The organism is Luteibacter sp., assembly GCF_036499525.1.
Lineage (GTDB): Bacteria > Pseudomonadota > Gammaproteobacteria > Xanthomonadales > Rhodanobacteraceae > Luteibacter.
In genome coordinates this window covers 1-57,133 of the sequence record NZ_DASYDO010000028.1, presented here as the reverse complement: position 1 = coordinate 57,133, position 57,133 = coordinate 1, and the positions used below count along the sequence as shown (strand labels likewise).

The window sequence follows — 57,133 nt, the reverse complement described above, 5'->3', positions numbered from 1 at the left end:
GGAATGCCGGCGTCGGCGCATTCTTCGACCGACTCCATCGGGGCGGGCCAGCATCCTTCATGCTCGACGAACACCTCTCGCTCAGTTCACTGAGGTTCTGCGACGACGTTCCCTAACGCCGCCGCGGATCGGCTCCCACCGGTCGGGGAGGCTGGTGGGAGCCTTTTTAACCGCCCTCAGAGATGGAATTTTGCCTCTGCCAGCCAGGTGCGGGAAGGGTAGGGGTAATAGACGTAGTAACGGCGGTTGGTGAGGTTGTCGACGCCCACGCCCAGGTCGACGTGTTCGTTCGCCTTCCACGACACCTTCGCATCGAACGTGAGGAAGTCGCTGGCGCCGCCGAAGGTGTCCGGATGTACGTCGCTGTGGTCGAGCGTGTTGTATTGCCTGCCGGAATAACGCCCGGCGAGGGTCAGTGCGAGGCGTTCGGTGGCCCGCCAGGTCGCGACGAGGTTCACGCGCCAGCGCGGGATGCGATAGAACTGCTTGCCTTCGGACGCGGGATTGCGCGCGTTGCGCACCGTGGTCGCCTGCGTATAGGCGGCGTTCGCCGTAAGGTCGAAGTTTTGCCAGAGCACGTCGCGCGCGTCGTAACTCGCTTCGGCACCGCGCGTGCGCACCAGGCCCACGTTCTGCACGTTGGTCACGTTCGGGAAGACCGTGGTGTCGGTCTGACTGAACAGCGTGTTCCGCGTATCGCTGCGGTACACGCTGAAGCGTGCGATGCCGTTATCGCGGTACCACTCCGCCGAGAGTTCACGCGACAGGTCGTTTTCCGGCTTCAGCGAGGGATCGTTGTTCACCAGGGCGATGCCGTCGAATGTGCCCTGGAAGAGTTCGTTCACCGTGGGGAAGCGATAGGCACGTGCACCGGACAGGCGCAGCAACACCGAGTCGCTCACGGTCCACGCCAGCGACGCCTTTGGCGACGTATGCGACTCCTTGCGTTCCGGATAGCCGATGCTCGCCGCCGATGTCGAACGCGAACCGCCGAAGGCACGCCACTGCTCGTAGCGGGCACCGAGTGTAAGGCGCCAGCGCTCGGCCAGTTGCCATGCATCCTGCAGGTACAACGCCTGGGTCTGCGTGCTGCCACTGTTGGCCGCTGTAAGTGGGCCAGTGCTTCCATTTCGCCACGCGTCCAACCCGTAACTGGCGTTGTCCAGGCGGTAACCGTCATAGTGGTAACCGAAGCTCACGGTGTGGGTGTTCGGTGCCAGGTTGTCGGGCGTATGGGTGGCGCGCAGGTCCAGCGTGCGCCAGCGGCTGCCGTCGCCGGCGGTAAGCAACCCTGCACCGTCGTACGTCACGGTCGAAGCGACGCGGTCGCGGTTGCGATCCATGTCGAAGTACGAGACGTTGCCCTCCACGTTCCAGCCGGTGTCCCGGTGCGTGCCCAGCGAAAGGCCGTATAGGTAGTTGCGACTCTGCCGTGTGCCCGGTGCGAAGAAGTTCGCAGGCAACGTGTACTGCCTGCCGTCGATCGTGACCGGGCCGGACCAGACGGGCTGGCCCTGCGCATCGCGCAGAAAGCTTTCAGTCCGGTGCGAGAGGTCGTGCTTCCAGTAACCCGCCGTGAGCGCGGCGGTGAGGTCATGCGTGACGTCGTAGGTAAGGCGGATATGCGCTTCGTCCTGACTGGTCGCTTCCTGGCCTTCGCTGTTGATGCCGACGACCTGGCGCGGCAGACCGTTCGCCCCGGTGTCGGCGATGGCACCGGTGACCGGGTTGAGAGTGCCGGGCCGGGTGGAAGTGTTCTGCGTGGCGTAGACCAGCGGCTGGCCGTTCGCCTGGAGGTGCGATACGCCGACCAGGAAGGCGAAACGTCCCGAGCGATTACCGATCGTCGCAGCCTGCCGGCTGCCGCCGTAGTCGCGATCCACGCCATAGGTGTTCACATGTTGGGTGAATACCTGGGCCTCTGCCGTGAGTTCCAGCTTCTCGGGCATGCGCGTGGTCATCAGCACGGTGGCGCCGATGGCGTTGCCGGGATACAGCGCGGAGTAGGCACCGTAGATCACGTCGACGCGTGCGAGGTTCTCGGGGAACGCCATGGACCAGCGCGGTGGATTCGCCCAGTTGTTACCGAGCAGGTTGGAGAGGAGCAGGCCGTCGAGGTAGACGAGCCCGCGTGCGCTTTGCTGGTTGCTGGTGCCGCGCACGGAAAAAGTAGAGTTCTCGTCTCCGGCGAAGCGCTTGCGGATGCCGAAGGCGGGCAGGTATTTCAGTGCGTCTTCGGTGTTGACGACGTTGAGCCTGTCGAACTGTGCGGCGCTCACCGTTTCCACGACGGCCGGCATGTCGGGGTCGACGCTGGTGGCTGCGTTCGTCGCCGAAACGCGTACCTCGCGCAGCGTGGTGGCGCGTTGCGGGTCGTCGTCGGTGTTGGTGGCCTGGACGGCCAGCGAAGTGGCGCCCATGGCGCAGGCGATGGTACGCGCAAGCGCGTGTCCACGAAGGGAAGGCAAGAGCATGAGAGGTCCGTTGTGGTTGGCGTGAGTCGGGATCGAAGACGATCAGACGAACGCGAACGGTGGACCTCGGGCTGGCGCGTGGGTCAGTCGAGCGGGAGGCTCGGCACGGAATGTGGGCGCCACCACAGGTGCGTGGTTGGACGGTGGTAGCGCATGGCCGACGAAAAAACTGCCCGCCATCGCCGGAAGCTGTGTGAATAGCGTGCAGTAGCCGCAGGCATCGTCGCACCCCGGTGCGCCATGCGCATCGTGCCGCGCGGGCATGTGTCCCATCGCGTGGTGATGCCCGGCCATGGGCATGCCCATGGCTTCATGCGCAGGGGAGGGCGCGAACGCGACGAGCGAGCGGGACACGGTCGGGACGAGCGCGGTGAGCCAGACGGCGACGAGCGCCATCCACCCCAACCATCGTTTTCCCGCCGGGCTTCGACGCACCGGAATCGCCCTTGTGGCAACCCTGGACAGGGGTCCAGGGATGATCGCACGGGCGGGCGTGAAGCCCATGCGACACGGTGTCGCTATGACGTCAGACCGGGCGCCTTTCATGCGGCCAGTCCCCGTGCGACTGTCCGACACGCTGCCACCTTGGGGCGTCGCCTTGCTTGGTGATTCCCTGCGTGCGGGCGAGGCGGCCTGCTTCCCCGTTGACCGAACGCTATATAGATTCCTATATTGCGAAACCTACGTCGCCGGGGCCGTCCCATGCGCTTTCGTCCGCTCGTTGCGCTGTTCCTGCTCGCCGGCCCCTTTGGAGCGCACGCCACCGACCTCGTCGTGTCCGCAGCCGCAAGCCTCACCGATGCTTTCCAGGCCGTCGGCCAGTCCTATGAGGCGAGGCGCCCCGGCGTCCACGTGGTCTTCAACTTCGCCGCCTCCGATGTGCTGCTGCGCCAGATCGTGAACGGGGCGCCGGCAGATGTCTTCGCCTCGGCGGACCAGACCGCGATGGACAAGGCGGTGGCCGCCAAGGCCGTGGAGCCCGCGACGCGCCGGGATTTCGCGCGTAACCAGCTCGTGCTGATCGTCCCGAAGGACGCGCGCGTGGCGGTCTCGTCGCTCGATGACCTCAAGGCCGAAGCGGTGAAGCGGGTCGCCTACGGCGATCCGGCTTCCGTGCCGGCGGGACGCTATGCCAAGGCCGGGCTGGAATCCGCGGGACTGTGGGACGCGGTGTCGGTTAAAGGTGTGCTGGCACAGAACGTGCGCCAGGCGCTCGACTACGTTTCCCGCGGCGAAGTGGATGCGGGCCTGGTCTTCGCCACCGATGCGGCGATCATGCGCGGCCGGGTGAACGTGGTCGCGGTAGTACCGACACCGAAGCCGGTCACGTATCCCATCGCCGTCGTCGCGCATGCCGTGCAGGCACAGGAGGCGGTCACCTTCCAGGCCTTCGTGCAATCGGCAGAAGGCCGGAAGATCCTGGCCGGATTCGGGTTCCAGGCGCCCTGATGCCGATGGGCGCGATCTGGGTCCCGCTCGTGCTCACGCTGAAGGTTGCGCTCTGGGCCACGGCGATCAACCTGGTGCTGGGCATCGGCGTGGCCTTCGGCCTCTCACGCTGGCGCTCGCATGCACGCGAAGTAGTCGATTCGATCCTGACCTTGCCCCTGGTCCTGCCGCCGACCGTGCTCGGCTATTACCTGCTGGTGCTGCTGGGCCGGCGGGGCGTTTTCGGCGAATGGCTGGACCGGCTGGGCATCCACCTTGTCTTCACCTGGATGGGCGCGGTGATCGCTTCCACGCTCGTGGCCTTCCCCCTCGTGCAGAAGGCGGCTCGCGCGGCATTCGAGGCGGTGGACCCGCAGTTCGAGGATGCCGCGCGCGTGCTGGGCCTGGGCGGCGTGGCCGTGTTTTTCCGCGTGTCGCTGCCACTCGCCATGCGCGGCATCACCGCCGGGGCGCTGATGGCTTTTGCCCGTGCGATGGGTGAATTTGGGGCGACGCTGATGATCGCGGGCAACCTGCCGGGGCGGACGCAGACCTTGTCGGTCGCGATCTATGCCGCGGTGCAGGCGGGCGATGACCGTTCGGCCGGCATCATGGTGCTGGTCACGTCGGCGACCTGTGTCCTGGCGCTGCTGCTGGCTGGCTGGCTGGCGCCCGACCATCTGCGGCGGACACGGCCATGAGCATCGATGTTTCGATTCGCAAGACGCTGCGCGCAGACGACCGCTGCTTCGACCTCGATGTCGCGTTCGCTTCGGATCACCGGCGCATCGTGCTGTTCGGCCACTCGGGTGCGGGCAAGAGCCTGACGCTGCGTGCCATGGCGGGCTTGCTCGCTCCCGATGCAGGCCACGTGCGCGTGGATGGCAGGACGCTGTTCGATGCGACGACGCGCGTAGACCTCCCTGCGCGGGATCGCGGCGTCGCCTATGTGTTCCAGGACTATGCGCTGTTCCCGCACCTCACCGTGGCGCAGAACATCGGTTTCGCCCTGGATCGCGGCTGGTTCAATCCGGGACGCCGTTCGCATGACGGGCGGGTGCGCCGCTGGATCGATACGTTCGAGTTAGGGGCCGTCGCCGACAGTTACCCGGCACGCATCTCGGGCGGACAGCGCCAGCGAGTAGCCCTGGCCCGTGCGCTCGTCGCCGAACCGCGCCTGGTGCTGCTGGACGAGCCGTTCGCCGCGCTGGATCCCGCGCTGCGCGGCCGCATGCGCACGGAATTGCGCGCGCTCCAGTCCCGCCTGGACTTGCAGATGCTGGTGATCACGCACGATCCCGCGGACGTGGAAGCCCTCGATGGCCATACCATCGAACTTCGCGACGGCCGCGTGGCTTAGTCGGTCACGCCCAGGATCACCGCCGACGCATCGAAGATCGCCACGACGGGTTTCGCCTCGGCAAGTTCCAGCGCGGTGGCACTTTCCATCGTGACGATGGCGGTCACGCTGCCACCGCCATCCAGGGCCACCGACACCTCGCAGTTCACCGCGCCCGGATGCACGCGCAGCACCGTGCCGGGAAGGCGGTTCGACGCGGATACGCGCAAGCCTTCGCCGGGCAGGCCGAGGATCACCCAACTCGCCTTGACCATCGCCACGACGGCCCGACCCGCGGCGAGGCCGAGGCTGGCCGTGCTGTCTCGCGTCACCGTGGCGACGAGCACCGTCCCGCCAGGCAGTTCGACTTCCACGGTGTCGTTCACCGCGCCCTCGACGACACGCCGGACGGTGCCGGCCAACTGGTTGCGTGCGCTCGTTCGCATCGTGAATTTCCTCAGCAGGTGAAGGTCCTGCGTGGCGTCCTCGCCCAAGGTCGCCAGGCGCTCGACGAAGCGGCGGTGTTCGGCTTCTATGCCGCGAAACGAGGCGATCAGCCGCTCCGCGCGGGGAGTCAGCTTGGCGCCGCCACCACCGCGGCCACCCGCCGACCGCCTTACCAGCGCCTCGCCAGCCAGGTTGTTCATCGCGTCCACGGCGTCCCAGGCACCCTTGTAGCTCATGCCCACGGCCTTGGCCGCGGCGGTGATCGAGCCGGTGATGCCAATCTGGGCCAGGAGTTCGACACGGTCGATGCCACCCCAGCGGCGGGCGCCATCGGTGAGCCAGAGCGAGCCTTCGTAGTGGAGCATCTGTTTCCCCGTGGGCGGCTTCCCGAGTTTAGGCTTCCCGGCCCGGTCGTGGGATGATGCCCGCCGCTTACGATGAAGCGGAAGGCAAGGGCACCGCGGTGACGGACAGGCAAGACACGATGACCCCGAAGGCGATCGCGATCCGGACGGCCAAGTATGTCCTGACCGCGGCGATCGTCGGCGGCGCGGTCTTCCTCCTCCATCGCTATATCGAGCGCATGGCCTGGCAGGACGTGCGCGAGGCCATCGAAAGGATTCCGCGCTGGCACGTCGCCGGGTCCATCGCGGCCACGGCGCTCAGCTGGATCTGCCTTGCCGCATACGATGTGTTCGCCGTGGAGACCGTGGTGCCGGGCAAAGTGCCGATGCGCATGAAGATTTTTTCAGGCTTTACCGCGCACGCCATCTGCAATGCGCTGGGCTTCCATGCGATCACCGGCACCGCGCTGCGCTACCGGGTCCTGTCTACCCAGGGCGTCGGTGCCGCCGATGTCGCCCGTGTCGTCGGCCTGGTGGGTTTCGCCGTGGGCATGGGTTTCGCGTCCGTGACCTGCCTGGCGTTGCTACTGGAGCCTTCGATCGCCCAAGGATGGGGGCGCTGGCCCGGGATCGCATTGCTCGCCTTCTTCGTGGTCCTGTTGCGCTGGCTCGCGGGCAAGCACGACGTGTTCAAGGTGTGGAAGTTCAGCACACCGGTGCCGTCCGCCCGGTCGGCCGGTGCGCAGATGGTGATCGGCGTGGTGGAGATGGTGGGCGCTACAGGCGCGATGTATCTTCTGCTGCCTGCGGAAATCGCCGGCGGCTTCCTCGATTTCGCGCCCATCTATGTGGGCGCCATCCTCGCCGGCATCGCCAGCAACACGCCGGGTGGCATCGGTGCGTTCGAGGCGCTGACACTCGCCGCGTTCCCGCAGGAGCAGCGCGCACAGGTGCTGGCCGCCCTGCTCGCCTATCGCGTCATCTACGGTCTTGGCCCTGCCGCGCTCGCGTCCCTGGCCCTTGGCGCCTTCGAAGTGCGTCGTCGTATCGCGGCTCCGGCATGAGGTTCCTGGCAGTATTGGGCCTGCTGTTCCTGGCGGGCTGCGCGACACCCCATGCCCGCCGGACCGACGTGCTGTTCTGGAACCAGCCGCAGCGCGAGGCCGCGTTCCGCACGATGGAAACGCACTACGCAAGCAACGTCGTGCATCACGGCAAGGCGCATCCGCTTCCCGTTGGCGCGCCCCTGCTTCCGCGCTTCGCCGACGGCGCGACACTCGACAGCTACATGGCCGCGCACCACGTCGCCGGTGTGATGGTCGTGCAGGACGGACGCATCCGCCTGGAGCGCTATGGCCACGGTGCCGGTCCCACCACGCGCTGGACCTCGTTCTCGGTGGCAAAATCGTTCACCTCCACGCTGGTCGGCGCTGCGTTGCGCGACGGCGCCATCCGCAGTCTCGACGACAAGGTGACGCGATACATTCCAGAGCTCGTGGCAGGCGCGTATCGCGATGTCACGATCCGTCAGTTGCTGGAAATGACCTCAGGCGTGCGTTGGAACGAGGACTACGTCGATCCGCATTCCGACGTGGCGATGATGTACGAAGGCATGCGTCAGCCAGGTGTGCCGCTGCTCGTGACTTACATGTCGCGCTTACCGCGCGAATTTCCGCCCGGCGAACGTTGGGTTTACAAGACCGGGGAAACCGATCTGGTGGGAATCCTCGTCACGCGTGCCACCGGCAAATCGCTGGCTGGTTACCTGTCCGAAAAAATCTGGGCGCCGTACGGCATGGCGGCCGACGCGCTCTGGCTGAAGGACGAAGTCGACGGCACCGAGGCCGGCGGCTCTGGCGTATCCGCCACGCTTGCCGATTACGCGCGGCTGGGTCAATTCGTGCTCGACGGCGGCATAGCAGCAGGAAAGCCGGTATTGGCCGATGGCTGGATCGCGGATGCCACCCGCACGCATTCGGGCATCGGCGCTCCCAGTCGCGGTTACGGTTACCAGTGGTGGACTTATGACGACGGCAGCTACGAAGGCATCGGTATCTTCGGCCAGTTGCTGCACATCGATCCCCGGCGACACCTTGTGATCGTGCAACTCGCCGCATGGCCGGTCGCGACGAGCGAGGCGGAGGCAAAGGCCCGGGCCGATTTCGTCCGTGCAGTAAACCGCGCGATCGGCGAACTCTGAAATGCAGCCGGCCCCACAGCTTGTTCTATGGGCATAAAATGAGGCATCCCCGCTCAAAGGACGCCCCCCCATGGCCCTCTCCTGGAACGACCTCACCTGCAAGCCCGATAAGGAAGCCATCGACGCGCTCGCCGAATCCTGGCGCTGGCGTATCGGCGACGCCTTCACGCCGCTGTTGTTCACCGCGCTGGGCGACCTGTTCTACGAGGCCGACGAGGGCGGTATCTTCTGGCTCGATACGGGTACGGCGGAGCTGGAACGCGTGGCCGAGAGTGTGCCGGGCTTCAACAACCTGCTACGCGAAGAGGTCGCCGATGACTGGCTTCTGCCGTCGCTCATCGAGGCGTTGATCGACGCCGGTAAGTCGCGCGCGGAAGGCGAGTGCTACACCTACGTCACCCTGCCCATCTTTGCCGAGGGCGAGTACAGCGTGGAAAACCTGAACCCGGTGCCGGCAAAGGAACACTTCGAACTCACCGGCTCCGTCCTCCAGCAACTCCAGGACGTACCCGACGGCACCCATGTGAACATCGACATCACGCATTGAGCCGGGTTACGCGAAGTAATCGTCCTCGCGCTGGTGGCGAAGGGCGAGCAGGGTGACGTGCTCAATGCCGATGTGGAACAGGACGACATAGCCGTTGCCTCCGAAGGGGACGACCAGTTCGCGGAGGAAAGGGTCTTCTTGTCCCGCCTTGCGGCAGGTGTAGGGGAACTCTTCCAGAATGCGGACCGCACGCACTAGTGTGGCGAGCGCACGGTCCGCTGCAGCAGGGTCGGTCTCTGCAAGAAAATCCGTCAGGCGAAGAAGATCGGCTCGCGCGCCGTCCGTGTAGCGAACCTCGTACTTCATCCCTTTCCTTTCTTTCCTCTCGCGGCGGCGATGCGCGCGGCTGCTTCCTTATGTACGTCGGCTGCGGTGTGGTAGCTGCCGGTGCGCTCCGCCTGCGCCAGTGAGGTGAGGCCGCGAGCGATGAATTCCTTTTGCACAGTCCGGCGTTCGACGGCCTCGGCGACCGCTGTTTCGATGAAGGCGGAAAGGGTTTCTTCCTTACCTAACACCTTTTCCGCGCGCTGACGGAACTCCGGTTCGATGCGGATCGAGGGGAAGGTCGCGGTTTTCATGGCGTGTCCTTGCGATGCATTTGCGATGCATTTGCGATGCAACGTAGCACGAAGGGCGGTCGCGCTGCCAGACGAAGGGATTTGCTCTGTTCAGCTCTGGAACGGAAGGGTGCAGGCCTCGGCGCGGGCTTCGAGCAGGCGGCGTTCGCGGTCGTTGCGGGTCATCGCGGCGGCGCGGAGGAAGGCGTTGCGTGCGTCTTCGGTGCGGCCCAGGCGGAAGAGCAGGTCACCGTGCACGCTGGGGAGCAGGTGGTACTCCTTCAATGCAGGCTCGTCGAGCAGCGATTCCACGATGGGTAGTGCTGCCCCTGGGCCTTCCGCCATCGACACCGCGACGGCGCGGTTGAGTTCGACCACGGGTGAGGGAAGCACCTCAACCAACTGTGCGTACAACATGGCGATGCGCGGCCAGTCGGTGTCCGCAGCACGCGTGGCGCGCGCATGGCAGGCGGCGATGGCTGCCTGGAGCGCGTAAGGGCCCTGCACACCGCCCAGCCTTCCGGCGCGCTCGAGCGCCTTGATGCCTCGGCCGATCAACAGCCGGTCCCAGCGGCTCCGGTCCTGGTCGAGCAGCAGGATCGGCTCGCCGTCTTTTCCGGTGCGCGCGCCGGTGCGCGATGCCTGGATTTCCATCAGCGCGACGAGCCCATGCACTTCCGGTTCGTTCGGCATCAGTTCCGCGAGCACGCGGCCGAGGCGCTGCGCTTCCTCGCATAGGGCCGGCCGCATCCAGTCGCCGCCGGTGGTGGCGGCGTAGCCCTCGTTGAAGATCAGGTAGAGCACGCGCAGCACCGAAGCGAGGCGCTCCTTCAGTGCCTCGCCCCGCGGTAGTTCGTAGGCCACCGCTTCGTCGGCCAGGCTGCGTTTCGCCCGCACGATGCGCTGCGCCACCGTGGCCTCCGGCAGGATGAAGGCGCGCGCGATTTCGTCGGTGGTCATGCGCGCGATCGTCGCGATCAGGCGCGGCGATTCGATCTTCCAGATCGCGTCGATGGCACGGTGGGTATCGTGCGTGGTCATGACCACGCATGACAGCATTCGCTGCCACGCGTGGCAAGCCGCGTTGCGGCAATCAGGCGGGGATCAGGTCTTCCATCCGCCACAGTTCTCGGATTTCGAGGCGGGCATCGTCGCCGTCCGGGAACGGAAAGGTTTCCGCCCAGGCGATGACGTCGTCGATGCCGTCCACGCGAAGTACCCAGAAGCCCGCGACCATTTCCTTGATCTCGGCAAACGGACCGTCGAGCACCGTGGCCTTGCCCTTGCCGAATTTCACCCGCGTGGCGTGACGGCTGGAAGATAGCCCGTGCCCGGCGATGAGGAAACCGGCTTCCTGTCCGGCACGGTTGGCCTCGCTCATGCGACCGAGCATCTCCGGACCGGGGTTCCAGTCCGTTTCGCTCCGCTCGTTTGCCTTGAGCATCACCATATAGCGGGGCTTGGGCGATTCCTCTTCGCTGGGATTACCGAAGCCGGATAGCCCCCCGGGACAACCGATGGGACGGATCTCGATCTCGGCATGGCCGTGGGCGTCTTCCGCCGGCCAGCCTTTCACCCACTCCACGGCCTCTTCCATCGAACCGGCCTCGATGATGCTGAAGCCGGCGACGAGTTCCTTCGTTTCGGCAAAAGGGCCGTCGACGGTGATCGCCTTGCGGCCCGGACCGAATGAAACCCGCACGCCCGCGCTGCTGGGCTTCAAGCCTTCGCCGGCAAGCAAGCGGCCTTCGGCCGCCAGCGTGTCGATATATTCGCCCATGGCGTCGAGCAGTTCGCGGCTAGGTTTTTCCCCGGCCTCACTGTCATTGTCCGCCTTGCGGACGATGATTAATTGCATGGCTCACTCCTTACGGACTAGGTTTGTCGCCTGCGTTGACCATCCAGGGCACACCGAACTTGTCGGTGCACATACCGAAACCGTTTGCCCAGAAAGTGGGCTGGTATGGCATCGTCACTTCGCCACCCTTGGAAAGCGCCTCGAAGATCGTGCGGCCCTTTTCGACGTCTTCGATACCGATTGAGATGGTGACGCCGCGAATGGCGCCCTCATCCTGGGGATTATCGGAGCCCATGATCATCTGGTCGCCGACGGTGAGATTCACGTGCATGATCTTCTCGCCGAAGGCCGCCTGCTGTTCGGGCGTCATCGGAGCGCAGCCCTTGTCGTCACCGCCTTCCTGCGGCGGCATGTCCTTGAAGCGGTGCAGTTCGTTGATCTTTCCGCCGAGTGCCATCTCGTAGAACCTGAAGGCTTCTTCGCAGGTACCGTTGAAAAACAGGTAAGGCTGGATCTTCATGTGAACTCCTTTCGTTGGTTGGGACTTAACGAGTGGCGGGACGCCAGTTCGGCACGCAGGCGTTCTTCCTGAGCGCGTGCCTCGGGAGTGAATTCGGCGCCAAAGTCATCGGCATCGTAAACGCGGCGAATCTCACAAACTGAGTCGCCATCATCGGTGGGACTGGGCGCGCGCTTCATCCATTCGATCGCTTCGTCGAGGGAGCGTACCTGCAGCAGCCAGAATCCGGCGATGAGTTCACGGGTATCGGCGAAGGGACCGTCGATCACCTCGCGGCGATCCCCGACGAAACGCAGGCGCGCGCCGGCACTGCTGGGGTGCAGGCCTTCGCCCGCCAGCATGACGCCGGCCCGGCACATCTCTTCGTTGAAGTTGCCCATGGCCTTGAGCAATTCTTCACTGGGCATCTCGCCGGCCTCGGAGGCCTTGGTCGCTCTTACCATCACCATGAAACGCATCGTCGTTCTCCTGCGAGGGGCCGGGGCGATCCCGAGCTTTCATGGAGACGTCGATTGTGAACCCCCTGAATCGACAAGGGCGACCGACATTTATTCAACCCGGCGCCAGGGCGGGTCAGGCCAACCGGGCGGGCGCCTCGAAGACGGCCCGGACGCCGTCCGGCTCGAAGCGGATGGCCGCCTCGCCATGCGCTTCGCAGGCCAGCGTCCGTTCGATGAACCGGGTGCCGAACCCCCGGTGGAGCGGAGGTTTTACCGCCGGGCCGCCACGTTCCTTCCATTCCAGCCGCACCCGGCCACTCACGTTCCCGACAACGAAGGACCAGGCGATGGTCACCGTACCTGCCGCCGTCGAGAGCGCGCCGTACTTGCTCGCATTGGTCAGCAGTTCGTGCAGCGCCATGGCCACCGCCACCGCGTCCTCGGCGTCCAGGACGAGGGGCGGACCGGTGAAGCAGACCCGCGCGTTACCGGGATCGTGCGGCGCGATCGTGGATTGGATCACACCATGGAACGCCACATGCCGGGCAGTTCGCGCCAACAGCAGGTCATGAGCGCTGGCGAGGGCGCGCAGGCGGCTCTCGAAGGCATCCATCGAACAGTCGAGCGGGCGGTCGTCGCGAAAGCTCTGCCGCGCCATGGCCTGCACGACCATGAGGATGTTCTTCATACGATGGTTGAGGTCGTCGATCACCACGCGCTGGGCGCGCGCGGTATTGCGCAGGACCATCTCGTCGTCCAGGGAGCTCATCGTGTCGTCGATCATCGTATTCACCGTCAGGCTCGCGCTTCGCCTCTGTCATCCCCCCGCGCTGAGCGTTGCCATGCGGCTCGGCCGCTTCCCGCGAGCCTGCCATCCGCACCAATCGGCGGACTTCCCCGACGATAAAGCAAGACACATGCCCGTTACATGACGTTACGCGATCCGCGTGAGCCACGTCACGCACGGGTGATCTGGATCGACTTTTCAGAATTATTCTATTGTGTGACGGTTCTGAAGCAGCGCGATGCGTGTCCCACAACCGCGACGGGCGGGGCATACGCGCATCCGTCACTTGGGAAAGAATCGAAAGGAAACATGGATCTGCTTGGCGTGCTCGAATAGGCGTGGCAGTGTCCATGGGCGTATTTCGGGCGTAACGTAGTGGTTCTAGGGGAGGGCCCAAACCATGAACAGCACGATCATTCCGTGTCTTCGTTACAAGGACGCCCTGGCGGCGATCGACTTCCTTTGTTCCGCTTTCGGCTTCGAGGCGCAGGCTGTCTACAAAAATGCTGACGACCCGCGCATCGTCGACCATGCCCAGCTGACACATCGTGGCGGCATGATCATGCTCGGGTCCGTGCGTAACGACACAGCCTTCAGCCAGTACATCGTGCAGCCCGACGATGTGCGCGGCATGGAGACGCAGTGCCCCTGCGTCATCGTCGAAGACGTGCGTGCTCACTACGACAAGGCGCGCAACGCAGGAGCGGTCGTCGTCGACGAGTACGAAGAGAAGGAATACGGCGGCGCCGGCTATTCGGCACGCGATCCGGAAGGGCATCTGTGGTATTTCGGCAGTTACGATCCCTGGGTGGCACGGGGGTAGCGGGGGCTTGTGCTTCATCGCCTTGTTCGCTTCTCGCCGCTGTAGCGGCTCCTACCGGCTCTTTTTGTCAGGACTTATTCGATGGATGTTGCCAAGAACGAAATCCACGTCGCCCATCCGAAGACAGCCATCGTCACCACCTGTATCCTCGCTGCGCTGGCAGGCCTCATGTTCGGCCTCGACGTCGGCGTCATCTCCGGCGCCACGCAGTTCATCCAGGCGGAATTCAAGGTCACCGACAGCGTCATCGAGTGGATCGTGAGCGCGATGATGGGCGGCGCGGCCGGTTTCGCCATGATGGTGGTAGGCCTTGGCTCCGTCGGCACGATGATGAACCTGGGCATCGCTTCGCACGGCCAGCAGATCCTCACCGTGGGCATGCTGCTCTTCTTCATCGTGGGCTTCGCCATGTCCGCCGGGCCGCTGATCTGGGCGCTGTGCGCGGAGGTGCAGCCGCTCAAAGGTCGCGACTTCGGCATCGCCTGCTCCACGTTCACCAACTGGATCGTCAACATGATCGTGGGCGCCACCTTCCTCAGCCTGCTCAACGGCATTGGCAATGCGCATACGTTCTGGCTTTACGCGGCGTTCAATGCGGTCTTCATCGTATTCACGTTCTGGCTCGTTCCGGAAACGAAGAACGTAACCCTCGAACAGATCGAGCGGAACCTGATGAGCGGCAAGCCGTTGCGCAACATTGGCCAGTGACCCTTAACACGGTCTTTGGCGATTCGTCATGAGAATAATGACCTTTGTCGCAAACTGCGAGCCACATCGGACTTCCGCGAACAAGTCCGATTTTTGAGTAAATTTCCATATGGCTTGTAGGCGAAATCCGACAAACTCCTTGTCGCTCGCGTAGTCGAGCACTCGGCTGCGTGAGCACGGGGAAGGCCCCGTGCCTCCCAGGCCGACGACCCGATCGGGTCGTTGCTCTTCAAGAACGTAATCAAGGTTAATCGGATGAACCTCAAGGCAATTTCCTCGGCCCTGCTGATCGCAGGTCTGGCAGCTCCGGCTGCCTTCGCAACTACCGGCACCATCACATTCACCGGTTCGATCAGTACCGTGACGTGCACCATCAGCGGTGGCGACCCGACCAATCCCAGCCCCGACTTCACTGTGAACATCGATGGCGTGAATGCGGGCGATATGCCCGCCATCGGTGACAATGCCGGCCTCACGGGTTTCAGGATCTACGTCGGCAAGACGGGTGAAACGACGTGCACCGACGGCACGCGGGTATGGGCGCACTTCGAGCCCGGCGCAACCGTCGACAGGAACACCGGTGGCCTCGTCACGACGGGTACCGCGACGGGCGTGCAGTTCCGCCTGTTCGATGAGTTGGGCAACAAGATCAACCCGTGGGACACGAATCAGAACCCGATCAAGCAAGTGGTCGGCAACAACCAGGCTGTGCTTGCGCATATCGCCGCGTTCGAGCGCCGCGATACCGCTGTCACTCCCGGTACGGCCAACAGTTCCGTGACCTATTCGGTCCGTTTCGAGCCGTAAGAAAGACCTCGGTCGCCGGTGGCACGCCGGCGACCGACTGCCTTCGCAAAGGAAGTCGCGTATCATGCAAGGAACGATCCGAAAGACCAGCCATAGCCTCTATCTATGGGCTGCCGCTTTCATGCTGAGTGCCGTGGGCACGGCATCGGCCACCGTCGTGATGAACGGAACACGTTACATCTACGTCGCCGGTGCCAAGGAAATCACCGTCAAGGTGAGCAACGTCGGTAAGTTGCCGGCCCTGACCCAGACCTGGATCGACGACGGCGACGAAAAATCCACGCCAGAGCATGTCGACGTTCCGTTCAATCTCACGCCGCCGATCGCGCGCCTGGAAGCCGGCAAGTCGCAGACCTTACGAATTTCGTACACCGGCGGTGAGCTTCCGTCCGACCGCGAGTCCCTGTTCTGGGTCAACATTCTCGAGGTGCCACCGAAGCCGAAAGCGGACGAGGACCTCAATAAGCTGCAGCTAGCCTTCCGATATCGTCTCAAGCTGTTCTATCGACCGAACGGTTTGCCGGGCTCGGCCGATGCGGCTCCCGGGAAGCTCACGTGGCGGCGCACGACTGATGGGGGGTTATCCGCCAGCAATCCGACTCCGTTTCACGTGACCCTCAACGACGTGCGCGTGAACATCGGCGACAGCGACGTCCTGGTCGAGCCATTCGCCATTCCTCCGCTTGGCACCGTAACGGCGATATCTCCGCAGCCGCTTTCGGCCGGCCGTGAACTTCGCGTCGAGTACAAGAGTATCAATGATTACGGCGGCTTCGTGCCGCACAGCAAGACAGTCGAAGCGCCATGATCCTCATCCGCCAACCACGTCACCGACTGACGCGCCGCCCGCTAGCCATGGCGATGGCCCTTCTCGGGCCCGCCATGGCGGACGCCGCAGCGGTCGACCCGCTTGGCCCAGATCCGGAGCCCCTTGGCCCCCAGGCCGCGTTCAACGCCGACTTCGTTCATTCCGCGAACGGAGCCATCGACCTCTCGCGCTTCGAGCGCGGCAACATCACGCTGCCGGGCATCTACCGGCCCGACGTACTGGTCAACGATGAGCCGATTCCGGGCGCGCGCGACATCGCGTTCCGCCAGGTAGGCGGCAGCGAGAGCGCGCAACCCTGCTTCGATCGCGACATGTTGCTGCGTTTTGGGCTGGACGCGGAAAAACTCATCCGTCGCACGGCTGGCGATGCGTCCGTGGTTCCCCTGGACGGCAAGCCTTTCTGCGGCAACCTGGCCACGTATGTACCCGGCGCGACGACCGATTTCGACGACTCCGAACAGGTTTTGCGCATTACGATTCCGCAGGCGTTCCTCACCTCGCGTGCGCGCGGCTATGTCAGCCCTGAATTCTGGGACCAGGGTGAGCAAGCCGCCATGCTTAACTACAACGCCAACACCTTCCAGGTGCGGCGCGAGGGCAGGCGGTCCACGGACAGCTTCGTCAACCTCAATGCCGGCGCCAACCTGGGCGGGTGGCGCCTCCGTCATACGGGTTCGCTTGCCGTCGCCAGCGGCAACAGCCGCTGGCGGAACAACCAGATGTTCGCGCAGCACGATGTCACCGATGCGCGCGCGCAGCTGACGGTGGGCGAAGCGAACACCAGCGGCGAAATCCTCGACAGCGTTCGCCTCCGCGGCGTCGGAATCGTCAGCGACCAGCGCATGCTGCCGGCATCGCAGCGAGGTTACGCGCCGGTGATCCGGGGGGTGGCGGAAAGCAACGCCCAGGTGACCGTGCGCCAGAACGGCTACGTGATCCATAGCACCACGGTGGCCCCCGGCGCGTTCGAGATAGACGACCTCTATCCGACTGGCTACGGAAGCGATCTGGAGGTGACGATTACCGAAGCAGATGGCCGCACGAAGCGCATCTTCGTTCCCTATACGGCGGTGCCGCAGATGCTTCGCGAGGGTACGACACGGTTCGCATTCTGGGCAGGTCAGGTCGACGAAGACAGCGTGGCGGAGACACCCTTCGTCTTCCAGGGCACGCTGCAGCACGGCGTCACCAACAACACGACGCTCTACGCCGGTGCCACGGCGTCGAACAGCTACGCCGCAGGCCTGCTTGGCACGGCCGTGAACCTGCCGTTCGGCGCTGTCGCGCTCGATGTCACCAGTTCCCGCGCGGCATTTCGCCGTGAGGGTATTCGCCGAGGGATCAGCACGCGCCTGCGCTGGTCGCGATCGCTCGCCTCGACGGGCACCAATTTCGGCCTGGCGAGCCAGCGATTCTCCACGCGAGATTATCTGGGCGTGGTGGACGCCGCTGCGCTGCGCAGCCGCAGTCGCCATGGCCTGACCGGCGAGATGCTTGGAGGCGAACGGAGCCGCTTCGACGCGAACATCGGCCAGACCATCGGAAACGGACAGCTTTCCCTTGTCGGATCCGTGGTGGACTACTGGGACAGACGGTCCCGCGGCATCGATTACACGCTAGGCTACTCCAGCAACTGGCGCTTGCTCAGCTACAACGTCTCCGTGCAGCGTTCGCGTATTGGGGACGTATTCGACACGGGTATGGCCGGCAACAGCAGCCGGAACGTCACCGATACGACAGTTTATGTGTCGTTCTCGCTGCCACTGGGTGCCACGCCCTCTTCACCCACTGCCAGCGCGTCCTACAACAGGAGCGACAGCGGTAATGCCGGCTTGCAGGCGCGGATCAATGGCAGGATCGCCGGCAATGAGGACCTGAACTACGTGCTGGCTGCAGGGCGCTCGGAGTCCCGCGACCAGCCCGCGTCCAACGTGGGTAGCGCCAGTGTCGTTTACCGAACCTATGCGGGCAGCTACCGGGCCTCCGCGGGTCGCGGCAGCCAGGGCAGCACGCAGTTCGGACTTGGCGCGACGGGTGCGATCGTGGCACACCGCGACGGTGTCACCCTGGCGCAGGAACTCGGCGAGACGAATGCCATTGTCCATGCTCCTGGCGCGGCGGGCGCGCGCATCGAAAGCCACGCCGGTGCGCGGCTCGATCGCCGCGGCAATGCGGTGGTCCGCGGGTTGCTTCCGTACCAGCTCAACACCGTATCGATCGATCCCCGGGGCGCCTCGCACGACGTGGAGCTCGAAAGCACCAGTGAAAGCGTCGCACCGCGAGCAGGCGCATTCGCCCGCCTCGACTACCGCACGTCGGTCGCTCAGTCCATGCTTATCCACGCCACGCAACCGGATGGGCGTCCCCTTCCGTTCGGCGCTTCGGTGCTCGACGACAGTGGCCAGACAGTAGGCGTGGTCGGACAGGGCAGCAAGATCTTCGCGCGCGGCGCCCTGAGCGGCAAACGCCTCACCGTGAGCTGGGGCGACAGCGAGAGCGGCAGTTGCCGCATCGACATCCCGGCGGCGATCGACGACCTGGAAACGCACGGGCTGCATCGTTCGTTGCGCGCACCCTGCTCCACTGCCGGGGAAGGATACGCCATGAAAAAAGCGGCCTGAGACACGTTTTACATTGCGGGCGCGGAGGCGCCTGCCGGCGACAAGCGCGGACAACGACCATGAGGGTCGGGTCGGCGGCATCATGAGTCGGAAACTATGGAACCGGGACAAGCCGGCGGTCCAACCGCCGTGTTGAGGGAGCGTGCGCGCGAAAAGCTGCTGCGCGACCTCGGTGACACCTTCATGAACGCATTCAACGATCCGAAGACGGTCGAGATCATGCTGAACGCGGACAGCCGGCTTTGGCAGGAAAAGCTTGGCGAAGGCATGCGTTGCATCGGCACGATGCGACCTAGCCAGTCCGAGGCTGTCATCAAGACCACGGCAGGATACTACGGCAAGGAAATCACAAGATCGAACCCAGTTCTCGAAACGGAGTTTCCGCTCGACGGATCGCGTTTCGCCGCGCAGTTGCCCCCGATCGTCAGCGGCCCCACGTTCGCGCTGCGCAAGAAGGCTATCGCCATCTTCGGTCTCGCCGACTATGTCGATGGCGGGATGATGAGCGAGAAGCATCGACGGGTACTGATGGATGCGATCCATGCGCACCGCAACATCCTCGTCATCGGCGGCACCGGATCTGGAAAGACCACACTGATCAACGCGATCATCCGCGAGATGATCGAAGCGGACGCCAATGAGCGCGTGTTCATCATCGAGGACACGGGTGAGATCCAGTGTGCCGCCGAGAACTTCGTGCAATACCGGACCTCGTTCGACGTGAGCATGACGCAGCTGCTACGCACCTCGCTGCGCATGCGCCCGGATCGCATCCTGGTGGGCGAGGTGCGTGGTTCAGAAGCCCTGGACCTGCTCATGGCCTGGAACACCGGCCACGAGGGCGGTGCGGCAACGCTCCATGCCAACGACGCACGCGCCGGGTTATCGCGCCTGGCGATGCTGATCAGCATGCACCGCGACGCACCGCGACCCATCGAGCCCTTGATCGGCGAAGCCGTTCACCTTCTCGTGCATATCACGCGAACCCCCAGCGGCCGTCGCGTCCAGGAAATCGTAGCCGTGGATGGGTATGAGGATGGGCGTTATGTGTTGCGTAATCTTTGACTGGAGATTTTTTGAACATGAAGACACCAGGGTTTATGTCCTCGATCAAGGGCATGTGGCGTTGGCCCGCCGCAATACTTATCTGCACGGCACTCCTTGCGCTTCCCGGGCTTGCGATCGCCGACGAGGGTCCACTCCCCTACGAGGGTGGTCTCGTGGCTCTTCAGGATTCCTTTACCGGAACGGTGCCTTTTGTCATCTCGCTCGCTGGGATTGTGGGGTGCGGAGCCATGTTGATCTTCGGCGGCGAGATCAGTGGCTTCATGCGAACGATGGTCTTCATCGTCCTGGTGGTGGCTGTCATCGTACAGGCGAGCACGATCATCACGTTCCTCAAGGACGGTACTACAGGCGGCGGTGGCGGGAAGGTAACTGTTAGCCTCGTCAAGAACGATAGAACGAACGTGTGATGGCCATCCGCACGATACCTATCCGTCGCGCTGGAAACCGCGACAACCTTTTCCTCGGCGGCGATCGCGAGTTGGTAATGTTCACCGGTCTTCTCGCGGGCGCACTGACTTTTTCTGCACAGGAGATCAAGGCGGCAATCTTTGGGATGGTCATGTGGGTAGTCGCGTTGCACGTCTTCCGCCTCATGGCGAAGGCCGACCCGAAGATGCGTTTCATATATATGCGACAGCGTCTTTATAAGAAGTATTACGCCCCACGCTCCACACCGTTCCGCGTGAACGGGCCGGCCGAGGAGCGTCAGTACCGATGATGCTCTGGCTCATCGCGGGGATGGCGGTCGTGACCGCCATCCTCGTCATCCTGCTGATCACGCGCATCCGCCGCCTGGACGCCGAGCCCAAGCTCGATTTCCGCCGCCCGCATGGGCAGGCCGTGGCTGACCTGCTCAACTACGCGGCTGTCGCGGACGACGGGGTGATCGTGTGCAAGAACGGTGCGTTCATGGCGGCCTGGATGTTCGAGGGCGACGACGCGGCAAGCAGCACCGACGAGCAGCGCGAGACGGCCTCCATGCGGGTGAACCAGGCGCTGTCCCGGCTCGGCAACGGTTGGATGTTGCACGTCGACGCCGTGCGCCGCCCGGCGCGCGAGTACGCCGACGCCGCGCGGTCGTATTTTCCGGATCCGGTCTCCGCGGCGATCGACGAGGAACGCCGTCGTCTGTTCCACAGCCTGGGAGCGACTTACGAGGGTTATCTCGTGATGACGCTCACCTACTTTCCCCCGCAGGTGGCCCAGCGCAGGTTCGTGGAGATGATGTTCGACGACGATACCGAAGTCGTGGGAAGCACGGAGCAGACCCACAGTCTTATCGGCGACTTCCAACGTGAGTGCCGCAGCTTCGAGAGCCGGCTGTCCAGTGTGTTTCGCATGCAGCGCCTGAAAGGGCAGGCAAGCGTGACGGAGGAGGGCCGGAACATCACCCACGACGATTTCCTGCGCTGGCTGCAGTTCTGCGTTACCGGCCTGGATCACCCGATCGCCCTCCCGGACAACCCTGCCTATATCGACGCTCTCGTCGGCGGGCAGGAGATATGGGCCGGCGTCGCGCCGCGTATCGGCCGGCGGTTTGTCCAGGTGGTGGCTATCGAGGGTTTTCCCATGGAGTCGTACCCGGGCATCCTCGCCTCGCTGGCGGAACTGCCCAGCGAATACCGCTGGTCCAATCGCTTCATCTTCATGGATCCGCATGAAGCGCTGCACCAGATGGAGAAGTTCCGCAAGAAATGGCGGCAGAAGGTTCGCGGCTTCTTCGACCAGATATTCCAGACCAACAGCGGCGCGGTGAATTACGACGCGCTGTCGATGATGCACGATGCCGAGGCCGCCATCGCGGAAATCAACAGCGGTCTCGTGGCGCAGGGTTACTACACGAGTGTCGTCGTGGTCTCCGACGAGGACCGGTCGCGCCTGGACCGCTCCGTGCGGCAGATCGAGAAGGCGATCAACGCCCGCGGTTTCGCGGCGCGTATCGAGACGATCAACACGATGGATGCCCTGCTCGGCAGTCTCCCTGGCCATGGCGTTGAGAACGTGCGCCGCCCGCAGATCAATACGCTGAACCTCGCGGACCTGCTGCCCAGCGCGACGATCTGGACCGGACTGGCAGAAGCCCCGTGCCCGATGTATCCGCCCAGTTCCCCTCCGCTCATGCAGTGCGTGACGCAGGGCGCCACTCCGTTCCGCCTGAACCTGCATGTGAACGACCTGGGCCATACCTTCATCTTCGGCCCCACCGGTGCGGGTAAGTCCACTCACCTCGGGTTGTTGGCGGCGCAGTTTCGCCGTTACAAAGGCATGTCGCTGTACTGTTTCGACAAGGGACGCTCGCTGTATCCGCTGGCTAAGGCATGCGGTGGGCTGCACTTCGACGTGGCCGGCGATGACGACACGCTGGCCTTCTGCCCGTTGCAGTTTCTCGAAACCAAGTCCGACCGCAGCTGGGCCCAGGAATGGATCGACTCCATGCTGGCACTCAACGGGGTGCAGACAACGCCGGCACAGCGCAATGAAATCGGCAGCGCGCTGCAGTCCATGCACCGCTCGGGTGCGACCATGCTCTCGGAATTCGTCCTGATGATCCAGGACGAGTCGATACGCGAGGCGCTGAAGGTCTATACGGCCGACGGCACGATGGGCCACCTGCTTGATGCGTCCGTCGACGGTCTGCGCCTTTCCGACTTCGCCGTGTTCGAGATCGAGGATCTGCTGAACCTCGGCGACAAGTACGTGCTACCGGTGCTGCTCTACCTGTTCCGGCGCATCGAGACCTCGCTGAAAGGGCAGCCGGCCGCGATCATCCTGGACGAAGCCTGGCTCATGCTCGGCCATCCGGTGTTCCGGGCGAAAATCCGTGAGTGGCTGAAGGTCCTGCGCAAGTCGAACTGCCTCGTTGTCATGGCCACGCAGAGTCTTTCGGATGCGGCCAACTCGGGCATCCTGGATGTCATCGTCGAATCCACAGCCACCAAGATTTTCCTGCCGAATCCTTTTGCAAGGGACGACGATGCGGCGGCGCTGTACCGGCGCATGGGCCTCAATACGCGGCAGATCGAGATCCTCGCCACGGCGGTGCAGAAACGTCACTACTACTACATGTCCGACAAGGGCCGGCGTCTCTACGACCTTGCCCTAGGACCGCTCGCCCTGGCCTTCATCGGCAGCACCGACAAGGAATCCATCGCCACCATCCGCACGCTCGAGGCCCGTTACGGCGATGCCTGGGTGCACGACTGGCTGCAGCTCAAGGGCTTGCGCCTCGCGGATTACGGAGTCTGATCATGAAACTGAAGAAGAAGCGGCAGTTCGCCGCGCATGGCGTGGCGGCGCAGGGCCTCCCGCATCCCTACCTCAATGCGCGGCGCAGCTGGAACTCGCACGTGGGCAGCCTTATCGCCTCACGCACGCTGTGGCAGGCCATGGCCCTCATCAGCATGCTGGTGGCCCTGGCGGCCGTCGGCGGCGTCATTTATATCGGCAGCCAGTCCAAGTTCGTTCCCTACGTGGTGGAAGTGAACAAATTGGGCGAAGCGATGGCTGTGGCTCCGGTGAATCCGGCAGGGAAGGTAGACCAGCGCATCGTGCGGGCTTCGGTGGCAGAGTTCATTTTCAACGCACGCACCGTGACGCCGGACATCGCCATGCAGCGCCGGGCCATCTTCAAGGTGTACGCGCTGATGCCTTCGGGAAGCAACGCCACCCGAAAAATGACCGCATACCTCAACGGCACACCCGAGACCAATCCATTCAAGCGCGCCGAGAAGCAGACCGTGAACGTGGAAATCGTTTCGGCAATTCCGCAGACGGCAAGCACCTGGCAAATCGACTGGATCGAAACACAGCGGACACGCAAAGGGGAAATCATGGTCAAGCCGTACCGCATGCGCGCGCTACTGAACGTGAGCAGCCAGCCTATGCCACCCGATACCACGGAAGACCAGATCCGTCTGAATCCGATGGGCATCTACGTCTCCGATTACTCCTGGTCCAAGCAGTTCTGACAGAGCAAGCACCATGAAAACAGCCCTCATAATTACCGCGGCGGCGATGCTCGTGACAGGCACCGCGGCGGCCACCACCACCGAGACGGAACTGGCCAACCAATTCTTCTCCACCGAGAACCCCAAGCTCACCGCGCAGGAGAAAGTGGGGCTCGATATTTCGCGCAAATGGATCGCCAGCACCTCGGCCTCGGTCAAGCCCGTGCCGGGCCCGGACGGCACCATCCGCTTCCTTTACGGCCAGTCGCAGCCAAGCATCGTTTGCGCGGTGCTGCAAGTGTGCGACGTGGAACTCGAGCCTGGCGAACAGGTGAGTTCGGTGAACCTTGGCGATGCCGTGCGCTGGCTCGTCGAGCCGGCGCTATCGGGGGCGGGAGAGGACGCAATCCAGCATCTGGTCATCAAGCCGCTGGACGTGGGCCTGGAAACCTCGTTGATGGTCACGACCAACCGGCGCACCTATCACCTGCGCCTGCGGTCGCACAGGACAGAGTACATGCCACGGGTGGCGTTTACTTATCCGGAATCATCCGAAGAAAAATGGGCGGCTCTGAAGAAGAGAACGGTCATCGCGCAAACGCACAAGGAGACCCCGGCCACCGGCACGAACGAATACCTCGGCAACCTCGACTTCGGCTACCGGGTCAGCGGCAATGCGCCTTTCAAGCCGGTCCGCGTCTACAACGACGGCGTCAAGACCATCATCGAGATGCCGTCCAGCTTCTCGCAAGGCGAGGCGCCCACGCTGCTCGTCGTGCGCGACAGCGGCAGTGCCTTCAAGAAAGACGATCAGGTCATGGTGAATTACCGGGTGCAGGACGGACGGTACATCGTCGATACGCTCTTCGAGAAGGCCGTGCTCGTCGCCGGCGTTGGCGTCGGGCAGCGCAAGATCACCATCGAGAGGCGCCGATGAGGGCCACGCGCATCATCATCCTGGCGCTGGCGTCGTCGCTTACCGCCTGTGCGTCCGCGCCTCCCGCGAAGAGAGGATCGGTCGCGGACGCCGATCCGCTTCGGCGCGCGATGGTCGCCGATATCGTAAGCGGATTGAGCGAAGTGTACGAACCCACAGCAACCGTGCTCGTGCCATCGCGCCTCATGTCCGGCGCTTTCGATACGGCCCTGCTCGCCGCCCTCCGGGCCAGGGGATTCACCGTGGGAGATGCTCACGCCACCGGCGACCGTTTCGACAGCCGCGTCGAACTGCTGGAAGGAAACATGTATTGCGTCACGGCGAGGGTGGATAAAACGACCCTGTCGCGGCTATGGGTGCTTGATGGTGCAAATGCCTACCCGGGCGGCGCCTGGACGCGCCTCGAATGAGCGGCATGGACGGACAGCGTACCGGCATCGACAGTCTTGCACCCGACACCGACCTGTCGACGAAGACGGGTGACGCGCCCACGGGCGTACGCCGGGTCAACAACATGCCCCTACTGCTCATCGGCGGCGTACTGGTGGTGTTCGTGATCCTCGTCGCCCTGGTCGCGGTCCAGCGGGGTGAGCGTAAACATTCCGACCCTGCGCCAACGACCGGGCCCCTGCCGGAGAATAGCCAGCTACTCGACCAGATGCTTGCCAACAGCGCCACGGGAGGATTGATTCCCGATCCCGACGAGGCACATGTGCCGTCGTTTCCCGTGGCGCGCGTGGACGATCCGGACGCGCCGCCGCTACCGGGCTCCTCCGCGGGTAACCGGCCGCAAGCCGACGATGCGATGGCTAAGGAGCGCATGAAGCTGTTCCAGACGGCGATGCATGCGAAGACGGGCGTGGGGCAGGCGGTCAGCAAGGACGCCGCCGCCGGGAAGAAGGTCGACAGGAATGATGAGGAAGACGATATCGACAGACAGGGCTCAGGCGCCTCGCTGGAACAACTGCGGCCGATCGTCGCCGACGGAAACTATGCGAACTTCGATCGCAAGAAGGCCGCGCAGGACGGCTACGATCGCTGGCGGCTCGAGTCGGACGTCGAGGCACCGCGCACGTCCTACGAGGTGCGTGCAGGTGCTGTTATCCCGGCCACGATGATCTCTGGAATCAATTCCGAATTACCGGGGCAGATCGTTGCCCAAGTGAGCCAGGACGTATTCGATACGCCTACCGGTCGCCATCGACTCATCCCGCAAGGATCGAAGCTGGTCGGGCGCTATAACCATAACATCGTGCATGGACAATCACGCGTGCTCGTGGCGTGGCAGCGTATCGTTTTCCCGGATGGAAAGGCGCTCGACATCGGCGCGATGGAAGGGGCAGACAGCGCCGGATACGCGGGTTTCGGCGACAGGGTAGACCGGCATTACCTGCGCCTGTTCGGATCGGCGATGCTGATGTCAGGGATCATCTCAGGCCTGACCTCCTCGCGCGTGGACCCTGGCAATGATCCGTTCGGATCGTCCAATGCCGCGCAACTCAGCCAGAATCTGGCGCAGCAGCTGGGCGAGGTGGCGACGAAGATGATCGAGAAGAATATGAATATCGCACCCACGATCGAAATCCGCCCGGGCTACCGCTTCAACGTGATGGCGGTGAAGGACCTTACGTTTGAAAAGCCCTACCGCGCGTTCGATTACTGAATCCACTTCCTCCAACCCCGGCAGTAGCCGGACCTGAAACGGAGCACTACCCATGAAAGGAATAAAGATGAGGTGCAGGCTTAGCACTCTGGTCGTGGTCATGACGATGGTCTCTGGCCCTGCTAGCGCGGGGATTTTGGCCGTCAATGTCGTTGATCAAGCTAACTTGTTGATCAACGAACTCAATAAGGCCGCCAATGTGACCAGCGCCGGATCAAATCTCGCGCAAAATCTCCAGTTGAAGGCTATAAAGCGCCAACTTAGCAACAATAAGGACGGTACGGTGATCCACCACACGATCAATATCGATAAGCAACTCGAAATCAACACCGAGATTAATACCGAATTCAACTGGATAATTAACGAAGGTGGTGGCGAAATCGTTCCGATTCCCTTTGACCTTGGTAAGGTGATGGGCGGTAATGAGGTAAAAAAATACACTCGCTATTACAATACAGTGGACGCGCACGAAAAAGATCCACTGGGCCACTTTGGCGACCAGACCGCCTTCGAAGCATCGCGAGCACGAAAAGCCGCTAATGATGCCCTTGTACATGCCATAGCCTCGGATGACAAAGCACTTCAATCAGAAGCGAATGCACTCAAGGATCTAGCGGCTATCAGCAATAATGCCAAGGGACACGGGCACCAGCTCCAGGTCGCCAACGCCCTGGCAGGGTCTCAAATAAATCAACTCATGAGGCTCCGTTCGTTGACGCTGGTCTCGGAGGCAGCGCGCGCCGCAGAGGTGCAGGCTGCGGCAGATCGTGATGCGCGCGCCGTTGCCGTGGGCAGGCGCCTTCGAAAGGGTATGGACGATGCACTCGAGAAGACCAAGCTGCGGTCCGCCTCGTACTGATGCAACTCGTGGTGCGGGCAGCGCCGCGTTCCCATCCATCGCTCTTTCCGGCTACACATCATCATGCACATCCCATCTCATGGACGAGCGGTGCTCGCCGTGGTCCTGTGTTTTCTCGCCGTTCCCGCGTTTGGCGCAGATTCGGTGGAATCGGATAAGGTAGTCAGCGACGTGCTGCGCGCGTTCACGACGCAACCGCTCACCGACACGATACTCGAAGCAGCGAAGTCGCTCTTCTGGTCGCTCGCTGTGATCAGCCTTGTCTGGACGATGGGCATGCTGATCGTCCGGCACGACATCGGCGAGATGCTGATGGAACTGTTGCGATTCATCGTCGTGACCGGGTTGTTCTACTGGATTCTCGTGAACGCGAGCTCTCGCCAGGGCGGCGAATCCTTCGTCGATGACATTGTTCTGTCGTTCCTGCGGATGATCAGCACGGGTCTGGGAGACGAGACCGTCCGGACGAATGCTGACAGCATCCTGTCGCGCGGTCTGGATGTCTATCTCCATGTGTTAAGTGATACGGGCGAGGGCCAGAATGCCGATCGGCTGATCATCGGTGGCATGGCCGTGGGGATTCTCTGTATCTGCACGGTCATGGCGGGCCAGGTCCTTCTCGCGCTGGTGATGGCGTGGATTCTCGGTTACGCCGGCATCTTCCTACTCGGGTTCGGCGGCTCGCGATGGACGTCGCCCATAGCTGTCAACTACTACAAGCATGTAGTTGCCGTCGGTGCGGCCTTGCTGACGTTGAGCGTCATAGGAACAGTGGCCACCGCCCTGCTCGATGGTATCGGTATCGAGAAAAACAGCAGGAACTATTCGACCTTCGTGATCCTGGGCATGATGCTGGTGGTATCGATCTTGATGCTGCTGCTGTCGATCAAGATTCCGCAGCTGATTTATACGCTTGTCACGGGTTCGACCCTCGGCATGTACGCAGGATCCGCGAGCGCGGCGGGGACAGCCATAGCTACCGCCGGTAGTTCGGCCTATGCCACTGCGACTGGCCGTTTGCCCGGTGGCGGTGGTGGCTCCGGCGGTTACGCCATTGGCGCGACAGGGAACAGTGCGGCGTCTCACCGTTCGGACTCCGTCATGGACGCCGTACAACGCTCGGCCTCCGCGGCGGGAGGCATGGCGGATCCATTCCACATAAGCTCCGGCGCCGATCCGTTCGGTGTCGGACGCGCGTCCGACCCGCATCGCGGCGGTCGCGGCCGAAGTGTGTTTGGCGACACGCCGGCCGACAACTCGACATCCACGTCAGTATCCGATCCCGTACCGGATACTGCGATGTCCAAGGTGGGCGCCGTGAACGCCATGCCGAGTCCCGCCGCGTCGACGGTTGAAGGAAGGACGATGAATGTCGAAGGTCGACGTGTCCCCGGGACAACGGAACCCCCAGCCTTGCAGGGTCATGGCGTCACAGGCTCCGGCACCATGGGGGCTTCCTCCCTGGAGCCATCCCACCTGTCCACGCCGGCTCTGGGAGGACACCTCACTTCTGATTCCGCCCTGGCCCCGACCACGGATGCGCGTGCCGGCCAGTCTAACGCTGCGGTCCCAGCCCAGGTGCAGTCCGGCGCCCGTCATGACGGACATCTTCAGCACGACGTCGCTCCGGACCAGGCGATAACCGCCGCGGGACCCGGGCACACGGGTGCTGCAATACATCCCACGACGAAGTCGGTGCAGTTATCTGCGAGTGCGGACAGCATGCTTACTCGTCCATTCGATTCGGCGCAGCATGCCACCATCCCGAACCATGATCACACCGCAACGCACGTGCCGCTGCAAAGTGCTGGCGAGGAGATACATAAATCCTACGGAGGTTCGACGGTATCTGCATTGCCTGTCATGGGAGAGGCAATCGATACGATGTCGTCGCGCGTCGGCATCACTCCAGAACGTTCGATAACGGACACCGAGCCCACGCCAGCACATGCCGGCCATCGCGCCATGGCCGCCCTGGCGCAAACCTCGATAGACGCCAGCAGCCCGATAGCCCGTCAGCCTGATGCGACACGCCATGCTGCTATCCCGCAGGAGCATGACCAGACCGCAGTCCCCACATCCCCTGCTCATGCCACGCACAATGCAGAGACGTCGAATCCGCAGGACGGCGCCTCGACAACGGGCGTCGTCCAGGAAGACATGAAATCGCTTATCTCGGGTGACGAAACGGTGGAGATGCTACCGGGCGCCACGGTAGCGCCGGCTGAGGCGATCGCCACGCGAGCCGATGCGTCCGCATCCGACACGACCGACGCACAACCGCTTCGACCCAAAAAACGGCGCGTCAGACGATGGGAGGAACCGGCATCCACACCGTTGGATGGTCCCGTACGAAACGATGATGAATCGCCGCCGGAGGAAGGAAAATGATGGACACCCTCCCCGACATCCCACCAGAACGACAGGAAATGGTCGCCTGTTCGCTCGGCGCGGCCCTGGCCTACGACGTGCCCGCGAACATCATCCTCGCCGTGGCCGAGAAAGAAGCCGGCAAGCCCGGCCAATGGGTACGCAACGAGAACGGCACCTTCGATGTGGGAGCCCTCCAGTTCAACACGGCGTATCTGAGGGAGCTCGGAAGGTATGGCATCACGGCAGCCGATGTGGCGGCGAAGGGGTGCTATCCCTTCATGCTCGCGGCGTGGCGGATTCGCGGCCACCTTCACAACGACGCCGGAGATCTGTGGACACGCGCCTCCAATTACCACTCACGGACACCACACATCAACGCCCACTATCGCACGGACCTGATGCGTCGCGCATCGCGCTGGACCGTGTGGCTGGACAACTACTTCCCAACCCACGACGCCGTCGTGGACGCCACTCCTTACGGAAAGAGGTCATCATGAAACAACGGAGAAACACATTGCTTCGCCACGCCCTCGGCGGCTCCATGCTACTGGCAGGGCTACATGCTGTTCCTGCCGTCGCAGGCTGCACGATGAGCAACCTGGCCACCTATCAGATCGGTCAGACAACTTATGTCGATGTCTTCAACGACATACCCGCGGGAACCATGGTGCGACAGGGCAGTGCCGCGGGGGAGGGTAAGCTGCTCCTCACCTGTGCCGCCGGTGACGCCATGTTTCGAGGCCGCTGGCAGAACGGCAACCCTCCCGATGGACTCTTGCCGTTGACGGTGGGCGGCAAGCCGTCAGGCTTCGGTGTCCGGCTGTTCATCGAGGAGGGGGGAAGCGGCGTAAAGCGGAGCTTTCCGCACGATTTCACGCGCACCTTCAATCAAGGCGACACGGTGCGTAGCGACCAGGATATGGTGTCTTACGAAATCTATCGCATGAATGGTCCCGTCGAATTCGGTAACGTGGACGCCGGCCCCATCGCACAATCCAATGTCGATCAGTTTGGTGGAGGCCTGGTCGTGTTCCGCTCGATGGAGATCTATAGCCTGATCTTCCGGCGGCCCGCCTGCAGCATCACGCCGGAGACCCTCACCCAGGATGTTCACGTAGGCAGCGTGCATCTGGGCGACTTCGATAATCCCGACCGCGCGACCCCTTGGAAGGAATTCCGCCTGACCGTGCAGGAATGCCAGGAGCCCGTGGGTATGATCGCCAGCTTCACCTTCGGCACCGCCGCCGATGCCGACTCGTCCGTTCCTGATCTTTTCTCCCTTCGCGGCGGCCCGGCAAACGTGGCCCTGGAGATCGGCGACAACAGGAAGAGCACGATCAAGCCTGGGGTACCGGCACGACTTAACGCCCTTGGCACGGGCGAGGACTTCGTTTTCAACGTCCGCATGCGCGGTACGAACCCGAGCGTGGGTGGTGGCCAGTTCAGGCGGCCGGTGACCGTGCTGGTCAACTTCATGTGAGTGCACCAAGTGTCTTCTTTCGCTGCCTTGCCTGGGTTCCCCGGCTCGCCACCGTGCCGTTCGCCGTATCGCTCGTGGCGTGCGCACCTGTCGTTAACGTGGGGAAACGCGTAGACGCAAGCAGTGACGTCGTCGTACGGAAGATGCAGGTGTACTCGTTCGTGTCCCTGCATTCGATGGGCTCGGAGCGCCTGTACCGTGATGCCAGGGCATTCGATCTGGCGCTCGCCAAGTCTCTTCAGGCGGGAAAGACCGAGACCGTGGTCGCGGACGTCGAAGAACTTGTGCAGCGCCACGGTCTTGCTGTCGAGGTGAGGATGGCTGACAGCGAGGGTTTTCGTCGCAGCACCGTGTTGCCCGAGCGGGAAGTACTGGAGGCGCACCGCCCCGAGGAGTCGGCTGCCGGGGTGACGCACCGCCTGGTCATCCTGCCGGTACGGCTGAAGATCGATCTCGCCACCGGAATTGCCCACGGCGTACTGCGCTGGAAGGTCGAAGCTACTGGCGATTCATCGCCGGTGGCCATGGGCCTGATGCGCTATACGGCCGACGCGCGGGGTTATCCGGCCAAGCGGATGGCCTCCGCGCTGTTGGCGGAGCTGCGTTCCCTCGGCATTCGTTAACGGTGTTCCTCAGTACTGCGCCACCAGCGTGTGGAACGGTCCTGAGAGCTTCACTCCATCCTCGTCCCACTCGGTCACGGCTTTGCCGTCTACCGTGACCCGCAACGGTCGAACCCGATCCGGCCAGAACACGCGGACCGGCGTGCCGGCGCGAAGGCCCTTGTCCAACGTGACCGTGAACCGCTTCCCGTCACGCCGTGCCGTCATGCTCAGCGAGCCATAGGCCACCGGCAGGCGCGTGATCGACAACCCGCTGCCGGCGACCCACGAAGCCGGCGCGCCGGGCAACAGGTAGAGGCCATCGTCGGCCTCACGCATCAGCATGCCGAAGAGCGTGCGCGCGTATTCGGAGCCGATCCAGGTATGCGGCATGTCGCCGAGGTATCCCGGATGGCGCAGCCGGGAGTGCACTACTTCCGCCCACATGTTCCACTCGGGCGGGCGACGGTCGCACACGACGTCGGCGAGCAGTTCCGCGGCATCGTCCGGGCGGTCGAGGTGGACGTAGGTGAGCACGTTGCGCAGTTCGTATGGGGTATAGGCAAACAGCTCGCCCGGTTTCTCGCGCTTGCGGACGTCGGCAAGGTAGCGATCGAACGTGTTCACCAGTGCATCATGCGGCAGGATGTCCATCTGCCCCGCCGGGTCGAGTCCGATGGAAACGCTTGTGGGATCGCCATCGCCCAGGTCCGCGGCAGCGGGGATGACGTCCGTGCCCTTCCAGGCCATGGTCGCGCGAATCGACTTGCGCATCGATTCGCGCAGAGCCGCGTACTGCTCGCGCGCATAGGCGGCCAGTTGCTTGTCGCCCCATTGACCGGCAAGCCACGCACCATCGTGCCAGCCCTTCAGGGCCCAGAAATCGTCCCAGTAACTATGCGTGGGGCTGGAATAACCTTCATGACTGATCGACGGCGCGATGATGCCGCGGAAGCGCTCCGGTGCCGGCAGGTTGGACAGGTACCCCGGCACCATCGTGCGCTCGCGCAGTTCTTGCATGAAGCGCATGGCCGCGCGCACCTTGGGCAGATAGGCCTTCACACTGTCCGGTCCGCCGCCGAAGCGGGCGACATCGGCGACGAGATGGATGAATTCGCCCTGGCTGTCGTACTCGATGTCGGAACCGAAGCCGCGGTTCACACTGCCGTCCGCATTGAGGATGGGCGAGACCAGGCCGTTCTCGTGCACGGCGTGCGCCGCATACCAGTCGAGATAATCGCGTGCCGTCTTCACTTCGCCCATGCGCAGCAGGATCGACGCCGTGGCCGCGCCGTCGCGGATGAAGGAGCGGTTGTAGTTGCGCGGGCCGGCCTGCATGGCGTGGCCGGTCTGGTTCACCAGCATGTAGGCGGCCTGCGAGCGCAGGATGTCGACCAGCGATGCGTCAGGCAGCGAGATACCAACGCCACCCAGGCGCTCCTGCCAATCGTCGGAGACCTCGCTGGCGATCTTCTCGTAGTCGCCTGCGGTCAGGGCCGTGCGGTCGATCACCGGCGGTTCGGGCAGGTGGCCGTTCGTATCGGCGGGTGCGTTGCCGAGGGGAAAAGCGAGGACCACATCGCGGTGTTCGCCCGGAGCGAGGTGCATGTGGTAATCGAGTACGCCAGCCGCGAGGCCGTCGTCATCGTGAGCCTCACGGGCCGCCGGCACGGTACCCGCGGCGATCTGGGACGTGATCTCGGTCTCGCCATGCGCCCCGAAGGGTGCCGCACCGACCGCGTCCACGGGCGTCAGCGAGGACAGAAGCGTGCGGCCTTCCACGCGCACATCGGTTCGCGCCGCGTCACCCACGATGGCGATGTCGTGAATGGGCGAGGGGCCGCCGTTCTGCCACGGCGGGTTCACCTGTATGGGCCGTACAACAAGCGACAGCGTGCCGTCGACCGGAGTGCTTCCCTCGTTGCGCAGGCGATGGCGCAGCAGGACCACGGGCTGGCCGTTGCCTTGCACGGCCACCGCCTCGCTATTCATTGCAAGACCCGGCTGGACGGTCCAGCCCATCGAAGGAATCGGTTTCCATCCGTCGCGCAGCGCGTGCGTGCGCTCGGCGCCGCCGGAGACAGCGGCATGTCCGGAAGCATCGCGCCAGATCGCTTGCACCTGCGGCCCACCCTTGAACGGTTCGATGTTGCCGTATTCGTCGAAGATGGCTTTCTGCAGGCCGGCGGGTACGCCCACGGCGGTCCAGTACACCTGCTGCATGTGCAGGGACGACGGGAACAGGTCCGTGTTCGCTCGCGAGGCGGCGATCTGGTAACGCTTCATCGCCGTCATTACGCGAAGCGGGCCCAGGAAGCGCAGGCGTTTTATCTTCGGCGCGGCATCGTCCTTCACGCCGACGACGAGGCGCAGTGCGGTCGTCTCGCTGGTCTTTCGCGCGGCGAGGTACGAGGTGTCGCCGAGGCTGCCAGGATCGCTGTCCACCGTGCTCCACTGGCCCTTCGCGTCGCGTGCTTCCAGCGTGGCGCCATCGCGCGGACCGGCCCAGGTAGCCTCGATGCCGGCGATGTCGAGCGGCCTGGGCAGGGCGATATCCAGCTGCCGGCTGCCCCGAGGACCCTTGCCCACGATGTCGCGTGCACTGCCGTCGGCCCACAGCGCGGCACCGTCGCCCTTGCCGCCGAGCCCTGTGATCCGCGCGGCATCGCCGGCGGCGAAGGGATCGAACTCGAACACCGAAACACCCCAGTCCGCGGTACTCGCGGGCGCGGCCAGCCGCACATAGCGTGCCTCGGTCGCGGGAAATACGAGGTACTCGGTACCGCCGGGCGAATCGGTCACCCTATACACGGGGTGGAAATCCTTCCCGTCCACCGAGACCTGGATCGAATACGCGGCCGCGAAGCCGCTGTCCCAATGGATCCGCACGCCACCGACCCTGGCGACCTTGCCCAGGTCCACCTGGAACCACTGACTCGGGCTGAAGCCGCCGCCCCAGCGGGTGGTTTCGTCCCCGTCGATGGCGTGCGCGGGCGCGAGGGCGGGAACCTGCTCGGAGGAGCTGCTCGCCTTCCAGCCGCTGCGCGGGGGCAGGCCGTCGGCGGCGAAGGTGGGGGTGGCGAGAAGCGCGGCGAGCACGAGGGTGAGGCGTGCGTGGCGCTTAAACGTTCGGGCGTACATGGTCTACCTCCGGGGAGGTCCCCAAGCCTAGGCACGTAACGCGATGTAACCAACCCTTCGGCGTTAGAATCGTGAACCCCGCAGGCAAGAAGTACCCCTCCATGCGCAACCCGTTGCAGGAACAGCTCCTCAAGGCCGGTCTGGTCAAGAAGGACAAGGCGGCCAAGATCGTTCGCGACCAGGCAAAGCAGCGCCAGGGCAAGGCGCCCGCCGCGCCCGTCGAAGAACAGGTGGATGCGCGCAAGCTGCAGGCCGGGCGCGCGGAACGCGACCGCGCACTGGCCGCGGAGCGCAACGCCGAGGCCCGCGCACGCGAGATCCGCGCCCAGGTTCGCCAGATTGTCGAAACCACCCGCGTGAAGCGCGAGGGCGACCTCGCCTATCGCTTCCCCGATGGCGAGAAGATCGCCAGCATCTTCGTCAACGAGAGCCTGCGTGCGCAGCTCGCCTCCGGCGCCCTCGTCATCGCGCGCCTTGGCGATGGCTACGAGCTGGTTCCGCGGATGCCGGCGGACAAGATCCATGCCCGCTCGCCCGAGACGATCGTGCTCGACCACGGGCGCAAGGAAGGCGATCCGGTGCAGTCCGAAGACGATGTCGACGACTACTACAAGCAGTTCGTCGTGCCCGACGATCTCATCTGGTAAGGAACGATTCGCGATGACTATCCTCGTCACCGGTAGTGCCGGTCATCTTGGCGAGGCGCTGGTCCGCCGCCTGCAAGCTGACGGCCGCGACGTGCGCGGCCTGGATATCAAGCCTTCGCCGCATACGCATCTCATCGGTTCGATCCACGACGAGGCCTTCGTCCGCGACGCGATGTCCGGCATCACCCATGTGATCCACAGCGCCACGCTGCACAAACCGCACGTGGCAACGCATTCGAAGCGCGACTTCGTCGACACCAATATGGGCGGGACCGTGGCATTGCTCGAGGCCGCCGTGGCGCAGCGCGTGCGCTCCTTCGTCTTCACCAGCACCACCAGCGCGTTCGGTGCCGCGCTGTCGCCCGCACCGGGCGAGCCGTCGGCATGGATCGACGAGGATGTGCTACCGGTACCGAAGAATATCTACGGCGCGACGAAGACCGCCGCCGAAGGCATGTGCGAACTCGTCGCGCGCAAGGACAGGCTGCCGGTGCTGGTGTTGCGCACGTCGCGGTTCTTTCCGGAAGACGACGACAACGCGCACGTCCGTTCCGAGTACGACACCGCGAACATGCAGGCCAACGAGTTGCTATATCGGCGTGCGGACATCGAGGACATCGTCGAGGCGCATCTCGCGGCGCTGGAGCGGGCACCGTCGCTTAAGTTCGGCCGCTACATCGTTTCGGCCACGACACCGTTCTCGCGCGGCGACGTGGCGGAGCTACGCGAGGATGCCGCCGCAGTGGTGCGCCGGCTGTTCCCCGATGTCGATGCCTTGTACGCCGGACGCGGCTGGAAGCTCCTTCCGTCGCTGGACCGTGTGTACGACAGCCACCGCGCCACACGCGACCTGGGCTGGCAGCCCAAGCGCGATTTCGCCTTCGTGCTGGAGTGCCTGCGCCGTGGCGAGGATTTCCGCAGCGAAATAGCGCGCGCCATCGGCGTGAAGGGCTATCACGACACGGTGTTCGTGCACGGGCCTTATCCCGTGTTGGACACCCCCAGGTAGGAGCGCGCCCTGCGCGCGACAGATTTTCGCGATATGGAGCCCTGTTGCGCCCTTCACAAAACCTGTCGCGCGCAGGGCGCGCTCCTACACCGCCAACTTCTGTTCGTGTCGCAGCAACCAATCCTTCCGCCACAGGCCGCCACCGTAGCCGGTCAACGATCCATCCGCGCCGATCACCCGATGGCACGGAATCACGATGGCGATCTGGTTCGCGCCATTCGCCCTCGCCACCGCGCGCACCGCGGTATGCCGCCCCGCGAACGCGGCAACCTCGGAATAGCTGCGCGTCGTCCCGGGCGGAATCGCCATCAACTCGTCCCACACGGCACGAGTAAACGGCGAGCCATGCATCGCCAGCGGCGTCTCGAACGATCGCCGCGATCCTGAGAAGTACTCGCGCAATTCCGCTTCGATCCGCTCGATGGCCGGCGTCCGTCCGAAGCTGATCGTCGAGCGCGTCGCCACGCGCAGACGCTTCAGTTCGTTCGGCAGCGCCGTGCGGTCGAAGAACTCCAGCAGGTGCAGTGCCTGCGTATCGGCGACGGCCAGCATGCTGCCGATCGGTGTCTCGATCCAGTCCGCCTGGAGCCGTTCGCGTCCGCGCAGCCCGGCAGGGCAATCGCCCAGCAGCTTGACGATGGCTTCGCGGAAGCCGCTGCCGGAGTCATAGCCCGCCGCCTGCTGCGCATCGATGACGCTTGCGCCAGCGACCAGCCGGTCCATGCCGCGGCCGGCCCGGCGCAGGCGGGCCATGTCGAGGAAGGTGAGGCCGAGGTGGCGCTTGAAGCTGCGCCGGACCGTGGAGGGGTCGTAGCCCAGGCGGACCAGGTCGTCCTCCGACCAGACTCGTTCCGGCTCTTCTTCCAGCCGGCGAAGCAGCGCCGAGACCATCGGCTCGCGCTGCCCCACCGGGTCCAGGGGCCGGCAGCGGAGGCAGGGCCGGAACCCGGCTTCGAAACAACCGGCCACGGAGTCGAAGAAACGGGTGTTCTCGAGCTTCGGCTTCCGGGCCGGGCAGGTCAGCCGGCAGAAGACGCCTGTGCTGGTCACCCCGACGAAAACATGGCCGTCGTAGGCGGGGTCGCGGTCCAGCAAGGCCCGGTAGAGGGTGTCGTGGTCGGGCAGGTCGAAGAGCATGGCTTAAGGGTAACGCCGTGGCCGGACCCTCGCCGCCGGATATCGGGCGGCTATTTTGGGCCGGGTGGACATGTCGGTAGGAGCGCGCCCTGCGCGCGACATGTTTTGAGGCCGAGCCTCGGAGCTGGCGCGCTAGCCTGAGGACTGATGCGAAAACATGTAGCGCGCAGGGCGCGCTCCTACGCGAGGCGTCAGGCCTTGTTGCGGTCCGTTTCCAGCGCCCGGTTGATGCGCAGGGCCAGCAGGGTGCAGGCCACGCCGGACAACAGGTACACGCTGACCGCGCCCAGGCCGAACCGCTGGGACAGGCCCAGGGCCACCAGCGGGGCGAAGGCCGCGCCGACCAGCCAGGCGAAGTCCGAGGTCAGGGCCGCGCCGGTGTAGCGGAACCGCTTGGCGAAATTGGCGGTGACCGTGCCCGCGGCCTGGCCGTAGGACAGGCCCAGCAGGGCGAAGCCGATGACCAGGAAAGCGTCCTGGGCCAGTTTGCCGCCGCCCAGCAGCCAGGGCGAAGCGATGGCGAACAGGCCGATCAGCACGGCCATGGTGCCCAGGGTGTTGCGGCGGCCCACCTTGTCGGCGATGACACCCGACGCCACGGTGGCCAGGATCGCCACGAAAGCGCCAACGATCTGCACGATCAGGACGCTGCTGATGTCCTGCGAGCGGGTGAGCGCGATCCAGGACAGCGGGAAGATCGTCACGATATGGAACAGGGCGTAGCTGGCAAGGGCGGCGAAGGCGCCGATGAACAGGTTGTGGCCCTGGGCGCGGACCATCTCGATGATGCCGATTGGCTCGAGCTGGCCCTCTTCCATCATCTGGGTGTACTCCTCGGTGACCACCAGGCGCAGGCGGGCGAACAGGGCCACCACGTTGATGGCGAAGGCCACGAAGAACGGATAGCGCCAGCCCCAGTCCAGGAAGTCCTCGCGGGAGAGCTGGGTGTTGAGGAACAGGAACAGCGAGGCGGCGATCAGGAAGCCGATGGGTGCGCCCAGCTGGCCGAGCATGGCGTACCAGCCGCGCTTGTGCCTCGGCGCGTTCAGCGAGAGGAGGGAGGGCAGGCCGTCCCACGAACCGCCCAGCGCAATGCCCTGCAAGAAGCGCAACACCGACAGAACCACAATCACCGTATAACCGTGCGAGGTGTTCGCCGGCAGGAAGGCCATGCACACCGTGGAGGTCCCCAGCAGGAACAGGGCGGCGGTAAGCTTGGTGCCACGGCTCCAGTTGCGCTGGATCGCCATGAACAGCGTCGTGCCGATCGGCCGCGCGATGAAGGCGAACGAAAAGATCGTGAAAGCCAGCAGGATGCCGTCCAGCTGGCTCAGGAAGGGGAAGAACACCGACGGGAACACGAGGACGGACGCGATGCCGTACGTGAAGAAGTCGAAGTACTCGGAGGCGCGGCCGATGACCACGCCGACGGCGATTTCGCCGGGGGCCACGGCGGCATGACTGGTCTGGTGCTGGCGACGGACGTCGCGTTCGGCACCCTCGGCGGCATTGTGATCGGCGTGTGACATGCTCGACATCGTATTCGGCCCGCTCGGGGAAGTAGGTGGCAGGGTAGAGAAGGATCGCACTACTCGGCTTGCAGGGCCATGGGACAAAGTGTCCTATGGTGGCAGCGGGCCGTTCGGCGTATTTTTTCGTGTCCCCACGGTTACCTCCATCATGCGAATGTCCATGAAGATGTTGCGCGGATTGCTCATCCCCGCCCTGGCCCTGCTCTTGTCGGGCTGCGACGCCGTGCTGCTTTCGCCCTCCGGCGACATCGCCCGGCAGCAGCGCGACCTGATCGTCATTTCCGTGGTGCTGATGCTGATCGTCATCATCCCGGTGATCTACATGATCGTGGCCTTCGCCTGGAAGTACCGCGAGTCGAACAAGGCCGCCCATGCCGAATACGACCCGGACTGGAACCATTCCACGGTGCTGGAGCTGCTGATCTGGTCGGCCCCCCTGCTGATCATCATTGCCCTCGGCGCCATCACCTGGACCAGCACGCACAAGCTGGATCCGTACCGTCCGGTGGAGCAGATCTCCCAGGGCCGCGCCGTCGTGCCCGGGAGCAAGCCGCTGGTGGTCGAGGTGGTCGCGCTCGACTGGAAGTGGCTGTTCCTTTACCCCGAACAGGGTATCGCCACGGTGAACGAGATGGCCGCCCCGGTGGATCGTCCCATCGAATTCCACATCACCGCGTCCAGCGTCATGAACGCGTTCTTCGTGCCGTCCCTGGCCGGCATGATCTATGCCATGCCGGGCATGGAAACCAAGCTCAACGCTGTGATGAACAAACCCGGCGATTTCGAAGGAATTTCGGCAAATTACAGCGGTGCCGGGTTCTCCGACATGCACTTCCGCTTCCACAGCCTGTCCGATGCCGACTTCGATGCGTGGGTAGCCAAGGCCAGGGCCAGCGGCGGCCAGCTTGGCCGCGAGGACTACCTGAAGCTTGAGCAGCCCAGCGAGAAAGAGCCGGTGCGCTACTACGGCACCGTCGCCCCGGGCCTCTACAACGCCATCCTCAACCGCTGCGTCGAGGCCAATCGCATGTGCATGAGCGACATGATGGCGCTCGATGCCCAGGGCGGGCAGGGCGTGGTGGGTGCCTACAACGTCACCTCGCTCGACGCCGCCACCCGTGCGCGCGTGGGCCTTGCCGATGCCGGCAAGCGCTACGTAGGCGCCCTGTGCGTCGCCAGCGGTGCCGGCGGCCAGCGGCTCACGCCTGCCGGACGGCCGCTTTGAGCGCCCCGGTCTCCAACGAACTCAAGCCTTGCCGAGCCCGGTAATGAACATGCCAGATCTAGCCAAACTGATCTTCGGACGCCTCACTCTGGAGGCCATTCCGTACCACGAGCCGATCCTCATCGGCACCTTCGTCGCGGTCGCCATCGGCGGCCTGGCCCTGCTCGCGCTGATCACGAAGCACAAGCTGTGGGGCTACCTATGGCGCGAGTGGTTCACCAGCATCGATCACAAGAAGATCGGCATCATGTACGTGGTGCTCGGTATCGTGATGCTGCTGCGTGGTTTCTCCGACGCCCTCCTGATGCGTGCCCAGCAGGCCGTCGCCTTCAACGGTAATCCCGGCTTCCTGCCACCGCATCACTACGACCAGATCTTCACCGCCCATGGCGTGATCATGATCTTCTTCGTGGCGATGCCGCTGGTCACGGGCCTCATGAACTACGTGGTGCCGCTGCAGATCGGCGCGCGCGACGTCGCCTTCCCGTTCCTGAATAACTTCAGCTTCTGGATGACGGTGGCCGGCTCCATGCTGGTCATGGCGTCGCTGTTCGTGGGCGAATTCGCGCGCACGGGCTGGCTGGCCTATCCGCCGCTGTCGGGCCTGGCGCAGAGTCCGGATGTCGGTGTCGACTACTACATATGGTCGCTACAGGTGGCCGGTGTGGGAACCACGCTGTCGGGCATCAACCTGATCGCCACCATCGTCAAGATGCGCGCGCCGGGCATGTCCATGATGAAGATGCCCATCTTCACCTGGACCTCGCTGTGCACCAACGTGCTGATCGTCGCCGCCTTCCCGGTGCTGACGGCGGTGCTGGTGCTGCTCTCGCTCGACCGCTACGTGGGCACCAACTTCTTCACGAACGACTTCGGCGGCAACGCCATGATGTACGTGAACCTGATCTGGATCTGGGGCCATCCCGAGGTCTACATCCTGGTCTTGCCCGTGTTTGGCGTGTTCTCGGAGGTCACCTCCACCTTCAGCCGCAAGCGCCTCTTCGGTTATGCCTCGATGGTGTACGCCACGGTGGTGATCACGGTGCTGTCGTACCTGGTGTGGCTGCACCACTTCTTCACCATGGGATCGGGGGCGAGCGTCAACTCGTTCTTCGGCATCACCACGATGATCATCTCGATCCCCACGGGCGCGAAGATCTTCAACTGGCTGTTCACCATGTACCGCGGCCGGATCAAGTTCGACGTGCCCATGCTGTGGACGGTCGGCTTCATGGTCACCTTCGTGATCGGTGGCATGACCGGCGTCATGCTCGCGGTGCCGCCGGCGGATTTCCTGCTGCACAACAGCCTGTTCCTGATCGCGCATTTCCATAACGTGATCATCGGTGGCGTCATCTTTGGCCTGTTCGCTGGCATCAACTACTGGTTCCCGAAGGCCTTCGGCTACCGGCTGGACGAGTTCTGGGGCAAGTGCTGCTTCTGGTTCTGGCTGGTGGGCTTCTGGGTCGCGTTCATGCCTCTGTATGTGCTGGGCTTCATGGGTGTCACCCGTCGCATGAACCACTTCGAGGACCCATCGCTGCAGATCTGGTTCCAGATCGCCGCGTTCGGTGCGTTCCTCATCGCCCTCGGCATCGGCTCGTTCCTCATCCAGCTCTGGGTGAGCTACAAGCGCCGCGACGAGCTGCGCGACGTGACCGGCGATCCGTGGCACGGCCGCACCCTGGAGTGGTCCACGTCGTCACCGCCGCCGGCGTACAACTTTGCGTTCACCCCGGTCATCCATGACACCGATGCATGGTGGGACATGAAGGAGCGCAACGCGGGCCGTCGTGTTGATGGCTACCTGCCGATCCACATGCCGAAGAACACGGGCGCGGGCATCATCCTCGCCGGCTTCGCCTTCGTGTTCGGCTTCGCGATGATCTGGCACATGTTCCTCGTCGCCGGCCTCACCTTCGCCGCGCTGCTCGTGACGGCGATCGGCCACACCTTCAATTACAAGCGCGATTACCACATCCCCGCCGACGTCGTGGCCCGGACCGAGGCCGCCCGCACGGAAGAGCTTGCCGCCCATGTCTGATATGCACGCCACGCCTTCCGCCGCGATCGCGGAACAGGACGTCGAGTTCTGGATGTCCAAGGACCACCACCCGGCCAACGGCACGTTGCTCGGGTTCTGGATCTACCTGATGAGCGACTGCCTCATCTTCGCCTGCCTGTTCGCCACATACGGCGTGCTGGGGCGGAACTATGCGGGCGGTCCTTCCGGTGCGGATCTGTTCGACCTGCCGCTGGTGGCGCTCAATACCACCATGCTGCTGCTGTCTTCGATCACCTACGGCTTCGCCGTGCTGGAGATGCAGAAGAACCGCCGCGGCACGATGATGGCCTGGCTTATCGTCACGGGCCTGTTCGGCGCCGCGTTCCTCGGCATCGAGATGTTCGAGTTCGCGCACTTGATCCACGAGGGTGCGGGTCCGCAGCGCAGCGCGTTCCTCTCCTCGTTCTTCACCCTGGTCGGCACGCACGGCCTGCACGTTACCTTCGGCATCGTCTGGCTGATCACGCTGCTGTTCCAGGTGGGCCGCTTCGGCCTTACGCCCGCCAACAAACGGCGCATCATGTGCCTGTCGATGTTCTGGCACTTCCTGGACGTGGTCTGGGTCGGCGTCTTCACCTTCGTATACCTGATGGGAGTGCTGCCGTGAGCGCGCACATCGAATCGCACGACCACCACGACGCGCACGATCACGATCATGATGACGGCCACGCCCCCAGCACGCTGAAGGGCTACATGATGGGATTCTTCCTCGCCGTGGTGCTCACGGCGATCCCGTTCTGGCTGGTGATGGGCAAGGTCATCCCGAACTCGCAGACGCTGGCGGTGGTGATCCTCACCTTCGCCGCGATCCAGATCGTGGTGCACATGATCTACTTCCTGCACATGAACACGAAGGCGGAGGGCGGCTGGACCCTGCTGGCGCTGATCTTCACCCTCGTGATGGTGGTGATCACCCTGACCGGTTCCATCTGGGTCATGTACCACATGAACGCCAACATGATGCCGGGCATGTCGCACAACATGACAGAACAGCAGGCAAAGAACCTGCCCTGAGCGTGAGCATGGATACAGGCGACGACATGAAGACGCCGCGCCGACCGCGCGGCGTCTTCGTTCTGGGCGGGCTGGCGCTGCTTGGCGCCGTGCTGTTCGCCGGGTTCCTCGCGCTGGGCACGTGGCAGGTGCATCGGCGCGAATGGAAGCACGACCTCGTCGCGCGGGTCGACGCGCGCGTGCATGCGCAGCCGGTGGATGCACCGGGGCGCGGCCAGTGGCCGGTGGTGAGCGCGGCCAACGACGAATACCGGCGGGTGAAGCTCGCCGGCACCTTCCTGCAGGACCGCAGCGTGCGCGTACGCGCCAGCACGGAGCTGGGCATGGGTTCCTGGCTGCTGACGCCGCTGCGTCTGCGCAACGGCGATATCGTGCTGGTGAACCGGGGCTTCGTCTCGCCCGCCTGGTGCGACGGGAAGGTCACCTGCACGCCTGGCCCCTCGGGTGCGACGACGATCTCGGGCTTGCTCCGCATCAGCGAGCCGAAGGGCGCGTTCCTGCAGTCGAACGACCCTGCGAACGATCGCTGGTATTCGCGGGATGTAGCGGCCATCGCCGCAGCGAAGGGGCTGGACCCGGTGGCGCCGTATTTCATCGACGCCGACGCGGCGTCGTCGCCCGGCCGCGGCGAGGGCAACGACGGCCCTGTCGGCGGTCTCACGGTCATCTCCTTCCCCGACAATCACCTGATGTATGCCATCACCTGGTACGCCCTGGCCCTCCTGACCCTGCTGGGCGCCTGGCTAGTCTGGCGGGACAAACGCCAGTAGGGGCGCGCCCTGCGCGCGACATGTTTTCGCGAAGAGCATCAGGTCCTGTTGCTCACGGCCTCAAAACATGTCGCGCGCAGGGCGCGCTCCTACTGCATTTCAATTTTTCGGGCCTCGCACGTCTTTTAGACATGCAGCCCCGCTACCACCCCCAAAGCGCCCCGTTCGAGGACCTTCCTCTCGGCTGGGCATCGCACCGCAAGGAACGCGGTCCCCTGGCCCTGGTACTCGACCATGCCCGCCGTCGCGCTGCCCTGCGGCGCTCGCTGCCGGTGCCGGAACGACGGTGGGCCTATCTGCTCCGCACCCTTGCCGCCTTCCGTCGCCAGGCCCAATGGCTCCGCCTCGTCGGCGCGTCGCGGGCCATGCGTGCGGCGGCGGAATCCAATCCGGGGGTGTACGAGCGCTGGCAGTCGCACTACATCTCGCGGTCTTTCGACATGGCTACCCGGGCGCGACTCATCGAGGCGCACTACCGCCTTGTGGCGCGCGAGTTCCCCGAGCGCGTCAGTGCCCGGCTGCTGAAAGGCCACGACGTGCGCCTGGCCACGTTGCCGCTCGCCGAGGGCGAGATGGCCTACCTGCATGCACGAGCCCCCGAGCACGAGTGCACCGGTGAGCTCGGCCTGTACCTGCTGAACGGGGACAGGGAAGTGATCTCGTCCTGCACGATTACCTTCGGCGGCGACGACGGCCTGCTCGTGGGTGCCGTACGCGGCTCCTGGGCCTATCTCGGACGCGGCGCCATCGCACGCTTCACCCGGGCCAGCGGCGGACTGCGTCCGCGCGAACTGCTGTTGTCGGTGGTGCGCGCATTGGCGAGCCATTACGGTGTGGCGCGGTTGCGCGGCGTGGGCCAGGAAAAGCACCCGCTGGATCGGCGCGCGGGCGTCACCGCGGCGGCTTACGACCGCTTCTGGCGGCGGCACGGCGGCGTGCTGGGCACCGATGGCTGCTATGACATTCCGCTGGCCGCAGCGTCGAGCGGCCGCGCCGAACGTGACGCCTTCCTCAGCGAAGCCTGCGAGGTGGCGCTGAAAACCCTCGGAAAAACCGGGTAGGAGCCGCTATAGCGGCTCCTACAGGAAAACGCGATCAGAAATCGTAGACCCCGGTGAGCAGGACGACGCGCCCCTGGCGGATCGGGACGAAGGTTTCGTCGAAGTTCACCGCGTACAGCGTGCGGGCGAACAGGTTTTTCACGCCGAGCGTCACGCGCCAGTTCGGACCATGGCGCGATACGTTCGCCTCCACGCTGGCCTGGCCCGGAATGCCGAAGTACTGGCCGTCGGCGCTCGTACGGCCAAGGCTGCGACTGCGCGCCAGCACGCCGGCGGCGACGCCCCAGGGCTTGACTGTGCCGTCGCCAAAGCGATAGCTCGTCCAGATGGCAGCCTGGTGCTTCGGCGCGCCGGTGGGACGGGTATCGTCGCGGTTCTCGATACGCGCCTCGGTGAGGCTTGCCAGGACGTCCAGGCCGGGCGCGATCCGGCCCGCGAACTCTACCTCAAGGCCACGGTTGGTCTGGCCTGGGCCGGGTGTGGCGAAGAACGGCGGCTCGGGCGACACCAGGTCCACGCTGTGGTCGACGCGGATGCGGTAAAGCGCGGCGGTGAGCCGTGCTCTCTGGTCGAACAGGTCGAACTTGCCGCCCACCTCCACCTGCCGCGACGTGGCGACAGGCAACGGCTGGCCGTCCTTGCCCAACAGTGGATCGGGCTGGAATCCCGTCGACGTATCCGCGTAGAGGGACACGTCGGGAGAGATCTTGTAGACCACGCCCAGCTTCGGAATCCAGCGCGACTCATGCACGCGTCGCGGCGAACCGTCCTGCCAGCGTGTGTCCAGCTGGTAACTCGTGCGGCGCAAGGCAGCCAACACGTTCCAGCGCTCGCCGATCGCCACCTGGTCCTGCAGGTACAGCCCGGCATTGGTCTGCCAGGAACCACCCAGGTCGTGCACCGTCGTGCTGACTGGCTTCACGGATGCGTCCAACCTGGCCGGGAAGTCGCTGCTGCTGCGCAGGGCGAAAGCGACCGGCCGGGTCACGATCACCGCATCCCGATCCGTCGCGTTCACTGCGTCGCCTTCCTCGATGCTTCCGCCGCCGTTATCGCCGGCATGAGTGCGCGCGAGGTCGAGGCCCACCAGCACGTTGTGCGTCACGTTACCGTGGCGAAAGCTCGCGCTGAGGTCGTTCTGCCAGGTCCAGTAGGTGCCCGAGTAGCGGAAGCTGCGCGCGACGGCATCCAGCGTTCCCGCGAACCCGGTGGAAAGGTACGACAGGCTGCGGCCGTCGCTGCGCTGGCGCACGTACTGGCCCTGGCTGTGCAGGGTCCAGTCGCCGCCGAATTCGTGATCCACCTCGAACACGGCGCGGCTCGTGCGGAAGCGGGAGATATCGGCGGGGTCGTCGCTGGCGCGCGACGTGAGCGTGGCCGTCGCGAGGGTAGGGCCGAGCAGTACGCTGTGGTCCGGTCCGGGCACGCGGTTGTCCACGTATTCGAGGCCGCCCATGATGCGCGTGTTTCCGCTCTGCCAGGCAAGTGACGGCGCCAGGTAGGCACCCCGGCCACCGCCGTAGCCCCGAGGCGTTCTTTCGCCGCGCTGCCCGGCGGCGACAAGGCGATACGTGAACGAGCCATCGCGCGAGGACGCGCCCGCGAAGTCGACGCCCAGCCGCGCACCGTCGTATTCGCCAAGCGAATAGGTCAGGGTACGCACAGGCTGTGGCTGTGGACGCTTCATCACGACGTTGATCGATCCGCCGAAGTTGTTGTTCTGCGACGCATCACCCAGGATCGCCTCCGGTCCGCGCAGGACCTCCACGCGCTCGATGCCGATGAGCGGAGGAAGGTCTTCGGTTCGCGCGATGCCGTTGGGCATGCCGTCGGTCATGCCATGGCCCGCATCGAAGCCGCGAATGAGGAACAAGGGCGAGCCGCCGTAGCCGTCCACGTACTGCACGCCGGCGACATAGCGAGCCACGTCGCCGATGTCGACGGCCTGCTGCGATTCGATCACGTCGCGGGTTACGACGGTCACCGACTGCGGCACATCGCTCAGGCGTGTGTCACTGCGGGTGACGGTGCGTGTGCTGTCGGCCCTGAAGCCGTTGCCGGAGACCAGCCCCTGCACGTCGACGGTCGCCAGCGGCACGACCGTGGCCGGATCGAACTCCACGGTCGGATCGACGGGAGCGGGCGTGGCGTTGCCGGCTTGTTGCCTCTGCCGGACCACTACCGTGCGCGGATCGTACGACTCGCGCTCGAGATCGGTGCCCTCGAGCAGTTCGTCGAGGGCGGCATCAGGTGTCAGGACACCCTGCGCGCCGTCGGATCGCCAGTTGGCGATAGAGCCGGATGCCGTGAGTACCTGCACGTTCGCCTGCTTGCCCCAGGCGAGCAGGGCGGTGGCCAGGGGTTGCGGCGCGATGGAAAACGAGACCGGGGACGACTTACCGTCGCCGGGCGCATCGGCGCCGGCGGCGTGGGCCACGAAGGCCAGCGCGAGCGCGCCGGTGAGTACGCGCCGGCGCCCGCGAAGCATGTACTGCAAGACCTGCGGCCCCAGTGGGTTTTTTATTCAGCGCGGTCGGGCACCCCGCGCCGTGGTCGTCTGGCGTGCGAGCTCCAGCCGGTCGGGGTAGGTATCGACGCGCACCGGGAAGACTCTCGGTAGCGCAGCTACCCAGCTGTCGATGGTATCGACCTGGACCGTACCGGTAAATGTCATCCGGCCCAGGGAGGGATCGGCAAGACGGATCGGACGGGTGCTGTACCGGTTCACGTTTTCCACCACCGAGGACAGCGGCTCGTTGACGAACTCCAGGCGGTGGCCGCGCCAGGCAGTGGCGGTGGCTGGATCGACGTCCAGGATCCGCATGGCCTGCGTCTCAGGATCGAACGAGACTTCGCGCCCCGCACCCAGTTCGACGGTCGCAGCATCGCCCTGTGCCGCCATGGGCGAGACCCGCACGCGCCCCTCGGTGACCGCCACGATCACGCGATCGCCCGTACGCCGCACGTTGAAGGCGGTGCCGAGGTCGCGAATCCGCAGCGGACCGGCGTTCACGATAAAGGGGCGCAGTGCGTGGGCGACGCGGAAGAAGGCCTCGCCTGCTTCCAGGTCGATGGTCCGCTCGTCGCGGCCGTAGTGCGCGGTCACCGACGTGGCGCCCCCCAGCTCGATGCTGGAACCATCCGGAAGATCGATGTCGCGATGACCGGCGCGCTCGCTGGTGTACTGCTGCGGTGTACCGGCCGCGCCTGGGCGCAGGGCCAGGAAAATCCCCGCACCCAGGACGACCAGGGCCACGCCGGCGGCGATTCCCAGGGCGAATCGCGGCGACCCGCGGCGTGCGGAACGGACAGGGGCGAAGCGATCCACGAACTCGCGGCGGCTGGCAGCATCCATCCCCGCGGCCGTCTCGGCCAGGGCGGAAGCGCGCTCGAAGGCGTCGGCATGGCGCGGATCGGCCTCGAGCCATTCGCTCCATTGCAGGAGGGCCGGTTCGGGCAGGGCGGGATCGCGCAGGCGGGCCCACCAGTCGGCGGCGGTGTGCTCGATCTGCCGTTCGAAGGGGAAAACGGTGGTGGTCATCGGGGGTTCTCCGCGCGGTCGCGGCGTCGGCGGCAGTGCGCGAGGGCGTTGCCGACGTGGTAGCGCACCATGCGCTCACTGAGATTCATCTCATGGGCGACGGCGGCGAAGTCGCGGCCGTCGATCACGTGCATGACAAAAGCACGGCTGGTTTTCGCCGGGAGTTCGTCCAGGGCCTGACGCAGGTCTCGCCACTGCTCGTGCGCCGAGGCGTGCTGTTCCGGCAGGGGGGTGACGTGCCAGCTGTCCTCGTCCGGATCCGCGGGGGCCGCGGCACGGACGTTGCGCTTGCGCAGGCGGTCCACGGCCAGGTTCGAGGCCGCCCGGAACAGGAAGGCCCGGGGTGAATCGATCTTCGTGTCGTCGCCCAGAGCAAGCAATTTAAGATAAACCTCCTGTGCCACCTCCTGCGCATCGGCGTGCGAGTTCAGTCGCGCACGAAGAAAGGCGACGAGGGCAGCATTGTGTTCGCGGAACAGGGCGACCACTTGAGCGGCCCGCGCGCCGCCTTGGGTGGCGCCTGTCTCGGATGGATCCATGGTTTGTCTGACAGCGCTCATGGGGGCGGTAACTATAGGTCGCACGGTGGGAAATCGGCGCCCGTACGGGCAGGGACGAACGCCGATTTCCGCACCGGCGAAACCCCTAGACGTCCCAGCTTCGGAAAATTGAAATGGACCGATGCGGAAAGCGCATGGCTGTCACTAAGGAAACGGTAGGGTAGGTGACGAATCCCTTCGATACGATGCGACCGGCCCCCCCAGTCAGACCCATTCATGCTTTCTACCGACGACCGCTTCCATCGCCGCCAATTCGGCTGGTTCATGTTGATCGCGCTGGCCGTGCTGGCTGCCGGGATCGGCCTGCGCGACCCGTGGCCGCCTGACGAACCGCGCTTCGCCCTTGTCGCCCGGCAGATGCTGGAATCCGGCCAATGGCTGTTTCCCCATCGGGGGATGGAGCTGTATTCCGACAAACCGCCCATGCTGATGTGGACGGAAGCGTTCTGGATGTGGATCACCGGTGGCTGGCGCGGGGCCTTCCTGCTGACCTCCCTGCTGTCGGGGCTGGGCACGCTGGCCCTGGTGTGGCATCTCGGTCGCCGCCTCTGGAACGCCCGGGTGGGCCTGGTCGCCGCGGCCCTGGTGCTGGCTTCGATGCAGTTCGTCGACGTGATCAAGCACGCGCAGATCGACCCGCTGAACCTGTTCTGGATCACCCTGGGCAATACGGGCATCCTGCTGCACTGCCTGCGCGGGCCGAACTGGCGGATGTACTGGCTGGGTTGTTTCGCGGCTGGGCTAGGCGTCATCACCAAGGGCGTGGGCGTGATCGCCCTGCTCATGCTGCTGCCCTATGTCGTCATGCGCGCCCGGCAATGGCCGGGCCTCACCGTTACCCGCGGCGACGGCTGGCGCTGGGCCGGCGGCGCCGTCGCCTTCCTGCTGGCCATCGCGCTGTGGCTCGTGCCCATGCTGGCCACAGCCTATGGGCTGCGCACGCCGGAATACCTGGCCTACGTGCAGGACATCCTGTTCCGGCAGACCGCCGAGCGCTATGCCAATTCGTGGCAGCACGAGGAGCAGCCCTGGTTCTTCCTGCTGGTGATCCTGCGTCTTTGGATTCCCACCTGGCTGCTGATCCCGTTCGTCGTGCCGGGTTGGCGCGAAGCGCTGCGTTTGCGCGACCCCAAGGTATGGATGCCCTTGATGTGGTGTGTGCTGGTCCTGGTGTTCTTCTCCATTCCCAGCGGCAAGCGCTCCATCTACATCCTTCCCGCCCTGCCCATGCTGGCGCTGGCCATGGCGCCTTATGTCGCCGACCTGCTGAAGGCGCGCTGGCTGCAAAGGGCGGCGTTCTGGATCGCCATCGCCTGTGCCGTGGTGTTCGCCGGCGCCGGCGCGTGGGCGCTGACCAAGGCGCCGAAGGCGGCGCAGCGCATCGCCGAAGGTTACGAAATGGCAGGGCATGGCCAGCCCCTGTGGTGGTGCGTGATCGCGGTCGGCGCGGGATTCCTGGTTTCCGCGCTGGCGTTCCGTCCGCGGCGTGGCGTGGTGGCCTTGCTGGGTGGCATGGCGTTGGGCTGGATCATCTGGCCCGTGGGCACCTATACGCTGCTGGATGCCAACCAGTCGGCACGCCAGCTGATGCAGAAGGCCGACGCCACCATCGGCAGCGACGGCCAGCTCGCCCTCGTCGTCTGGCGCGAGGAACTCATGTACCAGGCTCGCCGTCCGGTGGCCGAGTTCGGCTTCGCCCGCGGTTCGGCCGACCAGCTGCGCGATGCCCGTGCGTGGCAACAGGCAGACCCTGCCCACCGCTGGCTGCTGGTGAACGAGGAAGCCTTGGACGACTGCGTCGCGGCCGATAAGGTCGTGCGGCTCGGCGTGGCGAACCGCACCCGCTTCGCGTTGCTGCCGGCAGAGGCGTCGAAACCGGACTGCGTACCCACGGCACCTAAACGGTAGGAGCCTCGGCCTTCGTCCGTCGCAGCATCCGCTCGTACTTCTTCTTCGTTCGCGAGGCGTTGTGCGCGCGGTTCATCGAGCAGTGCGGGATGATGTTCTTCTCGCCGAAGCCGTCGATCATGACGAGGCGCGGGCCGCCGCGCGAATCCTCGCCGTACACCACGTTCCAGGCATGCAGGTCGGCGGCGATGGTGTTGTGCGAGAGCAGCCGCGCGTAGAACGCTTCCAGTTCCGCCTGCGTCGTGGCGGTGAAGCCTTCGGCCTGCACCCAGTGATGCAGCGTCGGCGCCAGCCGGCCGTCGGGCGTGCGTACCTTCTCGACGATCTGCCCCAGTCCGATGTCGGTCATCTCGAGCCCCACAACGCGGGCAATGGGCGAGGTGGCGTAGCCACCCACGTAGATACCGGTAACGTACTCGCGGAACTCGCGGACGAAATCCTTGTACGGCCCGCTGCGTGCCGTGCGGCGGTACCAGGGGGCTTTGTTCCAGCGCTCCTCGATGGAGCCGCTGGCGATCACCTTGATCAGCAGGTGGGCATCGTCCGGGTGCTGGTACACCTCGCGGACGTGCCCGGTGGCGATCGGCTTGGCCTCGGCCAGTCTGAACATCGTCGGTCCTCGCGCGGCGGCCGAAAGGTCGCCGTAAGTTGTCAAAACGGCGGTCAGTGTAAAGTCATGGCCCCGTAACATGCGTCTTTCCACGCGTGGCCGCTGCCGCGCCCTTTCCGGACCACCCAACGTGCGCAAGCTTACCTGGCGTTTCATCGTCGCCGCCCTCGTCTTCCTGACCCTGTCGCGCCTCGGCCTGTCGCTGTGGCAGTGGACCCGCGTACACGACGCCGGCGGATTGTGGCCCATCCTGTTGGGAGGCTGGCGCATCGATCTTTCGCTGGTCGCCATGATCGTTGCCTGGCCGGCGCTCCTGTCGCCCTGGCTGGGCCACCGCGCATGGCCCACGCGCATCGCCGCATGGTGGCTGCGCTTCTGGTGGCTGGCCTTCGTATTGCTCGAAGTGTCCACGCCGCAGTTCATCGTGGAATACGACACGCGCCCCAACCGCCTGTACTTCGAATACCTCACCAGCCCGCACGAAGTGCTGGCGATGCTCTGGCACGGTTACAAGCTTGTAGTGGCCATGGCGCTGGTGGTATTCGCGCTGGTCGGCTGGATCGGCTTCCGCCTGCTGCCTACCCGCCGTCCGGACCCCGTGCCGATGCGCGGCTGGATGCGCCCGGTGGCCACGGTGCTGGCTTTCGCCGTGCTCTTCGTCGCCGGTCGCGGCACGCTGCAACACCGGCCGTTGAACGCCGCGCAGGTGGCGTTCACCAACGATGCGATGGTGAATACCCTGCCGCTCAACTCGCTTTACAACGTGCTCAATGCCGCCATCGCACTGGGCAACGAGCGCTCGGCATCGGCCGTATACGGCAAGATGCCCGAAGACGAGATGCAGTCCATCGTACGAAGCACCGCGGGTCTCGAAGGCGCTCCGTTGGCGCCGGAATACCCGAGCCTGCACCGCCAGCAGGCCACGCATCAAGGGGGGAAGCCGCTCAACCTCGTGATCATCCTTGAGGAAAGCCTGGGTGCGCAATTCGTCGGCAGCCTGGGCGGCGCGGGTTACACGCCGGAGCTGGACAAGCTGTCGAACGAGGGCTGGTGGCTCACGCGCACCTACGCCACCGGCACGCGCAGCGCGCGCGGTCTGGAAGCGGTGACGACCGGCTTCCTTCCCACGCCCGCCGAAGCCGTACTGAAACTTCCGCGCAGCCAGCGTGACTTTTTCACCCTCGGTGCGTTGCTCGATACCTTCGGTTATCACACGCGCTTCCTCTACGGCGGCGAGGCGCATTTCGACAACATGCGTTCGTTCTTCTTCGGCAACGGCTTCAATGAAGTGGTGGATCGCGCCACCTTCAAGACGAAGCCGGTGTTCGTCGGTTCGTGGGGCGCGTCTGACGAAGACATGTTCAACGAACTGCACCAGCGTCTGCTCGAGGACGGCGACAAACCCACACTGACCGTGGCCTTCTCCGTTTCCAACCACACGCCTTGGGAATACCCGGCCGGCCGTATCAAGGCCGAAGGCGATCCGGCGAGCAACGCCAACGCGGTGCGCTACGCCGACTGGTCGATCGGGCAGTTCTTCGCGAAGGCGAAGCAATCGCCGTACTGGAGCCACACCGTGTTCCTCGTGGTGGCCGACCATGACGCGCGCGTGTTCGGCGCCAGCCTCGTGCCCGTGCGTCATTTCCACATCCCCGCGCTGATCCTCGGCGCCGGCGTGCCGGTGAAGAAGGACGACCACATCGTGAGCCAGGTGGACCTCGCGCCCACGCTGCTATCGCTGATCGGCATCAGCAGCGAACACCCCATGCTTGGCGCGGACCTCACCCAGCGCTATCCGGACCGCGCCATCATGCAGTACGGCGACAACTATGGTTATCTCCGCGACGACACGCTCGTGGTGCTGCGCCCGAACCAACCCGCCACGCAGTACCGCTACACCGTGGATGGCGAGAAGCTCGACCTGGAAGCCGTGGATCCGCAGCTGGAGAAAGTGGTGCTGGCGCACGCATTGTGGCCTAGCTGGGCGTACGACAAGCAGCGTTATCGGTTGCCGCAGGCCGTGGACAAGGCGCCGAAGGACTGAATGATCCTGCCATGCGACGCGGTAGCTACGCATTTCCGGAAGACGTTGGTAAAACTCATTGAACCAGCGACGTTCTTTCGCGGTCTCGACACATTGACTGCCATTCTGGTGCTTTGCTATTACTGCGTTGCGAAGCGGCGCTGGGTGTCTGTCACGGCCAATCGGTAGTCGCGAATCGCGAGTGTGTTCCGGTATCGGCCGGACACGGATGCAATGGACGTTAACGTAAAGGAGTACGAATCATGTCTGATGACAAGCAACAAATTGGAGCGCCGGCGATTCAGGGTGCGATTGGCGACAGTATCCCGTACGAGGTAATCCAGAATGGACTCTTCCTTACTGCGACGTATGCAGACCTCCATGTCAACGAGCAGGTCGCGTTTGAGATTCACACAGATACTCAGCCTCTGCCACTCAGAGAGATCGTGATCGTACGGCAGACAGAGGTTGACAAGGGGGAAGTCACCCATGGATTCAACGACAGCGACGTCAGTAATCTTGTGGGTAAGAAAATCGGCGTCTTTGTCAAATTGATTACCAGGCGTCCTCCGTTGGAATCGGCGGAAGGGGCCTATGTGGTCGAGGAAGCTCCAGGGACTTGAGGGTAGCTTCTCCAAGGCAGCATCACGTATCGCGCGATGCGGCTTTGGAAGATGCACTGACCGCGATCACTACGGTTGCATGAGCCATCCCTTCGGCATCGGCGAAAGACGATTCGTGAGGCCGATGCGGTCGAGGAACACCTCGTCGTGCGAGGCCACGACGAGGATTCCTTCTGCAGAAGTAGCGCTTCCAGCGCTTCCAGCGCCTCGAGCGACGCGAGGTCGAGGTGGTTGCCCTGCCAGGACGCGCGCAAGCACGCTTTTGCCCACACCGTTACGCCCGACAAGCCCTGTATGGCGTTCGTCGAAGGTTTCGGTGAGATCGGAAAAGAGGGTCCTACCCAGGTGTGGGCATGAGACGACCTCTCTCCATGATGGGTTGACAGAAGAAATCGCGATTCGTTAAGTTCACCTTCCGCCGACGCTTGCCGGCGAGCATGGCCGACAGACCATGCATCAAACTTTCGTCGTCGTCCCCGGCGAAGGTCCATCGAAGAGAAGGTTATGCCGATGCTTCCACCAGGGACGCAGCCGCGAGCAGTCGCGCGCTTCGCTTATAGCGACTTCAATCCACCTCTACCCGAGCGACCTGCGGTTACCGCCTAGGATTTCATGGCGTGCCGGGCCTTTCTCGGCTGCGCCCCATTGAGGGAGACACCATGTCACTGACGATCCATCGTCGGCGCGAACCCTTGCGCGCCGCCTGCCGTGGATTTGCGGCTTTCATGGCTGCAAGCGCAGCCGAGGCACAGAACGCGACGCCCGAAGACGAATACCAGAAGTACCTGCGCGTCGACGCCGGGCTTTCACCGCTGGGTGAAAATGCCTTCGGCGAGGAAATCTCGCTCTACTCGGGCGCGCTGGCGTTCCGGCAACTGGACGTCAGCCTGCCTGGCGACGGTCCGACCATTCAGATAGCGCGACGCTTTCAATTCAACGAACGCGGAACCCGCCTCGATCTCGTCGGCCGGGCGTTCGGCGACTGGGAGATCGATTTACCGTCGATAACCACCACCACCGCGAACCAGCAGAACGTACGCGGCTGGGTCATCGACTCGGACAACCGCGGCGCGATCTGTTCGTCGTTCGGCCCGCCACCGCTCGTGCAGTCGCCACCGGGCGATCCCATGCGCCACGGCTGGGAGGCGGCCGCATGGTGGTCCGGATATCAGTTGCACATACCCGGCGCAGGCGACCAGGACCTGCTGAAGCGCGTGCCCGGCAATCCGGCGGCACCTACCTACGGCGGACTGTTCTATCCGATCGTGACTCGCGGGGACTGGGCGGTCGGCTGTCTGCCGCAGGCCTCGAACGATCCGACGCTGCAGGCCTTCCTCGCGATCGCACCCGACGGTACGCGCTACACGCTCGATCATCTTTCGTACCGGTGGATGCCGAACATCGAGCGCCCGCTGGGCTCGACGGGAGTCGGTCTGCGTGCGCCTCCGATCGATTTCCTCGCTCGCCGGGAAGGCCGCATGCTTCCTACGAAGGTCGAGGATCGTTTCGGCAACTGGATCCAGTATCACTACAGCGGCGATCTGGTCACGGACATCACGGCCAGCGACGGCCGGCGTGTTTCGATTGCGTACGTACCGGAAACGACACGTATTGCCACCGTCACGGTGCTCCCGGGTCATCCCCTGTCACGCACTTGGCACTATGCGTATGCCGCACTGTCTCGCGGGACGACCCTGACCGGTATTACCGAGCCGAACGGCGCCACATGGCAGTTCAACCTCGCATCGTTCTCCAGCGATGCGCGGGTGGCGATCACCGCTGCCGGAACCTGTAACCGGCTGGCCGACGCGAACAATGCGGGCACCGTCTACACCGGGACCATGGTCCATCCCTCCGGCCTTTCCGCGGAATTCGCGGTAACGCCGTTGCGGCGCGGGCGCTCGGGCCTGTACAGGACGTGCTGGGCCGCCCCGAGCATCAATCCGCTGCCCAATGCGCCAGGCACCTTCGCCTTCGAACCCAACGCCTGGTGGAGCATGGCCGTTGCTTCGCGGCGCTATTGGGGCGCGGGCATGGATGAACGGCGCTGGGTCTATGCGTACTCACCCAGTAACGAGAGTTGGCGACAGGACTGTCCCAGCGGTTGTGCGACCACGGTATGGACGGACACCACATTCCCGGACGGTCACGCCGGGCGCAGCGTCTTCAGCAACGAAACGACGTGGCGGGAAGGACTGCAGCTGTTCGACGAGACTTTCGACGGGGTACCCGGAACGACTATCCGGCGTGTCTCCGGATTTACTCACGTAGCTCCGGACCCTGCCATCGACGCACGCGCGGCCGCCTACCCGCATCCCTGGGGTTACTCGCCGCAACCACGGGTCAACAGGGCACAGGTCAATGAGAAGATTCCGATGGGAGACCGTGTCACGCAACAGGACGGCGACACGTACGTCTGGCAGGCCATCGCGTTCGACGCATTTGCCCGTCCTCACCTTATCTCCCGATCGTCATCCGCGGGCTACGCCATTTCGGAACGCCAGTCCTTCCATGACCATCACCCGTTGTGGCGGTGCGCGTCAAGGTACTTGTCGCCTGAGTTATGCAGCTTGCAACTGTTTTCCGATACCTCTTGCGTGCGCGTCAACGACAGCGTCTCGTTCGGGATTCAAGGTCACGGAACCGACGGGCGACCAATCCCGGGTCGC

At 64.4% G+C, this 57,133-nt stretch carries 52 protein-coding genes and 2 pseudogenes (1 of these 54 cut by a window edge); 37 read left to right on the top strand and 17 right to left on the bottom strand.

The genetic code is table 11. From position 1 onward, the window contains the following. Positions 1-116, top strand: partial view of a class III lanthionine synthetase LanKC gene (gene lanKC / locus VGM71_RS06095; RefSeq protein WP_331543031.1) — the end only. It extends 2,551 nt beyond the left edge of the window; 116 of the gene's 2,667 nt are visible here — the last part of the coding sequence; the start codon falls outside the window, past its left edge; the stop codon is at positions 114-116. A gap of 60 nt (positions 117-176) precedes the next feature. Here lanKC and VGM71_RS06090 read toward each other — a convergent pair whose 3' ends face one another. Together VGM71_RS06090 and VGM71_RS06085 are read right to left on the bottom strand one after the other, a co-directional pair. After that, positions 177-2,474: a TonB-dependent receptor gene (locus VGM71_RS06090; protein WP_331543029.1), complete on the bottom strand. Its 2,298-nt coding sequence runs from the start codon at positions 2,472-2,474 to the stop codon at positions 177-179. A 42-nt stretch (positions 2,475-2,516) separates the two neighbouring features. Then, positions 2,517-2,870, bottom strand: a complete 354-nt coding sequence (locus tag VGM71_RS06085) for a DUF2946 domain-containing protein (RefSeq protein WP_331543027.1) — start codon at positions 2,868-2,870, stop codon at positions 2,517-2,519. Positions 2,871-3,176: 306 nt separating this feature from the next. On the opposite strand from VGM71_RS06085, the gene modA reads away from it, so the two are divergent. From modA to VGM71_RS06070, 3 genes are read left to right on the top strand one after another with little or no spacing between them, the layout of a single operon-like run. Continuing rightward, the gene (gene modA, locus VGM71_RS06080) at positions 3,177-3,923 is read left to right on the top strand and encodes a molybdate ABC transporter substrate-binding protein (RefSeq protein WP_331543025.1); all 747 of its coding nucleotides are present in this window, start codon (positions 3,177-3,179) and stop codon (positions 3,921-3,923) included. Between the two features lie 5 nt (positions 3,924-3,928). Continuing rightward, positions 3,929-4,603, top strand: coding sequence for a molybdate ABC transporter permease subunit (gene modB, locus VGM71_RS06075; RefSeq protein WP_414675096.1), 675 nt, complete (start codon positions 3,929-3,931; stop codon positions 4,601-4,603). Next, positions 4,600-5,262, top strand: a complete 663-nt coding sequence (locus VGM71_RS06070) for an ABC transporter ATP-binding protein (RefSeq protein WP_331543021.1) — start codon at positions 4,600-4,602, stop codon at positions 5,260-5,262. The genes modB and VGM71_RS06070 overlap by 4 nt, the downstream gene beginning before the upstream one ends. Here VGM71_RS06070 and VGM71_RS06065 read toward each other — a convergent pair. After that, positions 5,259-6,053 (bottom strand): TOBE domain-containing protein, encoded by a 795-nt coding sequence (locus VGM71_RS06065; protein WP_331543019.1) that lies wholly within the window; start codon positions 6,051-6,053, stop codon positions 5,259-5,261. The two genes, VGM71_RS06070 and VGM71_RS06065, sit on opposite strands and share 4 nt — an antisense overlap. A gap of 53 nt (positions 6,054-6,106) precedes the next feature. On the opposite strand from VGM71_RS06065, the gene VGM71_RS06060 reads away from it, so the two are divergent. The 3 genes from VGM71_RS06060 to VGM71_RS06050 all read left to right on the top strand — a co-directional run bounded on the left by VGM71_RS06060 (position 6,107) and on the right by VGM71_RS06050 (position 8,779). Beyond that, positions 6,107-7,096 carry a YbhN family protein gene (locus tag VGM71_RS06060; RefSeq protein ID WP_331543017.1) on the top strand — a complete coding sequence of 330 codons (990 nt, stop codon included), beginning with the start codon at positions 6,107-6,109 and terminating at the stop codon, positions 7,094-7,096. Continuing rightward, positions 7,093-8,232, top strand: coding sequence for a serine hydrolase (locus VGM71_RS06055; RefSeq protein ID WP_331543015.1), 1,140 nt, complete (start codon positions 7,093-7,095; stop codon positions 8,230-8,232). Before VGM71_RS06060 ends, VGM71_RS06055 begins: the two co-directional genes overlap by 4 nt. Before the next feature lie 70 nt (positions 8,233-8,302). Further along, the gene (locus VGM71_RS06050) at positions 8,303-8,779 is read left to right on the top strand and encodes a T6SS immunity protein Tdi1 domain-containing protein (protein ID WP_331543013.1); all 477 of its coding nucleotides are present in this window, start codon (positions 8,303-8,305) and stop codon (positions 8,777-8,779) included. Between the two features lie 6 nt (positions 8,780-8,785). On the opposite strand, the gene VGM71_RS06045 is transcribed toward VGM71_RS06050, so the two are convergent. From VGM71_RS06045 to VGM71_RS06015, 7 genes and pseudogenes are all read right to left on the bottom strand, one after another. Continuing rightward, positions 8,786-9,085 carry a type II toxin-antitoxin system RelE/ParE family toxin gene (locus VGM71_RS06045; protein ID WP_331543011.1) on the bottom strand — a complete coding sequence of 100 codons (300 nt, stop codon included), beginning with the start codon at positions 9,083-9,085 and terminating at the stop codon, positions 8,786-8,788. Further along, positions 9,082-9,357: a YlcI/YnfO family protein gene (locus VGM71_RS06040; RefSeq protein WP_331543009.1), complete on the bottom strand. Its 276-nt coding sequence runs from the start codon at positions 9,355-9,357 to the stop codon at positions 9,082-9,084. Before VGM71_RS06040 ends, VGM71_RS06045 begins: the two co-directional genes overlap by 4 nt. A 90-nt stretch (positions 9,358-9,447) precedes the next feature. Continuing rightward, a pseudogene (locus VGM71_RS06035) lies at positions 9,448-10,296 on the bottom strand (RNA polymerase sigma factor); the annotation flags it as partial. Positions 10,297-10,429: 133 nt separating this feature from the next. After that, entirely contained in the window at positions 10,430-11,194 is a 765-nt protein-coding gene (locus tag VGM71_RS06030; RefSeq protein ID WP_331543007.1) for a YciI family protein, read from the bottom strand. Positions 11,195-11,204: 10 nt separating this feature from the next. After that, on the bottom strand, positions 11,205-11,654 hold the full coding sequence (locus tag VGM71_RS06025) for a VOC family protein (protein WP_331543005.1): 450 nt from the start codon (positions 11,652-11,654) through the stop codon (positions 11,205-11,207). After that, entirely contained in the window at positions 11,651-12,112 is a 462-nt protein-coding gene (locus tag VGM71_RS06020) for a YciI family protein (protein WP_331543003.1), read from the bottom strand. Before VGM71_RS06020 ends, VGM71_RS06025 begins: the two co-directional genes overlap by 4 nt. Positions 12,113-12,227: 115 nt before the next feature. Further along, complete coding sequence (locus tag VGM71_RS06015; RefSeq protein ID WP_331543001.1) at positions 12,228-12,878, bottom strand: sensor histidine kinase; 651 nt, start codon at positions 12,876-12,878, stop codon at positions 12,228-12,230. 403 nt (positions 12,879-13,281) lie between these two features. On the opposite strand from VGM71_RS06015, the gene VGM71_RS06010 reads away from it, so the two are divergent. The 18 genes and pseudogenes from VGM71_RS06010 (at position 13,282) to VGM71_RS05925 (ending at position 31,619) form a co-directional block, all read left to right on the top strand. Continuing rightward, complete coding sequence (locus VGM71_RS06010) at positions 13,282-13,704, top strand: VOC family protein (RefSeq protein WP_331542999.1); 423 nt, start codon at positions 13,282-13,284, stop codon at positions 13,702-13,704. 81 nt (positions 13,705-13,785) lie between these two features. Beyond that, positions 13,786-14,412 carry an MFS transporter gene (locus VGM71_RS06005; RefSeq protein WP_345786171.1) on the top strand — a complete coding sequence of 209 codons (627 nt, stop codon included), beginning with the start codon at positions 13,786-13,788 and terminating at the stop codon, positions 14,410-14,412. Between the two features lie 255 nt (positions 14,413-14,667). After that, on the top strand, positions 14,668-15,219 hold the full coding sequence (locus VGM71_RS06000) for a fimbrial protein (protein WP_331542997.1): 552 nt from the start codon (positions 14,668-14,670) through the stop codon (positions 15,217-15,219). A gap of 64 nt (positions 15,220-15,283) precedes the next feature. Beyond that, a complete protein-coding gene (locus VGM71_RS05995; RefSeq protein ID WP_331542995.1) occupies positions 15,284-16,027 on the top strand; it encodes a fimbrial biogenesis chaperone in 744 nt (247 codons plus the stop codon). Between the two features lie 74 nt (positions 16,028-16,101). Further along, a complete protein-coding gene (locus VGM71_RS05990; RefSeq protein WP_331542993.1) occupies positions 16,102-18,669 on the top strand; it encodes a fimbria/pilus outer membrane usher protein in 2,568 nt (855 codons plus the stop codon). A gap of 96 nt (positions 18,670-18,765) precedes the next feature. After that, entirely contained in the window at positions 18,766-19,734 is a 969-nt protein-coding gene (gene trbB, locus VGM71_RS05985; protein WP_331542991.1) for a P-type conjugative transfer ATPase TrbB, read from the top strand. A gap of 17 nt (positions 19,735-19,751) precedes the next feature. Further along, positions 19,752-20,144 (top strand): TrbC/VirB2 family protein, encoded by a 393-nt coding sequence (locus tag VGM71_RS05980; protein WP_331542989.1) that lies wholly within the window; start codon positions 19,752-19,754, stop codon positions 20,142-20,144. After that, positions 20,144-20,455 (top strand): conjugal transfer protein TrbD, encoded by a 312-nt coding sequence (locus tag VGM71_RS05975; protein WP_331542987.1) that lies wholly within the window; start codon positions 20,144-20,146, stop codon positions 20,453-20,455. The genes VGM71_RS05980 and VGM71_RS05975 overlap by 1 nt, the downstream gene beginning before the upstream one ends. Continuing rightward, positions 20,452-22,983 (top strand): VirB4 family type IV secretion/conjugal transfer ATPase, encoded by a 2,532-nt coding sequence (locus VGM71_RS05970; RefSeq protein ID WP_331542985.1) that lies wholly within the window; start codon positions 20,452-20,454, stop codon positions 22,981-22,983. The genes VGM71_RS05975 and VGM71_RS05970 overlap by 4 nt, the downstream gene beginning before the upstream one ends. Positions 22,984-22,985: 2 nt before the next feature. After that, positions 22,986-23,705 carry a VirB8/TrbF family protein gene (locus VGM71_RS05965; protein WP_331542983.1) on the top strand — a complete coding sequence of 240 codons (720 nt, stop codon included), beginning with the start codon at positions 22,986-22,988 and terminating at the stop codon, positions 23,703-23,705. A gap of 13 nt (positions 23,706-23,718) precedes the next feature. Next, the gene (gene trbG, locus VGM71_RS05960) at positions 23,719-24,621 is read left to right on the top strand and encodes a P-type conjugative transfer protein TrbG (RefSeq protein ID WP_331542981.1); all 903 of its coding nucleotides are present in this window, start codon (positions 23,719-23,721) and stop codon (positions 24,619-24,621) included. Then, positions 24,618-25,031 (top strand): hypothetical protein, encoded by a 414-nt coding sequence (locus tag VGM71_RS05955; protein WP_331542979.1) that lies wholly within the window; start codon positions 24,618-24,620, stop codon positions 25,029-25,031. The genes trbG and VGM71_RS05955 overlap by 4 nt, the downstream gene beginning before the upstream one ends. Beyond that, positions 25,028-26,284 (top strand): TrbI/VirB10 family protein, encoded by a 1,257-nt coding sequence (locus VGM71_RS05950; RefSeq protein ID WP_331542977.1) that lies wholly within the window; start codon positions 25,028-25,030, stop codon positions 26,282-26,284. Before VGM71_RS05955 ends, VGM71_RS05950 begins: the two co-directional genes overlap by 4 nt. Positions 26,285-26,336: 52 nt before the next feature. Continuing rightward, entirely contained in the window at positions 26,337-27,143 is an 807-nt protein-coding gene (locus tag VGM71_RS05945; protein WP_331542975.1) for a hypothetical protein, read from the top strand. A 90-nt stretch (positions 27,144-27,233) separates the two neighbouring features. Continuing rightward, positions 27,234-29,534 (top strand): P-type conjugative transfer protein TrbL, encoded by a 2,301-nt coding sequence (gene trbL, locus VGM71_RS05940; protein ID WP_331542973.1) that lies wholly within the window; start codon positions 27,234-27,236, stop codon positions 29,532-29,534. Further along, positions 29,534-29,992: pseudogene (locus VGM71_RS05935) on the top strand (muramidase); the annotation flags it as partial. The gene trbL and the pseudogene VGM71_RS05935, both read left to right, overlap by 1 nt. A gap of 113 nt (positions 29,993-30,105) precedes the next feature. Beyond that, positions 30,106-30,996 (top strand): fimbrial protein, encoded by an 891-nt coding sequence (locus VGM71_RS05930; protein ID WP_331542971.1) that lies wholly within the window; start codon positions 30,106-30,108, stop codon positions 30,994-30,996. 149 nt (positions 30,997-31,145) lie between these two features. Then, positions 31,146-31,619, top strand: a complete 474-nt coding sequence (locus tag VGM71_RS05925; protein WP_331542969.1) for a hypothetical protein — start codon at positions 31,146-31,148, stop codon at positions 31,617-31,619. A 9-nt stretch (positions 31,620-31,628) separates the two neighbouring features. Here the strand turns inward: VGM71_RS05925 and VGM71_RS05920 are convergent, their stop codons facing one another. Then, positions 31,629-34,739, bottom strand: coding sequence for a discoidin domain-containing protein (locus VGM71_RS05920; RefSeq protein ID WP_331542967.1), 3,111 nt, complete (start codon positions 34,737-34,739; stop codon positions 31,629-31,631). 101 nt (positions 34,740-34,840) lie between these two features. Here VGM71_RS05920 and VGM71_RS05915 point away from each other — a divergent pair, with 101 nt between their 5' ends. Together VGM71_RS05915 and VGM71_RS05910 are read left to right on the top strand one after the other, a co-directional pair. Next, entirely contained in the window at positions 34,841-35,386 is a 546-nt protein-coding gene (locus VGM71_RS05915; protein WP_331542965.1) for a DUF2058 domain-containing protein, read from the top strand. Positions 35,387-35,399: 13 nt separating this feature from the next. After that, on the top strand, positions 35,400-36,395 hold the full coding sequence (locus VGM71_RS05910; protein ID WP_331542963.1) for an NAD(P)-dependent oxidoreductase: 996 nt from the start codon (positions 35,400-35,402) through the stop codon (positions 36,393-36,395). 84 nt (positions 36,396-36,479) lie between these two features. Here VGM71_RS05910 and VGM71_RS05905 read toward each other — a convergent pair whose 3' ends face one another. Next, entirely contained in the window at positions 36,480-37,532 is a 1,053-nt protein-coding gene (locus VGM71_RS05905) for a trifunctional transcriptional activator/DNA repair protein Ada/methylated-DNA--[protein]-cysteine S-methyltransferase (protein ID WP_331542961.1), read from the bottom strand. 191 nt (positions 37,533-37,723) lie between these two features. Further along, the gene (locus VGM71_RS05900) at positions 37,724-39,061 is read right to left on the bottom strand and encodes an MFS transporter (RefSeq protein WP_331542959.1); all 1,338 of its coding nucleotides are present in this window, start codon (positions 39,059-39,061) and stop codon (positions 37,724-37,726) included. Positions 39,062-39,224: 163 nt separating this feature from the next. On the opposite strand from VGM71_RS05900, the gene cyoA reads away from it, so the two are divergent. From cyoA to VGM71_RS05870, 6 genes are all read left to right on the top strand, one after another. Beyond that, entirely contained in the window at positions 39,225-40,289 is a 1,065-nt protein-coding gene (gene cyoA, locus VGM71_RS05895; RefSeq protein WP_331542957.1) for a ubiquinol oxidase subunit II, read from the top strand. A 70-nt stretch (positions 40,290-40,359) separates the two neighbouring features. Then, positions 40,360-42,333: a cytochrome o ubiquinol oxidase subunit I gene (gene cyoB / locus VGM71_RS05890; protein WP_331543055.1), complete on the top strand. Its 1,974-nt coding sequence runs from the start codon at positions 40,360-40,362 to the stop codon at positions 42,331-42,333. 1 nt (position 42,334) lies between these two features. Then, the gene (gene cyoC / locus VGM71_RS05885) at positions 42,335-42,961 is read left to right on the top strand and encodes a cytochrome o ubiquinol oxidase subunit III (protein WP_414675095.1); all 627 of its coding nucleotides are present in this window, start codon (positions 42,335-42,337) and stop codon (positions 42,959-42,961) included. Next, entirely contained in the window at positions 42,958-43,368 is a 411-nt protein-coding gene (cyoD, locus tag VGM71_RS05880) for a cytochrome o ubiquinol oxidase subunit IV (protein WP_331542955.1), read from the top strand. The genes cyoC and cyoD overlap by 4 nt, the downstream gene beginning before the upstream one ends. Positions 43,369-43,376: 8 nt before the next feature. Then, entirely contained in the window at positions 43,377-44,138 is a 762-nt protein-coding gene (locus tag VGM71_RS05875; RefSeq protein WP_331543051.1) for an SURF1 family protein, read from the top strand. 131 nt (positions 44,139-44,269) lie between these two features. Beyond that, positions 44,270-45,199 carry a DUF535 family protein gene (locus VGM71_RS05870; protein ID WP_331542953.1) on the top strand — a complete coding sequence of 310 codons (930 nt, stop codon included), beginning with the start codon at positions 44,270-44,272 and terminating at the stop codon, positions 45,197-45,199. A gap of 34 nt (positions 45,200-45,233) precedes the next feature. On the opposite strand, the gene VGM71_RS05865 is transcribed toward VGM71_RS05870, so the two are convergent. The 3 genes from VGM71_RS05865 to VGM71_RS05855 are packed head-to-tail and all read right to left on the bottom strand — an operon-like array spanning position 45,234 to position 49,279. Further along, the gene (locus VGM71_RS05865) at positions 45,234-47,687 is read right to left on the bottom strand and encodes a TonB-dependent receptor (RefSeq protein WP_331542951.1); all 2,454 of its coding nucleotides are present in this window, start codon (positions 47,685-47,687) and stop codon (positions 45,234-45,236) included. 36 nt (positions 47,688-47,723) lie between these two features. Then, positions 47,724-48,740, bottom strand: coding sequence for a FecR family protein (locus tag VGM71_RS05860; protein WP_331542949.1), 1,017 nt, complete (start codon positions 48,738-48,740; stop codon positions 47,724-47,726). Further along, a complete protein-coding gene (locus VGM71_RS05855) occupies positions 48,737-49,279 on the bottom strand; it encodes an RNA polymerase sigma factor (protein WP_331542947.1) in 543 nt (180 codons plus the stop codon). Before VGM71_RS05855 ends, VGM71_RS05860 begins: the two co-directional genes overlap by 4 nt. A 237-nt stretch (positions 49,280-49,516) precedes the next feature. Here VGM71_RS05855 and VGM71_RS05850 point away from each other — a divergent pair, with 237 nt between their 5' ends. Further along, positions 49,517-51,208 (top strand): glycosyltransferase family 39 protein, encoded by a 1,692-nt coding sequence (locus VGM71_RS05850; RefSeq protein WP_331542945.1) that lies wholly within the window; start codon positions 49,517-49,519, stop codon positions 51,206-51,208. On the opposite strand, the gene VGM71_RS05845 is transcribed toward VGM71_RS05850, so the two are convergent. Continuing rightward, positions 51,198-51,818 carry a YrbL family protein gene (locus VGM71_RS05845; protein WP_331542943.1) on the bottom strand — a complete coding sequence of 207 codons (621 nt, stop codon included), beginning with the start codon at positions 51,816-51,818 and terminating at the stop codon, positions 51,198-51,200. The two genes, VGM71_RS05850 and VGM71_RS05845, sit on opposite strands and share 11 nt — an antisense overlap. 79 nt (positions 51,819-51,897) lie before the next feature. Between VGM71_RS05845 and VGM71_RS05840 the strand changes: the two genes are divergently transcribed. The 3 genes from VGM71_RS05840 to VGM71_RS05830 form a co-directional block, all read left to right on the top strand. Further along, the gene (locus VGM71_RS05840; RefSeq protein ID WP_331542941.1) at positions 51,898-53,862 is read left to right on the top strand and encodes an LTA synthase family protein; all 1,965 of its coding nucleotides are present in this window, start codon (positions 51,898-51,900) and stop codon (positions 53,860-53,862) included. A gap of 242 nt (positions 53,863-54,104) precedes the next feature. After that, entirely contained in the window at positions 54,105-54,464 is a 360-nt protein-coding gene (locus tag VGM71_RS05835; protein ID WP_331542939.1) for a hypothetical protein, read from the top strand. Between the two features lie 659 nt (positions 54,465-55,123). Continuing rightward, positions 55,124-57,133: hypothetical protein (locus VGM71_RS05830; RefSeq protein ID WP_331542937.1), on the top strand; the 2,010-nt coding region annotated here is incomplete at its 3' end.

Coding starts and splice junctions, on each gene's coding strand:
- VGM71_RS05975 (WP_331542987.1), top strand. CDS start 20,144: ATGGCCATCCGCACGATACCTATCCGTCGCGCTGGAAACCGCGACAAC.
- VGM71_RS06050 (WP_331543013.1), top strand. CDS start 8,303: ATGGCCCTCTCCTGGAACGACCTCACCTGCAAGCCCGATAAGGAAGCC.
- VGM71_RS06030 (WP_331543007.1), bottom strand. CDS start 11,194: ATGCAATTAATCATCGTCCGCAAGGCGGACAATGACAGTGAGGCCGGG.
- VGM71_RS06025 (WP_331543005.1), bottom strand. CDS start 11,654: ATGAAGATCCAGCCTTACCTGTTTTTCAACGGTACCTGCGAAGAAGCC.
- VGM71_RS05995 (WP_331542995.1), top strand. CDS start 15,284: ATGCAAGGAACGATCCGAAAGACCAGCCATAGCCTCTATCTATGGGCT.
- VGM71_RS05835 (WP_331542939.1), top strand. CDS start 54,105: ATGTCTGATGACAAGCAACAAATTGGAGCGCCGGCGATTCAGGGTGCG.
- VGM71_RS05970 (WP_331542985.1), top strand. CDS start 20,452: ATGATGCTCTGGCTCATCGCGGGGATGGCGGTCGTGACCGCCATCCTC.
- VGM71_RS05855 (WP_331542947.1), bottom strand. CDS start 49,279: ATGGATCCATCCGAGACAGGCGCCACCCAAGGCGGCGCGCGGGCCGCT.
- VGM71_RS06070 (WP_331543021.1), top strand. CDS start 4,600: ATGAGCATCGATGTTTCGATTCGCAAGACGCTGCGCGCAGACGACCGC.
- VGM71_RS05945 (WP_331542975.1), top strand. CDS start 26,337: ATGAAAGGAATAAAGATGAGGTGCAGGCTTAGCACTCTGGTCGTGGTC.
- VGM71_RS06085 (WP_331543027.1), bottom strand. CDS start 2,870: ATGGCGCTCGTCGCCGTCTGGCTCACCGCGCTCGTCCCGACCGTGTCC.
- trbB (WP_331542991.1), top strand. CDS start 18,766: ATGGAACCGGGACAAGCCGGCGGTCCAACCGCCGTGTTGAGGGAGCGT.
- VGM71_RS05900 (WP_331542959.1), bottom strand. CDS start 39,061: ATGTCACACGCCGATCACAATGCCGCCGAGGGTGCCGAACGCGACGTC.
- VGM71_RS06065 (WP_331543019.1), bottom strand. CDS start 6,053: ATGCTCCACTACGAAGGCTCGCTCTGGCTCACCGATGGCGCCCGCCGC.
- cyoC (WP_414675095.1), top strand. CDS start 42,335: ATGCACGCCACGCCTTCCGCCGCGATCGCGGAACAGGACGTCGAGTTC.
- VGM71_RS05850 (WP_331542945.1), top strand. CDS start 49,517: ATGCTTTCTACCGACGACCGCTTCCATCGCCGCCAATTCGGCTGGTTC.
- VGM71_RS06045 (WP_331543011.1), bottom strand. CDS start 9,085: ATGAAGTACGAGGTTCGCTACACGGACGGCGCGCGAGCCGATCTTCTT.
- VGM71_RS06020 (WP_331543003.1), bottom strand. CDS start 12,112: ATGCGTTTCATGGTGATGGTAAGAGCGACCAAGGCCTCCGAGGCCGGC.
- VGM71_RS05910 (WP_331542963.1), top strand. CDS start 35,400: ATGACTATCCTCGTCACCGGTAGTGCCGGTCATCTTGGCGAGGCGCTG.
- VGM71_RS06060 (WP_331543017.1), top strand. CDS start 6,107: ATGATGCCCGCCGCTTACGATGAAGCGGAAGGCAAGGGCACCGCGGTG.
- VGM71_RS05905 (WP_331542961.1), bottom strand. CDS start 37,532: ATGCTCTTCGACCTGCCCGACCACGACACCCTCTACCGGGCCTTGCTG.
- VGM71_RS05965 (WP_331542983.1), top strand. CDS start 22,986: ATGAAACTGAAGAAGAAGCGGCAGTTCGCCGCGCATGGCGTGGCGGCG.
- VGM71_RS05860 (WP_331542949.1), bottom strand. CDS start 48,740: ATGACCACCACCGTTTTCCCCTTCGAACGGCAGATCGAGCACACCGCC.
- VGM71_RS05930 (WP_331542971.1), top strand. CDS start 30,106: ATGAGCAACCTGGCCACCTATCAGATCGGTCAGACAACTTATGTCGAT.
- VGM71_RS05920 (WP_331542967.1), bottom strand. CDS start 34,739: ATGTACGCCCGAACGTTTAAGCGCCACGCACGCCTCACCCTCGTGCTC.
- VGM71_RS05980 (WP_331542989.1), top strand. CDS start 19,752: ATGAAGACACCAGGGTTTATGTCCTCGATCAAGGGCATGTGGCGTTGG.
- VGM71_RS05915 (WP_331542965.1), top strand. CDS start 34,841: ATGCGCAACCCGTTGCAGGAACAGCTCCTCAAGGCCGGTCTGGTCAAG.
- VGM71_RS06090 (WP_331543029.1), bottom strand. CDS start 2,474: ATGCTCTTGCCTTCCCTTCGTGGACACGCGCTTGCGCGTACCATCGCC.
- VGM71_RS05865 (WP_331542951.1), bottom strand. CDS start 47,687: ATGCTTCGCGGGCGCCGGCGCGTACTCACCGGCGCGCTCGCGCTGGCC.
- modA (WP_331543025.1), top strand. CDS start 3,177: ATGCGCTTTCGTCCGCTCGTTGCGCTGTTCCTGCTCGCCGGCCCCTTT.
- VGM71_RS05870 (WP_331542953.1), top strand. CDS start 44,270: ATGCAGCCCCGCTACCACCCCCAAAGCGCCCCGTTCGAGGACCTTCCT.
- VGM71_RS06055 (WP_331543015.1), top strand. CDS start 7,093: ATGAGGTTCCTGGCAGTATTGGGCCTGCTGTTCCTGGCGGGCTGCGCG.
- VGM71_RS06000 (WP_331542997.1), top strand. CDS start 14,668: ATGAACCTCAAGGCAATTTCCTCGGCCCTGCTGATCGCAGGTCTGGCA.
- VGM71_RS06040 (WP_331543009.1), bottom strand. CDS start 9,357: ATGAAAACCGCGACCTTCCCCTCGATCCGCATCGAACCGGAGTTCCGT.
- VGM71_RS06005 (WP_345786171.1), top strand. CDS start 13,786: ATGGATGTTGCCAAGAACGAAATCCACGTCGCCCATCCGAAGACAGCC.
- VGM71_RS05845 (WP_331542943.1), bottom strand. CDS start 51,818: ATGTTCAGACTGGCCGAGGCCAAGCCGATCGCCACCGGGCACGTCCGC.
- VGM71_RS05875 (WP_331543051.1), top strand. CDS start 43,377: ATGGATACAGGCGACGACATGAAGACGCCGCGCCGACCGCGCGGCGTC.
- cyoA (WP_331542957.1), top strand. CDS start 39,225: ATGAAGATGTTGCGCGGATTGCTCATCCCCGCCCTGGCCCTGCTCTTG.
- VGM71_RS06010 (WP_331542999.1), top strand. CDS start 13,282: ATGAACAGCACGATCATTCCGTGTCTTCGTTACAAGGACGCCCTGGCG.
- VGM71_RS05990 (WP_331542993.1), top strand. CDS start 16,102: ATGGCGGACGCCGCAGCGGTCGACCCGCTTGGCCCAGATCCGGAGCCC.
- VGM71_RS05950 (WP_331542977.1), top strand. CDS start 25,028: ATGAGCGGCATGGACGGACAGCGTACCGGCATCGACAGTCTTGCACCC.
- VGM71_RS05840 (WP_331542941.1), top strand. CDS start 51,898: ATGCGTCTTTCCACGCGTGGCCGCTGCCGCGCCCTTTCCGGACCACCC.
- trbG (WP_331542981.1), top strand. CDS start 23,719: ATGAAAACAGCCCTCATAATTACCGCGGCGGCGATGCTCGTGACAGGC.
- modB (WP_414675096.1), top strand. CDS start 3,929: ATGGGCGCGATCTGGGTCCCGCTCGTGCTCACGCTGAAGGTTGCGCTC.
- VGM71_RS06015 (WP_331543001.1), bottom strand. CDS start 12,878: ATGATCGACGACACGATGAGCTCCCTGGACGACGAGATGGTCCTGCGC.
- VGM71_RS05955 (WP_331542979.1), top strand. CDS start 24,618: ATGAGGGCCACGCGCATCATCATCCTGGCGCTGGCGTCGTCGCTTACC.